This is a genomic window from Pseudoalteromonas sp. Xi13 (assembly GCF_003952205.1).
In the GTDB taxonomy this organism is placed as follows: domain Bacteria; phylum Pseudomonadota; class Gammaproteobacteria; order Enterobacterales; family Alteromonadaceae; genus Pseudoalteromonas; species Pseudoalteromonas atlantica.
Genome location: NZ_CP034439.1, coordinates 3,310,827 through 3,365,000, shown reverse-complemented (window position 1 = coordinate 3,365,000; position 54,174 = coordinate 3,310,827). Strand labels below are relative to the sequence as shown.

The following is a 54,174-nucleotide window of genomic DNA, read 5'->3' as shown; positions in this document are numbered from 1 at the left end:
GAAGCTCTTGATCGAAGCCCCGGTAAACGGCGGCCGTAACTATAACGGTCCTAAGGTAGCGAAATTCCTTGTCGGGTAAGTTCCGACCTGCACGAATGGTGTAACCATGGCCACGCTGTCTCCACCCGAGACTCAGTGAAATTGAAATCGCAGTGAAGATGCTGTGTACCCGCGGCTAGACGGAAAGACCCCGTGAACCTTTACTACAGCTTGGCACTGAACATTGAACCTACATGTGTAGGATAGGTGGGAGACTTAGAAGCAGCGACGCTAGTTGTTGTGGAGTCGTCCTTGAAATACCACCCTTGTAGTTTTGATGTTCTAACGTTGGCCCCTGAATCGGGGTTACGGACAGTGCCTGGTGGGTAGTTTGACTGGGGCGGTCTCCTCCCAAAGAGTAACGGAGGAGCACGAAGGTTGGCTAAGTACGGTCGGACATCGTACGGTTAGTGTAATGGTAGAAGCCAGCTTAACTGCGAGACAGACACGTCGAGCAGGTACGAAAGTAGGTCATAGTGATCCGGTGGTTCTGAATGGAAGGGCCATCGCTCAACGGATAAAAGGTACTCCGGGGATAACAGGCTGATACCGCCCAAGAGTTCATATCGACGGCGGTGTTTGGCACCTCGATGTCGGCTCATCACATCCTGGGGCTGAAGTCGGTCCCAAGGGTATGGCTGTTCGCCATTTAAAGTGGTACGCGAGCTGGGTTTAGAACGTCGTGAGACAGTTCGGTCCCTATCTGCCGTGGGCGTTTGAGAATTGAGAGGGGTTGCTCCTAGTACGAGAGGACCGGAGTGAACGAACCGCTGGTGTTCGGGTTGTCATGCCAATGGCATTGCCCGGTAGCTACGTTCGGAACTGATAAGCGCTGAAAGCATCTAAGCGCGAAGCAGGCCTCGAGATGATTTCTCACTAGACTTTTAAAGTCTCTGAAGGGCCGTTGAAGACTACAACGTTGATAGGCAAGATGTGGAAGTGGTGTGAGCCATTAAGCTAACTTGTACTAATTACCCGTGAGGCTTAACCATACAACGCCAAACGCGTTTTGTGACAGAAACAAGCGACAGAAGTTAATAGCTAAAGTAGAAAGATACTTAGACTTAAAAAATATTATCAGAGTTTTCCAAATTTAGTTGGTACGTGAAAACGGACTGACGACCAAATTTGCTTGGTAACCATAGCGTTTTGGACCCACCTGACCCCATGCCGAACTCAGTAGTGAAACGAAACAGCGCCGATGATAGTGTAGCATTTGCTATGTGAAAGTAGGACATTGCCAGGCTCCAAATAAGAGAAACCCGTTACAGCGATGTAACGGGTTTTTTTGCTGTCTGGGATTTAATAAATAGCCAGACCCATGGCTAACTCATCAGAGAAGTAAAACAGCTCGAAGGCGAGCCCCACGGAAGGCCGCCCCGACACAATGATAGTGTAGCATTTGCTATGTGACTCTCTACCGCTGTGGGCACTACGACATTGCCAGGCTCCAAATACAAGAAAGCCCGACTCGAAAGAGCCGGGCTTTTTTACGTCTGCAGAAAAGTGAAAATACATTCCAGATATTATTCGCACAGTCTCCACCACCACCGTAGCGTGGGTTGAGTATGACGAAACCCGCGGATAAGGCTCGCCGCTCATCTTTTTATGGTAAATATTGCGTTTCAGCAGTGAGCTTTACGAGTGCTTTAGCGTAATTATGCTTGTGCGTAGTTAGATTTATTACCTAGCCAGCGATGAATTAAAGAGTCTATAAGGTCGGGGTTTTGTTTTAGCATTTGCTGTGCAATGGGTCTGACTTGATTTAGCGTGTGTTTATCTCGAGTAAGATCCGCTATTTTAAATTCTGCTAAGCCAGTTTGTTTAGTGCCGAGCACTTCACCAGGCCCACGTATTTCTAAATCTCGCTCTGCGATGACAAAGCCATCATTACTGTCTCTTAATACACCTAAACGTTTTTGAGCGGTGTGAGAAAGGGGAGCGTGATATAACAGTACGCAATGCGAAGCGGTGGCTCCTCGTCCTACGCGTCCACGTAATTGGTGTAATTGTGCTAATCCTAAGCGCTCAGGATTTTCTATGATAATTAAACTGGCATTGGGTACGTCTACACCTACTTCTATTACTGTTGTTGCAACAAGTACGTGAATATTGCCTGCTTTAAAGTCGCTCATGATCGCTTGTTTTTCAGCGGCTTTCATACGGCCATGGACGAGCCCGACATTAAGCTCTGGCAACGCCTCTTTTAATTGTAATGCGCTGTCTTCAGCTGCTTGGCATTGTAGGGCTTCTGATTCGTCAATAAGGGTACATACCCAATAAACCTGTCTGCCTTGTTCGTTACAGGCAAGCTTAACACGGTTTATTATATCTTCTCGGCGTGTATCAGGAATGGCAACAGTGGTTATAGGTGTGCGCCCAGGAGGTAACTCATCTATCACTGAGGTTTCTAAATCGGCATAGGCCGTCATAGCCAATGTACGCGGAATGGGGGTTGCGGTCATGACTAACTGATGAGGATAACAATTACCAAATTTGCCTTTTTCACGCAGTGAGAGGCGTTGATGAACACCAAAGCGATGTTGCTCATCGATGATAATCAATACTAAGTTATTAAATTTTACCTCGTCTTGAAATAGGGCGTGCGTGCCCACTATCATTTGCGCTTCCCCTGAGGCGATTTTTTCAAGTGTATTAGTACGCTCTTTTCCTTTAGTTTTACCGCCTAGCCAAGCAACGTTAATCCCAAGACTTTCAAACCATTGCTTGAAATTTATTCCGTGTTGTTCAGAAAGGATTTCTGTAGGTGCCATTAGGGCAACTTGAAAACCTTGTGCTATTGCTGTTAATGCACTTAATGCTGCAACCAGTGTTTTACCTGAGCCTACATCACCTTGTACTAATCGCATCATGGGGTAGGCATGCTGTAAATCCCCTTTTATTTCGGCTACAACTCTATTTTGTGCATTAGTCGGTGCAAAAGGGAGTTGCGCTAAAAATTGGCTCTCTAATGTATTTGTAGGGCTTAGGGAAACTGCACTTACTTGCTGCCCTTGCTCGCGTACTTTTAATAAGCTTAAGTTTTGGGCAAGTAGCTCTTCAAATACTAAGCGTTGTTGTGCCGGATGCATGCCTTGTTCAAGCGAAATAATGTCAACATCATTCGCAGGGCGATGAAGTAGCAATAAAGCTTCACTTAATTGCATATGTGACGGTTGCCATTTTTCAGGGATAAGCTCTTCAACAGAATACTTATGTAATAAATCGATGGCTTGTTCACTTAACGCTCTAATTGATAATTGTTTTAAGCCTTCGGTGGTTGAATACACAGGGGTTAGTGTTGCGGCGGTTGGTTGCTCGTTTGGGGTATCGCTAATGCTGTATTCTGGGTGGCTCATTTCAAAGCCAACGCGCCCGCGTCTTACCTCACCAAAGCAACGGATTATTTTGCCACTGCTAAATGCGTTTTTTTGCGCTGCTGTAAAATTAAAAAACCGTAAAGTAAGCCTACCTGTACCATCGTTTATTTGCACCACTAACATACGCCGTTTACCAAAGGTCACTTGGCTTGTTTCTATTGTTGCCTCAACAGTGCAGTGGCTGTGTAAAGTAACATCGTTAATAGCATAAATACGGGTACGATCTTCATAGCGTAAAGGCAAATGAAAGAGCATATCTTGCACGGTAGTTATACCTAACTTTTGTAGGCGCTCGGCCATTTTGGGACCTACCCCTTTCAGTTCTGTAATGGGGTATTGGCTTAAGCTAGGTTTAGACAATGTAGACTCAAATTTGTTTATTTGTGAATGAGTTAAGTGTACTCACAGGTTTGCTAAGCATCAAGCATGTTTTAAAGCGTGCCAAAACTGCTCATTAGCGACTATTTCACCTTCTTCATCGAGTGGTGGGTAAGGTAGGTTTTTTAATCTACATTGTTTCGCAATAACTGGGTGATACCCTTCAAAATACATAGGGTGTTTAATCTCTTCACTTAGCATATCGCGCTTATATAGCCCTGCTTTTTCTCGTTGATGCTGTGCTTCAAATAAAATAAGTGCAGCAGCTACTGATACATTAAGTGATTGCACCATGCCTTGCATAGGAATAATAATATTTTGATCGGCGTGTTTTAGCGCGCGCTCAGAAATCCCCGTTTTTTCTTGGCCAACGATTATAGCTGTGGGTTTTGTGTAATCGATTTCTCTAAAATCTACAGCATCTTCGCTCAAGTGTGTTGCTAATATTTGTACATCTGGGTTGTGCTTTCGCATCATCGCAGCAGCATCATCAATATTTTTATGCAGGTGTGTTTCTAGCCAGTTTTTACTGCCGCCAGAAGTATTATTGGTCAGCCATTTTTGGTTTTCTGGCCATACAGCATGCACATGATGGCAACCTACTGCATCAGCACTTCTTACAATAGCTGAGAGATTATGATGTTTATGTACGTCTTCTAGGCAGACTGTTAGGTCTGTTTGGCGACGTGAGAGCACGTCTTTTATTCGTTGGTAGCGATTTTGCTGCATGGTGATCCTCTTTTTTGATAATTATACGTAATTTTATCTATTAAGGCATTACTGTGCGGCTAATTGGATTTTGCAAAGAGATTAGGGTCTCGGTTGATTGAATCGCCTCTATAGCTTGTATTTTATTAATGAGCACGTCTTGCAGATGGTCGATAGACTTGGCCATTACCTTTATAAAAATGCTGTAGTTACCCGTGGTGTAATAAGCTTCAACTACTTCTTCTAATGCTTCTAGTTTAATCAGTGTTTCTGGGTAGTCGCGAGCGTTGTTTAAGTTAATACCGATAAAACAACATACATCGTAACCAAGTTGCTTTGTACTAATGCTTAATTGGGTGCCGGTAATGATGCCCGCTTGTTTCATTTTTTCTACGCGCACGTGAATTGTGCCGGCACTTACTGCAAACCGTTTAGCTAATTCTGCGTAGGCTGTACGGGCATTGGCCATTAGAGCGTGAAGTATCTGTTTATCGAGATTATCGATTTGATAATTTTCCATTATTTTTGCTTACTTAAATTAGTGAATCTACATTTTTATACCGTGTAAATTAATCGATTTTACATATTAAAGCTATTTTTATTATGGGTTATTGAATTAAAAGTTTAAATCGTTACAGTAACCTCATTAAAGGCGCCTACAGGGTGTTTTTTCATTAATAAGCAAGTAACAATAACTGGGAATGAGGCCAATTATTATGAGTTCACACTATGTGCAACAACAGCAGCAAATAAGTAGAGTTAAGCAGTTTTTTTCACAGCAATTAGAGCAGCAACTAGGGTTAGTTGAAGTTCAGGCTCCTATTTTGGCCAAAGTAGGTGATGGCACACAAGATAACCTGAGCGGCCACGAGAATGCAGTTGCTGTTAACGTAAAAGCAATTACCGATAGCAGTTATGAAGTTGTTCATTCGCTTGCTAAATGGAAACGTAAAACGCTAGCGACTTATGGCTTTTCTGTAGGTGAAGGTATTTATACGCAAATGAAAGCGTTGCGCCCAGATGAAGACTCATTAAGCCCAATACATTCTGTTTATGTTGATCAATGGGATTGGGAAAAGGTAATTTGCCAACGTACTGAACGTACGCTCTCTACATTACAAGACACAGTTAAAGCCATTTACACTGGCATCAAGCAAACAGAGCAGTTTGTAAGTGAAAGCTTTGGTATAGCCCCATTCTTACCTAGTGAAATCACATTTATACACAGTGAGCAATTACGCAAAATGTACCCTGACTTTAGCGCAAAGCAACGCGAAAAAGCCATTGCACAAGAGTACGGTGCGGTATTTTTAATTGGTATTGGTGGTGCATTAGGTGATGGTAAAATCCATGATGTACGCGCTCCAGATTACGACGATTGGTCTACACAAACGATTGACGGATACACAGGATTAAATGGCGATATTTTAGTGTGGAACCCTGTGTTAGAAGATGCCTTTGAAATATCATCTATGGGTATTCGTGTAAGCCCTGATGTATTAAAAGCGCAATTGAGCATAACAGGCGATGAAGAACGCCTAGCATTCGATTGGCATAAAGCATTATTAGAAGAGGCTTTCCCACAAACAATTGGTGGCGGAATAGGGCAATCGCGCTTAGCAATGTTATTACTGCAAAAGCAGCATATTGGACAAGTGCAAGTAGGTGTATGGCCAAAGCAAACGCACGATACGGTAAGTGACTTACTGTAAATTATAAAGGGCGCTAAATGCGCCCTAATGTGTTTTAAAGTTTATTTCTACTTTATTGTTTTGTAGGTTTATATTGCAAGGTGGATAGTTGCGGGTAGTTTTTAATACTTTATCAAAAATATGGATCTCTACCCCTGAGTGTAATGATGTATTAACGACGAGATTTGCATCGCTAAGTAGGTCGTGGAGTTCATGATCTAGGCTAGATAACTTTTTCTCTAGCTGCTCTGCTTGTTGGCAATAATGCTGTTGTGTTGCGCCAATTTTTTTAATGAGCAGATTCTTCTTTTCTATATCTTTTACTTTATCTGCTTTTTCTAGTGCTGCTTGAAGGGTATCAAGCTGCTCATCGGTTTTTGCTAAGTCTTTAAAGCAGTTATCTGTGTCGGCCGTTATTTCAGCGCCGGATGCGGCTAAATTGATAGCCATTTTTGCGCCTGATTCATTACCTATTTCGCCAGCAATTAACACGGTTGCATCAAGAATCTCTCCACCAAAAATTTTCCCTTTGGGTAACTCTGTTTGGCCAACTTGTAATAAGTGTTTTGCTTTAATAGCACAATGGCTGGCTTGGCGGTCTATAAAAATGTTTTTGCCCTGCATATAACAGTATTGTGCGTGAGATACATGAACATCACCTTCACTTTTAATAGAGCACGACAATGTTTTATCTTCGAGCTTTTGGTGGCCAATAATGCCTTGCTTTACAGTGATGTTTCCGCCGGCTGATAATTCGCCAGATTCGACCGTGCCAAAAACAGTAATGTCGCCTTTTGCGGTGACTCGCATTCCTGGGTCAATGTTTTTAGTCACAATAACACTGCCTTCAAAATCAATATGGCCGCTTTTAACATCTACATCAGAGATGGTAAAAATATCATCAACTCGCATACCGTTAGGTATTTCTACGGGGACCCCCGCTGTTGTAGAAACAAGCTCGAGCGGATTTGTTTTTGATATTTCGGCGCCTTCACCTGCCACTAACTTTTTATTTTCACCGGGTTTAGCCGGTAGTATGTCACCTACTACAGTGAATCCTTCTTTACCGGGAGTTGCAGGTTGCTGGCGGATCAGTACAGTGCCGGGCTCTACGCTTGCCAGTTTACCAAAGTCGCGCATATCAACACTGCCATCTTCCTTCATTTTTGGTGCTTTTAGGCGATCTTTGAGGGTTTCTACCATAGCTACAAATTTTGTTGCTGTGCCTTCGGCTGGCAGGCGGCCTTTGGCTAGAATCCCTTTTGCCACTGTACCTGGGGGTAAGTTAAATTGTTTATCTAAAAGCTGCTCTAAAAAAGCTTGTTTGTAACCACGTACAACCCCTGCTTTTATGAGTTGTTTTTTGCCCTCTTCTAACGAAAGTACTTTACCACCATAAGCTAAGGTTAGCTCACCTATGGCTTGCATTTTATCTTCACTTAACGTTACCACAAGCGATGCATCGTGCTTACTTGCTACAACCAAGGTTGGCTCATTATTTTGCGCTTTAAAAAAATTATCAATAGCCTCGTGGTCAATTTTGCATTCGCAAAACGTCGACTTCTCGAGTGCATCAATTATAAAAGCGGCGCTAGGTGGAGCGTGCTTACTTACATCAAGTAATACGTTCCCATTATTGGCAAGCTTAAACACTAGTTAATCCTTTTCTACTACTAAAGTTAAGATTGATTTTATTGCATGATTACAGAGTGCTAGATATTTACATGTGAGTCAAGAGAGGGCGATAAACAAAGGCTAGCAGTGAAAAATAGAGCTATAAAGGGGGTTTATAGCTCTGTATTTATTAATTAGTTGAAGGAAGTTCCATAATGCCGTCAATTTCAACTTGTGCGCCTTTTGGAAGAGCACGTACACCTAGTGCTGCACGGGCAGGATAAGGCTGCTTGAAATATTGGCTCATTACTTCATTAACAGTGGCAAAGTTTGATAAGTCTGTTAGGTAAATATTAATTTTAACAAGATCTTGGATTTTACCGCCTGCTTCTTCGCACACCGCTGTAATGTTTTTAAATACTTGATGTGTTTGCTCGCTAAAGTCTTCTGAAACCATTTCCATTGTTTCTGGTACAAGTGGAATTTGTCCAGATAAATAAACGGCAGTACCTACTTTAACCGCTTGGCTATAAGTGCCGATAGCAGCAGGTGCTTTTTCGGTAGAAATAAATGCTTTATTCATGAGTTTCCTATTTTACTTTTTACGATAGACTCTTTGCACATCAGGCATCACGCGAATGCGGCGCATAATATTAGCAACATGGACGCGGTTTTTAACGGTAACGCCCAAGTCTATCACATATAAATTACTTTCTTTTTCGTCGGTCGTGATCTCAACAATGTTGGCTTGGGTTGTAGCAACAACATTTGTGAGTTTAGCCAAAGCCCCTTGGTGATTAATTATTTCCACCCGTAGCGCAGCAATATATTCTTTTTCTGGATTGTCATCCCATTTTACAACCAGGTATTTTGAGCGTTCGTTTTCCCAGCCGCGAATATTTTTACATTCTTGGCGATGAACGGTAAGCCCTTTACCTTGGCTAATATGTGCAGTGATGGCATCCCCTGGTACAGGTCGGCAACACTTAGAATAATTAACCAACATGCCTTCGGTACCAATAATGGTTGCTTTGGCTTGTTTGCTAATATCAGACAAGTCGTCGCTTTCTTCTTGCAATAAGCGTTTAGCGATTAACACGCTCATTAAGTTACCTGCGCCTATTTCTACTAGTAATTCTAATACTGTAGATAATTCGTGCTCTTCGAGTACGCGGGCTATGTTTTCATCGGCAATGCTGTCGAGCTTATTTTCACCTAAGGCAGAATCGAGTAAACGTCGGCCTAATAACAGAGCTTCTTCTTGGTGTTGGCTCTTAAGATAGTTTCTTATCCCTAAACGGGCTTTACCTGTAACTATAAAGTTTAACCACGTTGCATTAGGGTGTGCACCCGAGCTGGTAATAATTTCAACACTTTGCCCAGTATCTAAGGCTTTGCTTAGCGGGTAAGGTTTACGGTTTACCCTTGCACCTACACAAGTGTTACCTACATCAGTATGCACCGCGTAAGCAAAATCAACTGCTGTAGCGCCCATTGGCAACTCTACTATGCGGCCATCGGGAGTAAATACGTATATTTCTTCTGGGAACAGCTCGGTTTTAACGTTCTCGACAAATTCGAATGATGAGCCGGCACTTTGTTGAAGCTCCAGCAAACTTTGCATCCATTGACGCGCACGCTGTTGAGCTGTGTTACCCGCGCCATCACCGGCTTTTTTATACATCCAGTGCGCAGCAACCCCTTTATCGGCCATGTGATCCATATCATGCGTACGCACTTGTATTTCTACCGGAATGCCGTGTGGGCCTACTAATGACGTATGCAAAGACTGATAACCATTTGTTTTAGGTACGGCAATATAATCTTTAAAACGCGTTTCGATAGGCTTATACAGGTTATGTGCAACACCTAACACGCGATAACAGGTATCCATTGCATCTACGTTTATTCTAAAGGCGTAAATATCCATTACCTCATTAAAAAGCAGCTCTTTATTCAACATTTTTTTATAAATGCTATAAAGGTGTTTTTCACGCCCAGAAACCGTAGCTTTAATTCCCGACTCTTCAAGGCGTGCTTCTATTTCGGTTTGAATATTAGAGATAACTTCTTTGCGATTGCCTCGTGCTTTTGCCACTTCAGATTTAAGTGCACGATGACGCATAGGATATAAAGCCTGAAAACCTAAATCTTCTAGCTCATTTTTAATATCGTGAATACCTAAACGGTTTGCAATAGGTGCGTATATTTCAAGTGTTTCACGGGCAATACGACGGCGCTTATCAGGGCGCAGGGCGCCTAATGTACGCATATTGTGAGTACGATCGGCCAGTTTAATTAAAATAACCCGAATATCTTGGGTCATCGCCATGATCATTTTTCGGTAGTTCTCAGCTTGGAATTCTTTTTTGTCTTTAAAGCTAAGTTTATCGAGTTTACTTACCCCTTCAACAAGTTCGGCAACCGTATCGCCAAATATTTCGGCTAAGTCCTGTTGGCTAAAATCGGTATCTTCAATAACGTCATGCATTAGCGCGGCCATCAGTGTTTCATGGTCAAGGTGCATGCCAGCAAGAATTTGGGTTACTTCAACAGGGTGAGTAATGTACGGCTCGCCGCTTGAGCGAGTTTGCCCCTCGTGAGCTTCTCGGGCTACCACGTAGGCTTTTTGCACTAGCTCTACTTCAGCAGCAGGCAAGTATTCAGATATTTTCTTTTTAAGACCTTCAAAAAGATACATTCACACTCCAATGTTCTCGTGAAGCAATAAGTAAGGGTAAGTAATAGAATATACGATGAAAAGAGGGGATTGCCAACGGCTAGAGTAGAAATACTGAGCCGTTGACTAAATCAAACCGGGTGGTTGATTATTGATTACCGCCAACAATAGCAGCAACCGCAGCTAATTCAGCTGCTTCTTGGTGTTGTTGTTCTTCACGGTCAATAACGTCCATTGATGAACTATCAACTAAACCTTTTTCGATTTCACGTAGAGCGATAACGGTTGGTTTGTCATTTTCAGCGTCTACCAGTGGGTCTTTACCACCAACAGCAATTTGGCGGGCACGACGAGCCGCAACTAAAATTAAGTCAAAACGATTACCAATTGCATCTACTGCATCTTCAACTGTTACGCGAGCCATCTCAGCACTCCAAAATAATTTAAAAGCAAAGGCGTAGTTTACTGCAAGCAGCTTGTTTCGCCAATAGCCAGTGGTTAATTTTTACCAGTTTTCCCTCTAAAGGGCATAAATGGCTTATTTAAGTAAGTTTGTAATTAAATCGTGATGACGACTAGCTTGTGCCTTTAAGGTTAAGCGCTGCGCTAACACGATAGTTTCAATATTGCTAAGCGCTGTTTCAAAATCATCGTTAACCACAACATAATCATATTCATTGTAGTGCGATGTTTCTGATTGCGCTTTGGCCATACGCCCAGCAATTACTTCGGCAGAATCTTGGCCCCGGTTATTTAAGCGCTGCTCAAGCTCAGCTTTAGAAGGAGGCAAAATAAAAATTGTTTGCACGCTTGGCATAATTTCGCGCACTTGCTGCGCACCTTGCCAGTCAATATCTAAAAATACATCAATACCGGCATCCAGCTGCGACTCAATAGCCTGCTTTGAAGTACCGTAGTAATTATCGAATACTTGCGCCCATTCAAAAAAATCATCTTTAGCAATTAATGCTTTAAATTCATTGGCGCTTACAAAGTGATAATGCACCGCATTTTCTTCACCAGGGCGAGGGCTTCGGGTGGTATGCGAGACCGATACTTTCATATCTGCATGTTTTTTTAATAACGCCGTGATTAAGCTAGATTTACCCGCACCTGAAGGCGCAGATAAAATAAATAAATTTCCGCGAGTTTGAGCCATGTTTTTCTCTACTTAAAATAAACAGGCTTGGACTAAATCAATAACCCAAGCCTTTAATTACGCTATTGTACTTTATTTAACTAATTGTGCTCAAGTAAGTAGCACACAAGTACGATCACTCAATATTTTGAATCTGAATGTAGAATAACTTTTTAAATGTTATATTTTTCATTGTGTTAGCTGGGGGGTTGGTTTTTGAGATGTATTTGGTAACCGATATAGTAACCACTTGGAGTCTGTTTCTGATAAATAGAGTTTATTTTACTAAAGAGGAAATAAGCTTAAATCAGTACCGAATAACATACATAAAAATTGATAAACTGCTTAGTTTTTGTATTATACACCCAAACATAATTAAATAATCAAGGAAGAGTGTTTTATGAAACCTATGCACGCATACCCTCATCCCGAGAGACCTCAAAATCCTTCACCCTTAGAAATGGCTATTTATAACTATGAGTTAAAAGCTAAAGAGTTCCATAACAAGAGAATAGCTCAAAAAGGGAAGGCGAGTGAAGATCTTAAAAATAAGATGGCTCGTGATTTTAATCATTTGAAAAAAGAGAAAGAGAGAATTACTGCTCATGCTCGCTTACAAACAGATTTAAAAGAATACCGAGAGCTAAGTGCAAGCTCTACAGTCACTCAATTAAAGCAAGAAAAGCATCATCCAACACAAAAGCTTGCTCGCCACTTGGCTGCAATAGGGGAGCCTAAACCAACTAAGCTGCACGAGGCTCACCATATTATTTGTGGCACAGGGCAATACCAATCAGCAAATATGTTACAAACAAGGCTTAACCTTCATCTGCATGGAGTTGGTATTAACGATCCCATTAACGGTGTATGGTTAATTAACTTTGAAAAAAATAAAGACCAGAACTGGGATAGCCCAGCTTCGCCACCTCATCGAAAGCTACACAGATATAACTATGAGACATGGATTAATACTAACTTTGGTAATGCGGCTACGCCTAAAGCTTTATTTTTGAATAGGTTGAAAACTGTTAAAGTTAAAATAAAAACGGGTACTGTACCTGCAGGTTTGCTTGAACCAAAAGACGAAAACTGGAAGGCTTTATAGTGACTGTATATCAAATTAAAAACGAAGCTTACACATACGACGTAATCGACTTTAATATTGTTGAACTATCAAAAATACTTTCAAAGCACAGTGACCTTGAACTAGATACTGTATTAAAGATGTTTATGTCAGCCTCACTAAATAATATCGAATTTAGTCATCTATGGCCCGAGGGGTTAAATTTTGATTATTTTGGTAAAGCTAAAAAGCAAGACTATGACATATCGCTGCTAGGCAAATTTCTAATAATGAAGATGCCAGTATATGAGTTATTGAAAGAGCGTTTAGCAAGTTTTGGAGAGTTTTTACCCGTTAAAGCTGAAGGCAATAACATGATGTTGTTTAATTTGCTTACCTTCGGAAAAGAGCAAAAAGACATGTGTTTAACCAAATACGAAGATGGCTTTGAAGACGGTTTAGAGTTACTTTCCTTTGAGCAAGACGACATACAAAGCAAGTTATTATTTAAGTCTAAGCTGGAAGGTGCTCAAAAAGTTTATTGTACTGATGAGTTTAAAAACATCATCCACAGTAACAATCTTAAAGGCTTAGTGTTTGATGAAGATTTACTAGATCCGTTTGTTTGATTTTATACTTATAAAGTGTATTTATCACTCAAGTATACTTCTTAGGTATATTCAAATATCTTGAAATCATACTTTTAAGCTCTATAATTACGCGTAACAACACCCCTCCCGCTACCCGTAAGCTCAGCGCCCTGCGAGGGGTTAATTGTTTATAAAGCATAGTAAAGCTGCTTACATAACCTTTGCCCCATAATCATAATTTGTATATTATCTCAACTAATAAGAACAATGGATTAGCTGTTTAGTTATCTACTAATATGGCTTGGCAAGGGAATGCAATGTCGTTACCCGATTACCAATCTTTCATGACTCCTCTTTTAAAATGTTTAGCTAGCGGTAAAACCGTAAAGCTCAAAGATATTGAAGCAAGCGTTTACCAAAGCCTAAGCTTATCGGCTGAGCAGCTTAAACTGCGTATTCCCAGTGGAAAGCAAACTTATGCTTATCATCGTTTAGGCTGGGCCAAAACTTACTTAGTGCAAGCGGGTTTAATTGAGCAACCTAAAAGAGCTTTTTGTAAAATCACCCCAAAAGGGCTAGCTGTAATTGAGTCTGGCGAGCCAATCAATAACCAATACTTAAGCAAATTTGATGCATTCATTGATTTTAAAACACGTTCTAAAGACGAAAGTGAATCTGCACAAGTGAATGCCACCAGCATAGTCAGTAACAATTCAGATAAAACCCCTGAAGAGCTTATCGAAGCTGCAGTCGATACGCTCAATACCAATTTAAGTGACGAAGTACTAAAAGCGATACTAGCAGCATCCCCCGTATTCTTTGAAAACCTTGTAGTCGATTTAATGCTCGCCATGGGTTACGGCGGATCACGCAAAGATGCAGGCCAAGCTACGCAATATACTCAAGACGGTGGCATTGATGGCATAATAAAAGAAGATAAACTCGGCCTCGAAATGATATATTTACAGGCCAAACGCTACACCAATAAAACAGTGGGTAGACCAGATATACAAGCTTTTGCGGGGGCGCTTGATATGCACCGCGCTAAAAAAGGCGTATTCATTACCACCAGCAGTTTTAGTAAAGACGCCTTTGACTACATTGATAGAATAGACAAACGAATAGTGCTTATAGATGGTGCACAACTTACAGAGCTAATGCTTAGTCATAATTTAGGCGTTAGCACCAAACACGTATTTGAAGTAAAAACGCTTGATAGCGATTACTTTTTAGAAGATTAGATAGCGCGAATACATTACTATCGCAATAAAGAGGTTTTACCTCTAACTAAAAAATTAAGAGAATAGAGTAAATGGTTGAACAACATAAAAAAGAGCTGGAAAAACAACTATGGAATATTGCTAATCAATTAAGAGGCAATATGAGTGCAGATGACTTTAGGGACTTTATCTTAGGATTTATTTTTTATAAATATTTGTCTGAACGTATGGACTTGTATGCGGATGATATTTTAAAAGAAGATAGTATCAAGTTTGACGCAATTGATGAAAATACAGACGAAGGGAAAGAGTACCTCGATGCAATTAAAGAGGAAGCTATTGATCATCTTGGCTACTTTTTGAAACCGAGTGAGCTTTTTCATGTATTAGCTGAAAAGGGTTTGAATGGGGAGTTCATCATAGAGAGGTTAACTCAAGTTCTGAATCATATAGAACAAAGTACTATGGGGACTGCTTCTGAAGATGATTTTACAGGGCTCTTCGATGATCTAGACTTAACGTCAAATAAGTTAGGGAAAACAGAAAAAGCAAAAAATGAACTAGTTACTAAAATTCTGGTGCGACTTGATGATATTGACTTTTTACATCATGAAACTGACATTGATGTGCTCGGAGATGCTTACGAGTATCTTATTGGTCAGTTTGCTTCTGGTGCCGGCAAAGGGGCAGGTGAGTTCTACACGCCACCAGCGGTATCTAAGTTACTTGCAAAAATTGTTACGTTAGGCAAAGAAAAAATTGGTAGCGTGTACGATCCAACTTGTGGTTCTGGTTCCTTGCTTTTAAAAGTCATAAATGAATATAAAGATCAAGAGTCTTATAAAGATATAAAAGTATACGGGCAAGAATCAAATCCGACTACATATAACCTAGCTCGTATGAATATGATTTTACACGGTATGCATTACCGTAACTTTGATATTCAACAAGACGATACTCTTGAGCAGCCACAGCACCTTGAGAAGCGCTTTGAAGCCGTAGTAGCAAACCCACCATTTTCAGCTGATTGGAGTGCATCAGCAGGCTTTTTAACTGATGAGCGCTTTCAAGATTACGGAAAGTTAGCTCCTAAAAGTAAAGCTGATTTTGCTTTTGTCCAGCACATGGTTCATCAGTTAGATGAAAATGGCACTATGGCTGTTGTCTTACCTCACGGCGTATTATTCCGTGCAGGTGCAGAAGGTCATATTCGTAAGCATTTAATTAAAGATAAAAACTATCTTGATGCTGTAATTGGTTTACCAGCAAACATCTTTTACGGCACACCAATTCCAACTTGTATTTTACTTATAAAAAAGAACAGAGAAAACAGTGAGAATATTCTATTTATTGATGCCAGCAAAAGTTATGGGAAAGGAAAAAATCAAAACTTTCTAAGAGATGCTGACATACAAGATATTTTAAAAGCTATAGAAAAACGAGAGCTACTCGAGCCTGAGAAAGCAAATAAATTTGCTAGGGCTGTATCATTGGAAGAAATAGAACAAGAAAATAGCTTTAATTTAAATATATCTAGATATGTCGATACGTTTGAAGATGAAGAGTTGATTGATATAAGCCAATTGGTTACAAAATCAGAAAGTCTTGAGTTGGATATAACAATGCTTGATAAAGCTATTAATCGATACTGTAGTGAACTTGGGCTAAAGGCGATCTAATATGACTTCTATTATGTGCCCCAAAACTAGATTTAAAGAATTTAAAGAGTCTTGGAAAAAAACTAAGTTAAATGAATATTTATATGAAATATCTTCAGGGTGGAGTCCTCAATGTGAATCAAGGTCAGTTGAAGGTGATGAGTGGGGAGTACTAACTACCACATCTACAACTTGGGATGGCTTTGATGAGGAAGCCAATAAAAAGTTACCGGAAAGTTTAACTCCTAAAGAGCATTTAAAAGTAAATAAAGGGGATATTCTAATAACAAGAGCTGGGCCAGTTAATAGAGTAGGTGTTGTTTGTCGAGTAAATAGCCAGCCTAAACGCAATGTAATGCTTTCAGATAAGCTAATTCGCATTGTTACAAGTGAAGCCATTGATAGTAGGTTTTTGGCCTTTTACTTAAAGTTACCTTCCGTACAAAATTATTTTACTTGTAGAAAGTCTGGCTTAGCTGAGGCTCAATCAAACATAAGCCAAGACATAATAAAGAAAGTCCCATTAGCAATTCCCAATATTAACGAACAAGAAAAAATTTCAGATTTCTTTACTGTATTAGATAGCAAACTCAGCAAGCTTAAAGAAAAGTACACTTTAACAATCCAGTACAAAAAAGCAGTGATGCAAAAATTATTTAAGCAAGAGCTCCGATTTAAAGATGAAAATGGCAATGCCTTTCCTGATTGGCAAGAGAAAAAAATGGGTCAAGTTATTAACCCTGAGATTAGAGAAATAGCAAAACCTAATGAAAAATATTTAGCATTAGGTATCAGAAGCCATATGAAAGGTACATTTCAAAAACCAGGCTCTGATCCTGAAGCAGTTGCAATGGATAAATTATTTGTTGTAAGACCAAATGACTTAGTTGTAAATATCACATTTGCTTGGGAGGGGGCGATTGCTATTGCCAAAGTTGAAGATGATGGAGGTCTTGTTTCTCACCGTTTCCCGACATATACCTTTAAAAAGAATGAGGCAACACATCGATTTTTTAAACACATTATTCAATTGAAGCGTTTTAAATATATGTTGGATTTGATTTCACCGGGTGGTGCTGGCCGAAATCGAGTATTAAGTAAATCTGAATTTTTGAAACTTAAATGGGATTTCCCCTCGGTTAAAGAGCAAGAAAAAATAGCTGATTTTCTGGATACTTTGGATAAAAAACTCGATGCATTGAGTGAACAAATCGATCTAACACAAACCTTCAAAAAAGGTTTGTTACAGCAGATGTTTGTGTAGGAAGAATTTGATTATGCCTAAAAGAAAAGGAAGTTAATGTGGCCTATCAGTCAGAACAAGAATTAGAAGATAACTTAGTTGCTCAGCTTGCTAAAAAAGTTGATGGCAGGCAACAATTTGAAAAGGTCAATATCACCGATATAGAATCATTAAGAGCTAATTTAAAGAAGCAGCTTTCAAAACTAAATGGTTTTGAAATTAGTGATAATGAGCTTAAGCAAATTCGTAATGCCTTAGCTAAAGGTAATGTGTTTGATAAAGCGAAAATACTGCGTGATAGGCTGCAAATAAATAAAGACGATGGCAGCGCAGGTTATATCCGCTTTATTGATAGCGATGTTGATCAAAACCATTTTCAGGTAACGCAACAAGTTACGGCAGAAGGCCGTTATAAAAACCGCTATGACGTAACTATTTTGGTTAACGGTTTGCCACTAGTGCAAATAGAATTAAAGCGCCGTGGCTTAGAGCTTAAAGAAGCATTTAATCAAATTAATCGTTATCAGCGTCATTCTTACTGGGCTGAGGATGGCTTGTTCCAATATGTACAGGTGTTTGTTATCTCCAATGGCGTAAATACCAAGTATTACGCTAATAACCGCAAACAAAGCTTTAAACAAACCTTCTTTTGGGCAAAAGAAAATAACGACCGTTATACCGAGTTAAGCCAATTCGCTAAGGTGTTTTTAACGCCTAAACATTTAACCGACATGATCACTAAATATGTCGTGCTGAACGAAACAGACCGTATACTCATGGTGATGCGTCCTTATCAAATATACGCCACCGAAGCGATTATTGACCGAGTAGCTGAACGTGAAGCCTTAAAAGCTAGCAACCAATCAATCGAAAAACAAAACGGTTATATTTGGCATACTACTGGCTCTGGTAAAACACTTACCTCATTTAAGACTGCCCAGTTGCTTACGGGTGATAGCGCCATTCATAAAGTAGTGTTTGTGGTTGACCGTAAAGACTTGGATTATCAAACAGCCAAAGAATTTAATAGCTTCATTAAAGGTTGTGTAGACGGTACTGACAAAACCAAAGTGTTAGTTGACCAGTTTACCGGTAAAGATGTTTATTATCTTGAGAAAGACGGTGAGCAACAGTCATCAACTAAAGCGAAAGGCGGTAAGGTTAATACTCGCCGTAATGAAAAGCTGATTGTAACCACCATTCAAAAGCTTAATAACGCAATTAACAATAAACGTTATTCAAGCCGGATGGAGCCTATAAAAGATAAGAGCGTGGTGTTTATTTTTGATGAATGTCACCGCAGTCAGTTTGGCGATACTCATCAACGTATTAGTCAGTTTTTTACGAATCATCAAATGTTTGGCTTTACTGGAACGCCTATTTTTGCTGAAAATGCGGTGTCTAAGTTTTCTCGTAAATACACTACCAGTGACTTATTCCACAAGCCACTACACAAATACACTATTGTTGATGCGATTAAAGACGAAAACGTACTTAAATTTAACGTTGAGTATATTGGCCGTTACAAGAAAAAAGACAGCGCCAATGAAGTTGATATAGACGTTGAAGGTATCGACACCAAAGAGCTAATGGAATCTGACGTTAGATTAGAAAAAATTACCGATTACATTATTGCTCAGCATAATCGTAAAACTCATAGCAAAGCCTTTACCGGCATGTTTTGTGTTTCAAGCGTGCCTGCATTAATTAAGTATTACGAGCTATTTGCACAGAAAAAAGCGGAAGGTAAACATAACCTTAAAATAGCCACTATTTTTTCGTATGCCGCTAACGAAGAAGACCCAGATGCTGATGGCTTAGACGAAGTTGTATTAGATAAAGTTGCAGAGCCTAAAGCCCAGTATGAAGGTATAGCCAGCCATAGTCGAGACAGACTAGAAGAGTTTATTGGCGACTACAACAAAATGTTTGGCAGTAGTTATACTACTAGAGATAGTGAGTCTTACTACAATTACTACAATGATATTTCGAAGAAAGTTCGTGAGCGAAAAGTTGATATTTTGCTTGTGGTAAATATGTTTTTAACAGGGTTTGATAGTAAAACCTTGAATACCCTCTATGTTGATAAGAACCTTAGGTATCACGGGCTAATTCAAGCCTATTCACGCACCAATCGCATTTTAAACGAGCAAAAGTCGCAAGGTAACATCATTAGCTTCCGTAACCTGAAAAAGCGCACAGATGATGCCTTAGCGCTGTTTTCAAACAAGGATGCTAAAGATACGGTGATCATGCCGCCGTATGAAGAATTCATTAAGATGTTTAATCAAGCGTTAGACCAAATGCAAACCATTGCACCTGATACGGCGAGTGTTGATAGCCTTGAAGATGAAAACGCTGAACTTGAGTTTATTAAAGCGTTCAGGGAGTTAATGCGTTTACGCAATGTGCTTTCAACGTTTGCTGACTTTAAATTTGATGATGTTTTTATTCAAGAACAAGAATATGAAGACTATAAAAGTAAGTACTTAGATTTATACGACAAGGTTAAAACCAATACCGCCCCTGAAAAAGAGTCTATATTAGAAGAGATTGACTTTGAACTTGAACTGTTAGCGATGGATGAAGTGAATGTTGCTTACATCTTAAAGCTACTTAGCAAACTTAAACAATCTGACTCTGATGAAGAGTACCAGCAGCAGTATAAAGCACTAATGCAAACCATTGGTGGTGATCCTGAACTGCGGAGTAAGCAAGAGCTGATTGATAAATTCATTCAAGAAAACCTGCCAAATGTACAATCAGCCGAAGAAGTTGACGATGCTTTTGCCGCCTATTGGGAAGTTGAAAAAGAAAAAGCCACCCGAGTAATGGCTGAAGAAGAACACTTGATATCTGAAAATGTAAAAGAGCTTGTTGAACGCATGATATTCAGCAACCAAGAACCATTGCGTGAAGACATAGTAGCAACAATGGAAAAGCCCCCAAGCGTGCTGCAACGCAAGAAAGTAATACCAAGGCTAGCTGAGAAGCTAAAAGGCTTTGTTAATACGTTTTATGGTGGTATGTGATGGAGTTAATAGCTGACGGACAATTTAAACTCGTTTATTTATGGGTTGAAGAATATAAAAACATTATAGATAAAAGCCTGCACTTCTCACTAAATTATGATGTTAAAAGAAATGATAAAGAAATAAGCATTGAGCGTACTGATTTTTTTCAATACAGTACTCAATTAAAAAATCCTGTTAGGCATTTAGATTTTTTTACTGCCCTAATAGGTAAAAATGGTACGGGTAAGTCAAACTTAATCGAATTAATTAGTTATATCTATACGACAGGTTTTTTTCCAAAAGAAATGGGTCAGGTAGGTGCAAATAGTTTTTGTATTTTAGAACAAATGACTAATCAAGGAAGCCAATTTTACTTATTATCACCCAGTTATACGAGCTATTCCCTTAAAAATAATGGTATACAGGATCTGGCTTTTATACCCCGAGAGCTGGCAAAGTCTTTTGGTCAAACTGTTCTATATCATCCACTGAGTGATGTTGCCGCTGGTACGTCATCTTCTACAGGTCTAACAAGCTTAAAAATATCTTCAAACCCTTTTAAAAAGCTTGTTACAGGTGTAAGTGACAGTGAACTTGCCAAAAGATTTTCTGATAGTGCAAAAGATATGACAGATATCTCAAAGCTTGCATATATTTCAGAAAATCAGTTTTCACGATTGTTATTTCTTTATAGTGATTTTAAAGAAAATATTACCGAAAATGTGGATTTGCATTATGAGTTTGAAGGGTTCAGTAAAAACACTTCTTATGTGAAACTTTATAATGAATTTATTCTGTATATATCAAGGAAAAAAGATTTAATAAAAGATGACTTTATTTTAATTTACTTATTCTTAATTTCAGTAAGTGCGGTTCAGTCTGATATAAAAAAGTCAATCGTTCCTCACTTAGATGGTTTGATGATTTGTTTAAAAATACTATTAACACGATTTAAGGTATTTCAGTCTTTCGAAAAAGATATCAATAAATATATTGAAAGACAGGGCTGGGATAAATTGGTCGATAAATTAAGCTTACATCTTAAGGGATTTGAGTTAAGTATAGATTCCTTTGAGGCTGGATTTAATGATGTACATGGATCCCATCTGTTTATTGAATTAGCCAATGTGGACGATGGTAATGGAATAGACTTCATTTGTGGAACTGGTTGGGTCGATTTACCTAATTTGAAACGAGCATTTCAGGCCCCTGGGCTACCTATAAAAATAGATGGATTGAGTTCGGGGGAAGTAACCGCAGTACATTTCTTTAATGAAATAAAACTAGCCCTTATTCAAGAGCCTAACAGCGTGGTTATATTGGATGAGCCCGAGAACTCCTTTCATCCTGAATGGCAAAGGTGTTTAGTTTATTTACTGAGCTCTCTTTTCCTTGAATTAAAGGTTGAGCCACAAGTAATTATTTCGTCACATAGCCCTTTTGTTTTATCTGACATTTTAGATGGAAAAGCTTTAGCTTTAGGGAATAATCGGAGTCTTAATGATAGTTTTGCAGCTAATATTCATGAAATGTTAGCTGATAGCTTCTTTTTAGAGAGCACGATTGGTGAAGCTGCTAAAATTGAAATAGAACGTTTAGTTGGTTTTATTAACGATCATAAGTCTGAATCTTTTTTACCTGATGCATCATTTGAAGATAAACTTTTAGGTGCGGAATTATTGGTTTCACATATTGGTGATAGGTTATTAAGAAAAGAATTAAAAAAACGGTTAGTTTCTTTTAGTCAGAAAAATAATGTTGATTCTGCAATGATCACTAAATTAGTCAGGTACAGTCAGTCAAACCCTGATTTAAAAAACAAATTAGAAGATTTGCAGGCTCTTTTCATAGTGGATGAGGAATAAATGTTTTCTATTACCTTTAGAGCTTCAGAAAATGTAAACAGAAAACATTTTGATTGGTGTATAGAGCAGTTAGATATATTCTCTGAGGGAAACCCTTTACCTGACAATCAATATATGGCTTGGTTATTTACCAAAGGTAATCGTCTGTTTTTAAGTTCTCCACCACAACAACTTGAGATGTTAGTTGAGTTAACTGATTTAATGAAACAACAGGTTCCAGTCGTTTTCCACTCTTTGTTTCATGATGCATTTTACTTTTGGAAAACAGTTAAAAAAAGTGGAACAATAAAGAAGGTGTCTTTATTATTTAAGAGCTCTGCTATAAATCAGCTAACAAGTTTTATTAGTAAAAATAAGAGAGTTGAGGTTAATAGAGATGCTCTATCTGAAAAACTAGAAGAGCTGGGGCTGCTGGATTTTTACCTAATTAATGGTGAATTGAATTACAGTTTGCTACGTAAGCACTTCGTTGCCGATGGTCCAGCTGCTCACCGAGCTAATCCCAGAATGGAGTTAGATCTTGCTTGTATAGGAATAGACATCGAGTTTAAAACATTTCTATATTTTTGTATGGATAAGTTTAAATATGACAAGCTTATTGGAAGTTTTGATGGTTGGGGAGCCTATGAAATTACTAAAAGTACAGAGAATACGCTCTGTCCTTATTGCAATCGTAATTATACACACACTGTTTTTGAGGGTAATGAATTTAAAGGTCGCCCTGAGTTAGATCATTTTTTACCTAAGTCTATATTTCCTTTTTTTGCTGTATCTCTATTTAATTTAATCCCTGTTTGTCATAGCTGTAATCATAGTAAGTCGGATGAAAGTGTACTTGATTGGGAGCAAGGAATATTGGATTTTAGTTTACTGCATCCGCACATACCTGAAGATAATGTAGAACATATTACGATATTCGAATCAGTACAGCCCGGTGATTTAACCGCTTATTTCATGAGTAATGATTCAACAATGTATCAAAAAATTAAATTAACTGACTCAGCATTGCAAAATAAAAAAATCAAAAACTCTTTAGCTTTATATAAGTTAGCAAGATTTCAACATCCATCCCCACATATGCAAGGTTATTACGCAAAACATTCTAGAGATATTGAGAGAACTTTAGATTTAGTAAAGTATTATCCTCAAAGTGCTATTGAGTCGATTGCGAGCTTAATTGAAGATGATACGGAGCAGCTTCAAAAAGAATTGATAAAAGCGATAGTTTCTAATTATCCAGAGCATCATGCCTTAGGCAAACTAAAGCAAGATTTATTGACTGATATTATAGATAGTTGGATTATTGAGGATCAAATATAGCCTAAAGGTTAATTTCTTAGTATCTACAAAACCAAACCTAGCTTTTTACAACGCAAAAAGTACAGTCCATTATCACCGATAGATTTAAATGTTTTGTAGATACGTTTATGGCAGAGTTTTAAAGGGCTGTCGTAGTGTTTCGTGCAAGCCGTCAACGGTTGACGGTCCATGTAGCTACACAAACCTTACTCATGTTTATTGATGCTGCGTAAAGTAATTAAAGAGCACTGCAGCTACTCAAACTTTTGAATTCTGTCGTGACGGTAGCTTTTATTCGGAAGCTGTGGTGTGCCATTCATTAGTCATCCTCCGAGAATATATCTTCAATGGTATCCCAGTCTGGTAGAAAGTGTTGTTTTGAGGTAACTTCAAATTGTAAATCAACTGAATCAAGCAGCCGCTCAAATATATCGAATGAGCCAGTAAAGCGACCGTTCTCAATCTCGGAAATCGTTGTTTTATTAATTCCCGCGATCTCTGATAGCTCTTATTGGGTGTAGCCTAAAGCTTTCCTACTAGTACTTATTTCTTTGCCAATATGCGCTCTACTCGACATATATCCTCTTATTGAAAGTTAGCTATATAGCTAATAAAAATTATCAATATTTCACAGGCACTGCATTATTTATATAAGACGGTTTAGCTTAAAAAACCAAACCGTCAACCGTTGACGGTTACTACCAATTAAACTTAAAGGCTTTATTAATAAGTAAAGATTGCTTTCTTGCTTCACTCATATGCTGGTGGAAATAGGGAGCTTTTACTACCTTCGTGTGGATATGAAAATGGAGGTGTTGACTATCAGTATCCTTGTAATATGCATCAAGAGCCGATTGGATAATAATAAAGCTATCCACGCCATAGCACTCAAGAACGCGATATTTAAAGCATTCTAATGCTACCTTGTGTCGTGCTACTAGTTCGTTTACTTCTCTATTGTTAATGCCTTTTAGCTCAACTATATCGCACAATTGAATGTATGCTTTAAGTGAGTCTTCTATTAATACGGGGTCATAGTCTTTCATTAGGTTCCATCCAAAACCATTTTTAACGGGATTGGTTCGCACAGCAAGTTTACCCTCAGTTGTTTTTGCACCTGTAGAGCGACCTCCATGCAATTTACATCGACCATTTCGCTTGTTGCCTAGGCGCTTGCAGGGATTACCTGAACGTGTTTTAGCCCCGCACTTGGGTAGGCTGTCTAAATCAAACTTACTCATTTTTTGCCTTTTTATGATCGATCATGTTCGGTGAACTTTCGGTTCATAGGGTTTGTTTTTTGAAAATCTATTTTCTTTAAAGTTTTTAAAATCGAATATTTATATGCTTACCATTATGGGGTGAATATATAAATCAAAGGGTTATATTAATTTAATGCCACTTAAAGCGATCACTTAATAGCGCTTTATGTTGTCTGTGCACGTAAGGTGATCGATCACTTTGCATGTGTATGCTTCGGTTCATAGAGTGCTGCAAAGGTACTTCAGCGTTATTAACTTGATTAGGGGGATCGCTGTACTGCAATGAGCGATGAAGTTTAGATTGTATTAGCTGTGTACTGCTTATACCTGATAACCCTTTTAGTAACTTGATACCACCAGCCTCTGAGTTATCTAGGTTTATTAGAGCCGCTTCTTTATTTTGCTGGTATGTAATAGCTGAATTTACGAGTAGCATATCGTTAAAGCGTTTATCAACGTGCTCTGTTGAGTATTCAAGTTTACTAAATAAGTAGCTATGAGCCTCAATGTTAGCCTCTTTTGTGGCACGTTTAGTAAAATAACTTAAGCGGTATAGAGCTGGTTCTATACTGAATTTATTACCCCTGTGCATTAGGTAGTATGGGTGCTTGACCAGTGAGGCTGAGCCTAGGCCTTCAGATTCCCAAGCATGCTTTAATTGGTAGGTTAACTTACTGCTATGCTTTATTTTATGCCCGCTTAATAACACAGCTAAATGATAATGATGATTTGAGGATGTATTTCTCTCTCTAGCGCAAATGTAACTTACTTTGCAGTTATATTGTTTTGTAAGTATCGACAACTGTTTTTTAATAAACTTTAAGAACGCCTGATTATTAATAGAATAAGATTTAGTACTTAGGTCTATTCTTGCTACGAGTACTTTAGAGTAGTGAGAAAGCATACATTCACAATGTTTAAACACTTTAGTTAATGCTTTTAGATCTTGGCCTTTTGTCTTTGGTTTGAATACTCTGTAGCTATGGTCTTTGTATATAAAGTTTACTGAGTTAGATGTTGATATTTTAAAGGTCATTGTTATATCTATTTGCTTTAGTTATTAATTGGTATCTTTCTTATATTATTTAATATCCGCTGTTAGTGGATAGGCGCTTTTCAGATAAAAGCCCTTTTAAAATAATAACTAAGATATGTTTTTAGCTTGTTGAATAGCGTGTTTTTACTGATCATTTTGTTTCAAAGTGCGTCATCAGTAGGCCAAAAAAAAGCAGTTTATTTACCTGCTTTTGAGTGTTTATTAGCTAGCCAATTTTTATAATCTTGAAAATGCCACATGGACCGCCCATTTATTACATGAGCTGGTGGGGGGAAATGGCCAGCCTTTATCCATCTTCCAAGTGTTGACCTACTGATGTTAAGAAGCTTTTGCAATTCAGGCTTTTTAATCATTCGAGCATCGTCAATATACATAGCAAGATCTGGTAGCTTTTTCTTGTTCATTGAGGTCGCTCCATATTTATTACTTCGCGAGATTTTACAAAGTCTAAAAGCTCGCTTAATAACCAACAAACTCTGTCGCTATCGGCATGAAGCTTTCTTCTTTTCGGAAAGAGGCCTTTTTTTTCTAAAGCCCAAGCGCTGGTTCGAGAGACAGCCGTTATTTTGGCTCTTTCTGCTTCTCTGACTAGGCGGTCAGTAAATTGCATTGTTGGTGTTGTTAGCTGGTTCAAATTGGTTTCTCCGGTTCATCATTGTTGATGGGAGAATATTATTGATTTGCGTATAGGTTAATAAGCCCTTAGCTTGATAAGGGCTTATTAAAGATTTTAACATTATGATTTTAAGTGAATTTTATCTTTATAGTTAGTTTTCACCCATTCCTCAACTTCCTTAAGGGATGGAGCAGAACTAGACTTTCGGCCTTTTTTAGCGGTAGAGCCATACGCATCGTTAATATATGTTTTAATCGTTTTATGTGAAGGAGGATAAATAGTATTTATAGAAAATAGAGCATCAATTGCCGTTGCTAAATTCGCTCTACTACATTTAGACATATGCGTGTGTAGTTTTATGTCACTGACTATTACATTGATAAGATCAATAAAAGGCTGATACTTTTTAGGTGAGGATTCACCTGCTATTGTTCGGTCTTTAGAATGTTTTTCTGTGGCTCTTAAGGCATACAAATGTTCTACAAAGTCATTATGCTCTTGCACTTGTGATCCAAGCGTAAACATTTCGTGCATTAGCTTATTAAGCCAAAACTTGTAGTCTACGTTAGACTTGTCTGGAAGTGCTCTTAGAGTGTCCTCCACCAGCATCGCTTTACGTTTAATCGATTCTTTCTCCAATAACATAATATCTTGGCCAAACTCATCTTTTGGTAAGTTATTTATAGAGCATATGATTAAATTGGGCTTCTCAATACCTATAGGTGAAGCTATTTCTTCTAACTGAGCATAATTAATATCATCCTCATCAATCTCACCAAGCTCTTGAACATGTACCAAAAATGGCTGTGATTGAATCTTTAAACCTTCTCGCGGCGTACATTTTGGAAATAATTTGAATTTATTCACTTAAATTATTTCCTTTAGATACCATTGGTATTTTGGCTCTAGGAAGTATTTGATTTGCCATTATACTTGCAAGCTTTCTTCGTTCATCTAAATAGTCATACCTGTTATAAATACCTGCAACACCACGAATAGTATGATTTAGATAACGTGTTACCTCGTTTCCTTCATAACCAAGCTCAGCGAATAAACTACGGCATGTTCGCCTTAAATCATGGATTGTAAAGTGCTTAATGCCCTTAGGCTCAAGTAGGTTAGGGTATGACTTTTTACTTACACTTTTGCCAAACATTTTAGCTAAGGCATGATTTAAAGTGTTTTCGCACATATGGCCTTTTTTACTAACCTTTCTTGCTGGGAAGACATACTCAGAGCCACAAGATTTTACTTTTAATTCTTCAAATATAGGTATAACTTCGTCAGCGATGGGAATTTGTATATATTTTTTTTTCTTATTCCGCTTACCTAAATTCCAAACCTTTTCTTTAAAATCAAACTCATCCCATTTTGCCTGAGTTAGCTCAGTTTTACGGTTACCAAATATTAGGAGTAATACCATCGCTAAATAGTTATCTCTAGTAAAAATAGTCGAATTTTCTCTTAATACATCAAATGTAGTTTCAATTTCTTGTAGGCTTAGAACTCGATCTCTACTTTTACTTTGGCCTCCCGCATCTTTTTGGCTAAAAGCTGCAGCAGGATTTGACTTTGTAAGGTCAAGTGTATTTGCATGTTTAAATAGTTTTTTACATAGGTATAAGCACTTTGAAGATATAGAGGGGCGCCCATCATTTGCAATATTTTTTATAATAGCTCTAATATCACGTGCATTTACATCATCAATTTTGAGCTTACCAATGTATGGCTTTATATCTTTATTATATTGTCTTTCGAGCAAATGAGAGCTTTCTATTTCCTTAGTTTTATCTTTAAACCAGTCATTAAATAGGTCGTTCATTGTTATTATAGTTTCTTGTCCCTGCCTCATTCTTTCAGCAAGTGGGTCTACACCATTCTTAATTTTTTGATTTATCAGGGCTGCTTCAATACGAGCGTCAGATAAAGTCCTGTCTGGAAAGTTACTCCCTTTTAAAGTCATAAAGTGACGTTTCTTATTAATTGTATAACGAAGTTCCCATGCCCCGCTTTTCTTATCTTTATTAGGCTTTATATACAATCCATCGCTAACACTAAATCTTAGCGTTGTACTATTTTTAATTTTGGCTTTGATTTCTTTTACATTCATTAAGTTATATAAAAATGGTTACCAAAGGTTTCAAAAGTGGTTACCAAGTAGTTTGGTAACCACTATGGTAACCACTTGGACACGTACAATAGGGGGCTAGTATGAACGGTAGAAAACAAAAAGCCTAGAAAAATCTAGGCTTATTAATTGGTTATAAACAAGTTGAAACAGGCTAAAACACTATTCTATGTTTTGAATCTGCTCTCTCATCTGCTCAATGAGCACTTTTAGCTCCACAGCTGCATTAGTAATATCGCTATTAATAGACTTAGAGGCTAGGGTGTTTGCTTCGCGGTTAAACTCTTGCATCATAAAATCTAAACGGCGGCCACATGCGCCACCTTTTTTAATAATTTTTTTAGTTTCTTTTACGTGCGACTTTAAGCGGTCGAGTTCTTCGGCAACATCTTGCTTTTGTGCAAGGTAAATAAGCTCTTGTTCAAGGCGAGATTCGTCAATGTCGGTTTTTAAGTCTTCAAGCTTTTGATTAAGTTTTTCACGCTGCCACTTTGCTATTTCCGGTAAGTGACTTTCTACCACAGTAACTTGCTCAAGTATGGCATCAAGGCGAGTGGCAATCATTTCTTCTAAATTTGCGCCTTCATCGCCACGGGCTGATTTAAAATCTTCAACTACTTGGTCAAAGCCCGCTATAAGTGCTTTATTTACAGTATCTAAATCGAGCTCCTGTGCTTCCATTACGCCAGGCCAGCGCAGTATATCAACAGGGTTAATGTCACCACTGCTTTGTTGTTGCACCCATTTAGCACTATTTATTAGTTGCTCAGCAAGTGACTCATTAATTGATAGCTCACCCACGTGTGCTGGATTTGCAACAAACTTTAAAAATACTTCAACTTTACCGCGTTGCAAATTTTTACGTAAACGCTCACGAATTACCGGTTCCATGCCACGAAATTGCTCTGGTGCGCGAATAAACGTTTCAAGGTAGCGCTGGTTTACTGAACGAATTTCCCAGGTGCCAGTGCCCCAATCGCCTTTAATTTCGCGACGCGCATAAGCAGTCATACTGTGGATCATGGATAAGTTCCTAAAATTTATTAATACAATATTGCGATGATTATACCGTAACACTGCTTAACCTCTAGAGAAAATTTATTACGCTGAATATTTTACAATCAGCATGGCATCTACCTGCACATGCACTTATAATGTCGCAAATTCAGAATTAAGGGGATCGTCAATGCGTCCAAGCGAAAGAACACCTAACCAAATTAGACCGGTATCATTTACACGTAATTACACATTACACGCTGAAGGCTCAGTACTTGTTGAGTTTGGTAATACCAAAGTACTTTGTACTGCTACGGTTGAAGCAGGTGTACCACGTTTTATGAAAGGCCAAGGTAAAGGTTGGATCAACGCTGAATACGGTATGCTACCGCGCTCAACGCATACGCGTAACGCACGTGAAGCAGCACGTGGCAAGCAAGGCGGTCGTACTATGGAAATTCAACGCTTAATTGCTCGCGCATTGAGAGCTGCAGTAGATTTAAAAGCGCTTGGCGAAAACACCATTACAATTGACTGTGATGTGATTCAAGCTGATGGCGGAACACGCACTGCATCTATCAGTGGTGCATGCGTTGCTTTAGTTGATGCACTTACTCACATGCGCGCTAAAGGAATGATCAACTCAAACCCACTTAAGCACATGATTGCTGCTATCTCGGTAGGTATTTATAAAGGCCAACCAATTAGTGATTTAGAGTACCTTGAAGATTCTGAAGCCGAAACCGATATGAACGTAATTTTAACTGAAACAGGTAAAATTATTGAAGTGCAAGGTACCGCAGAGGGCGAACCATTCTCGTTCGACGAATTAGATGAGCTACTTACACTGGCTAAACATTCAATCCGTGAAATTATTGACGTTCAAAAACAAGCGTTAGCATAAGCGAGTACCCCAATGAAAGATTATCAAAAAGAGTTTATTGAATTTGCTTTAGAAAAGCAGGTTTTAAAATTTGGCGAGTTTACCCTTAAATCAGGTCGTACAAGCCCATACTTTTTTAATGCTGGCCTTTTTAATACAGGACGTGATTTAGCACGTTTGGGTCGTTTTTATGCATCAGCTCTTGAAGACGCCGCAATAGAATACGACGTTTTATTTGGCCCAGCTTATAAAGGTATTCCTATTGCAACCACTACCGCAGTAGCGCTGGCAGATCACCATGATAAAGATGTACCTTATTGCTTTAACCGTAAAGAGAAAAAAGCACATGGTGAGGGTGGTACATTAGTAGGTTCTGCATTAACGGGTAAAATTATGCTGGTGGATGATGTGATCACCGCAGGCACTGCAATTCGTGAATCTATGGAAATCATTGCCGATAACGGCGCAGACCTAAGTGGTGTACTAATAGCACTTGATCGCCAAGAAAAAGGCAAAGCTGAGCTTTCAGCTATTCAAGAGGTAGAGCACGACTTTAATACCAAAGTGATCTCTATTGTAAAATTAGCTGATCTTATTAGCTACCTTGAGAGCCAAGGTACAATGGACGAGCATTTAGCATCAGTTAAAGCATACCGAGATCAATACGGTATTGCCTAACTAAAAAAAGCCTCGCAATTGCGGGGCTTTATTTTGACCACAGTAAATAGAGCTAATAATGAAAGATGTATTTAAACCTAACGGCCTTGGTATAAAGCGTATATTTAAAGCAACGTATTGTTCGTACCTTGGTTTTAAAGCGGCCTTTATAGAAGAAGCGGCTTTTAGGCAAGAGTTGCTACTTAGCATTATTTTGCTACCCATTTCTTTTTGGCTAGCTTCATCGGTATTACATTGGGCATTGTTAGTAAGTACATTACTGATCATACTGATTGTGGAATTACTTAATTCAGCAATAGAAGCGCTCACTGATCGCGTAAGTACAGAGCGCCATGTATTATCTGGGCGTGCGAAAGATATGGGATCTGCAGCAGTAACACTCTCATTAATGATCCTTACGATCGTGTGGGGTGCTAGTTTGTATATAAAGTTATTTCAGTAAACCCTCTATATAACCCAATTAATACACCTAAAATGTTAATAAAGTGCTAGTTATGTTGTGTTTTTAGCGTATTTGGCTCAAATAATCAGCGAACAGTCATTTATTTCAAGTTTTCTTCAAAAAAGGGTTGAACTGTTTTCGGATCTCCCTATAATGCGACCCCACTGAGACGGCAGAGCGCAACGCATAACGAGGCACGAGCTACTCAGTGAGTCGAGTAAAACTTAGTTTTAAAAACTTTCAAGTTTAACAAAATTAAGTGTTGACAAAAAAATAGGAAAGCGTAAGATGCGCAGCCCTAGCGAGATAAAGTTTAACGCTTTAATCGCAACGTTCTTTAACAATATAAAGCAATCATCTGTGTGGGCACTCGTACAGATTGAGTTCTAACAGCCAAGCTACTTAGGTAGTGAGGCAAACAAATTTAGAGTCTCAATTGAAACTGAGTGACCAACAGCAATAACTTACTTAGGTTTTACTTAAGAAAAGAATTGCAGCACAGTCAATTCAATATCGAAAGATATTAAATAAATTCAGAATTCATTGAGCTGTCGAAAGACATAAAACTTTTTAATTGAAGAGTTTGATCATGGCTCAGATTGAACGCTGGCGGCAGGCCTAACACATGCAAGTCGAGCGGTAACAGAGAGTAGCTTGCTACTTTGCTGACGAGCGGCGGACGGGTGAGTAATGCTTGGGAACATGCCTTGAGGTGGGGGACAACAGTTGGAAACGACTGCTAATACCGCATAATGTCTACGGACCAAAGGGGGCTTCGGCTCTCGCCTTTAGATTGGCCCAAGTGGGATTAGCTAGTTGGTGAGGTAATGGCTCACCAAGGCGACGATCCCTAGCTGGTTTGAGAGGATGATCAGCCACACTGGGACTGAGACACGGCCCAGACTCCTACGGGAGGCAGCAGTGGGGAATATTGCACAATGGGCGCAAGCCTGATGCAGCCATGCCGCGTGTGTGAAGAAGGCCTTCGGGTTGTAAAGCACTTTCAGTCAGGAGGAAAGCGTGGTGGTTAATACCCATCATGTGTGACGTTACTGACAGAAGAAGCACCGGCTAACTCCGTGCCAGCAGCCGCGGTAATACGGAGGGTGCGAGCGTTAATCGGAATTACTGGGCGTAAAGCGTACGCAGGCGGTTTGTTAAGCGAGATGTGAAAGCCCCGGGCTCAACCTGGGAACTGCATTTCGAACTGGCAAACTAGAGTGTGATAGAGGGTGGTAGAATTTCAGGTGTAGCGGTGAAATGCGTAGAGATCTGAAGGAATACCGATGGCGAAGGCAGCCACCTGGGTCAACACTGACGCTCATGTACGAAAGCGTGGGGAGCAAACAGGATTAGATACCCTGGTAGTCCACGCCGTAAACGATGTCTACTAGAAGCTCGGAACCTCGGTTCTGTTTTTCAAAGCTAACGCATTAAGTAGACCGCCTGGGGAGTACGGCCGCAAGGTTAAAACTCAAATGAATTGACGGGGGCCCGCACAAGCGGTGGAGCATGTGGTTTAATTCGATGCAACGCGAAGAACCTTACCTACACTTGACATACAGAGAACTTACCAGAGATGGTTTGGTGCCTTCGGGAACTCTGATACAGGTGCTGCATGGCTGTCGTCAGCTCGTGTTGTGAGATGTTGGGTTAAGTCCCGCAACGAGCGCAACCCCTATCCTTAGTTGCTAGCAGGTAATGCTGAGAACTCTAAGGAGACTGCCGGTGATAAACCGGAGGAAGGTGGGGACGACGTCAAGTCATCATGGCCCTTACGTGTAGGGCTACACACGTGCTACAATGGCGCATACAGAGTGCTGCGAACTCGCGAGAGTAAGCGAATCACTTAAAGTGCGTCGTAGTCCGGATTGGAGTCTGCAACTCGACTCCATGAAGTCGGAATCGCTAGTAATCGCGTATCAGAATGACGCGGTGAATACGTTCCCGGGCCTTGTACACACCGCCCGTCACACCATGGGAGTGGGTTGCTCCAGAAGTAGATAGTCTAACCCTCGGGAGGACGTTTACCACGGAGTGATTCATGACTGGGGTGAAGTCGTAACAAGGTAGCCCTAGGGGAACCTGGGGCTGGATCACCTCCTTATACGATTTAGAACTTATTTGTTCGTAGTGTCCACACAGATGATTGTTAGTTAGTTTTACCCTTTGGGTTTAACTGATTAATATGTTCTTTAAAAATTTGGAAAAGCTGATAATAAAATTCTGATAAATATTCGTATTTATCAAGAGTTTTCAAAAGTAAAAAAGAATGATAGCAGTATCATTCAGTGCCAATTTAATCATTCGTGATTAATTGGTGTCTACTTTAGTATTCAATATTAACTTCTGGCGAAGTTAAACTGTCACTAACAAAGACCCGTTTGGGTTGTATGGTTAAGTGACTAAGCGTACACGGTGGATGCCTTGGCAGTTGGAGGCGATGAAGGACGTATTAACTTGCGATAAGCCTAGTCAAGCTAGTAAAAAGCGCTTGAGACTAGGATTTCCGAATGGGGAAACCCACCTGCTTGCAGGTATCGTTAACTGAATACATAGGTTAACGAGGCGAACGCGGAGAACTGAAACATCTAAGTACCCGTAGGAAAAGAAATCAACCGAGATTCCGATAGTAGCGGCGAGCGAAATCGGAACAGCCCTTAAGCTTATTATGTGTTAATGGAAGGCTCTGGAAAGTGCCACGATACAGGGTGATAGTCCCGTACATGAAAAGACATTTTAAGTGAAATCGAGTAGGTCGGAGCACGTGAAACTTTGACTGAATATAGGTGGACCATCATCTAAGGCTAAATACTCCCAACTGACCGATAGTGAACCAGTACCGTGAGGGAAAGGCGAAAAGAACCCCTGTGAGGGGAGTGAAATAGAACCTGAAACCGTGTACGTACAAGCAGTAGGAGCCTACTTGTTAGGTGACTGCGTACCTTTTGTATAATGGGTCAGCGACTTATATTTTGTAGCGAGGTTAACCGTTTAGGGTAGCCGTAGGGAAACCGAGTCTTAACTGGGCGAATAGTTGCAAGGTATAGACCCGAAACCCGGTGATCTAGCCATGGGCAGGTTGAAGGTTGAGTAACATCAACTGGAGGACCGAACCCACTAACGTTGAAAAGTTAGGGGATGACCTGTGGCTAGGAGTGAAAGGCTAATCAAACCGGGAGATAGCTGGTTCTCCCCGAAATCTATTTAGGTAGAGCCTCGGACGAATACTTACGGGGGTAGAGCACTGTTAAGGCTAGGGGGTCATCCCGACTTACCAACCCTTTGCAAACTCCGAATACCGTAAAGTAATATCCGGGAGACACACGGCGGGTGCTAACGTCCGTCGTGAAGAGGGAAACAACCCAGACCGCCAGCTAAGGTCCCAAAGTCATAGTTAAGTGGGAAACGATGTGGAAAGGCCCAGACAGCCAGGAGGTTGGCTTAGAAGCAGCCATCCTTTAAAGAAAGCGTAATAGCTCACTGGTCGAGTCGGTCTGCGCGGAAGATGTAACGGGGCTAAACTATGCACCGAAGCTGCGGATTCATCTTAGGATGAGTGGTAGGGGAGCGTTCTGTAAGCGGTTGAAGGTGTACCGGGAGGTATGCTGGACGTATCAGAAGTGCGAATGCTGACATGAGTAACGATAATGCGGGTGAAAAACCCGCACGCCGGAAGACCAAGGGTTCCTATCCCATGTTAATCAGGGTAGGGTAAGTCGACCCCTAAGGCGAGGCCGAAAGGCGTAGTCGATGGGAAACGGATTAATATTTCCGTACTTGGTATAATTGCGATGGGGGGACGGAGAAGGCTAAGCAAGCATGGCGATGGTTGTCCATGTGAAAGTGAGTAGGCTAGCGACTTAGGTAAATCCGGGTTGCTGTTAGGCTGAGACACGAGACGAGCACCCAAGGGTGTGAAGTTGCTGATGCCATACTTCCAGGAAAAGCCTCTAAGCTTCAGATTATACCGAATCGTACCCCAAACCGACACAGGTGGTCAGGTAGAGAATACTAAGGCGCTTGAGAGAACTCGGGTGAAGGAACTAGGCAAAATCGTACCGTAACTTCGGGAGAAGGTACGCTCCTATCTGTGATGAGACTTGCTCTCTAAGCGGACGGGAGCCGCAGTGACCAGGTGGCTGGGACTGTTTATTAAAAACACAGCACTGTGCAAAATCGCAAGATGACGTATACGGTGTGACACCTGCCCGGTGCCGGAAGGTTAATTGATGGGGTTAGTTTTCGGACGAAGCTCTTGATCGAAGCCCCGGTAAACGGCGGCCGTAACTATAACGGTCCTAAGGTAGCGAAATTCCTTGTCGGGTAAGTTCCGACCTGCACGAATGGTGTAACCATGGCCACGCTGTCTCCACCCGAGACTCAGTGAAATTGAAATCGCAGTGAAGATGCTGTGTACCCGCGGCTAGACGGAAAGACCCCGTGAACCTTTACTACAGCTTGGCACTGAACATTGAACCTACATGTGTAGGATAGGTGGGAGACTTTGAAGCAGCGACGCTAGTTGTTGTGGAGTCGTCCTTGAAATACCACCCTTGTAGTTTTGATGTTCTAACGTTGGCCCCTGAATCGGGGTTACGGACAGTGCCTGGTGGGTAGTTTGACTGGGGCGGTCTCCTCCCAAAGAGTAACGGAGGAGCACGAAGGTTGGCTAAGTACGGTCGGACATCGTACGGTTAGTGTAATGGTAGAAGCCAGCTTAACTGCGAGACAGACACGTCGAGCAGGTACGAAAGTAGGTCATAGTGATCCGGTGGTTCTGAATGGAAGGGCCATCGCTCAACGGATAAAAGGTACTCCGGGGATAACAGGCTGATACCGCCCAAGAGTTCATATCGACGGCGGTGTTTGGCACCTCGATGTCGGCTCATCACATCCTGGGGCTGAAGTCGGTCCCAAGGGTATGGCTGTTCGCCATTTAAAGTGGTACGCGAGCTGGGTTTAGAACGTCGTGAGACAGTTCGGTCCCTATCTGCCGTGGGCGTTTGAGAATTGAGAGGGGTTGCTCCTAGTACGAGAGGACCGGAGTGAACGAACCGCTGGTGTTCGGGTTGTCATGCCAATGGCATTGCCCGGTAGCTACGTTCGGAACTGATAAGCGCTGAAAGCATCTAAGCGCGAAGCAGGCCTCGAGATGATTTCTCACTAGACTTTTAAAGTCTCTGAAGGGCCGTTGAAGACTACAACGTTGATAGGCAAGATGTGGAAGTGGTGTGAGCCATTAAGCTAACTTGTACTAATTACCCGTGAGGCTTAACCATACAACGCCAAACGCGTTTTGTGACAGAAACAAGCGACAGAAGTTAATAGCTAAAGTAGATAGATACTTAGACTTAAAAAATATTATCAGAGTTTTCCAAATTTAGTTGGTACGTGAAAACGGACTGACACCCTAATTTGCTTGGTAACCATAGCGTTTTGGACCCACCTGACCCCATGCCGAACTCAGTAGTGAAACGAAACAGCGCCGATGATAGTGTAGCATTTGCTATGTGAAAGTAGGACATTGCCAGGCTCCAAATACAAGAAAGCCCGACTCGAAAGAGCCGGGCTTTTTTACGTCTGAAGAAAAGTGAAATGCGGACAATTAATGTACACTCATCTACTTCTAGAATGTAGGTCGCGCGAGCATAGCGACTCCCGACGATAAAAAACATCGATTATAATTATAGTGTTCTTATTTCATGAGTGGGATTACCAGATATTACTCACAAAGTCTCCACCACTACCGTAGCGTGGGTTGAGTATCACGAAACCCGCGGAAAAAGCCCACCACAGAACTCACACTCTTTGTATTAAAGCCTTCAGCTGTTTAGCATGCTAAATCTGCTATTGAAAAGTGCTCTTTTATCCCAAGCTATAGTTATAGAGCATCTACACACTTATTTATGGCGAGTTTCTATGTTAAATAAACAAAGGCATATTTACACAGAAGACCAGGTTCGCTCCTATGAGGTTGAGGCGGCTAAGCAATGTGGAATAGATTTATTTACTTTAATGCAGCGAGCGGGAGAGTCCGTATACAAGCAGTGGCAGTCTTTTAACGCTAAGCTTACTTTAATTATTGCAGGTAATGGCAATAATGCGGGTGATGCTTACATAGCCGCGCGTTTAATTAAGGACTCTGGTGCAGAGGTTAAAGTTTGCGCTATAGACCCTGCTAAAACACTCAGTGGTGACGCTGCTAAAGCGAAGCAATTATGGCTTGATAATGGTGGCATAGTTAACGAGTTTGCAAAGAGTGATTTAGATTGCTGCGACTGTGTGATTGATGGGTTACTAGGTACTGGGCTTAATTCACCTGTTCGCGAAAATTATTGTGAGATTATTACCGCCATCAACCAAAGCGAAAAGCCTGTTTTAAGTATTGATGTTCCCTCAGGGATTGATGCAAATACAGGTGAAGTATTAGGCGCAGCTATTCAGGCAACAAAAACACTTACTTTTATTGCGATTAAACAGGGCCTTTCTACAGGGACAGGTAAACAGCATGCCGGTGAGTTGATTCTCGATGAATTAGCAATTGAAGATACTTTTAGTCAACTCGCTTCACCTTGTGCTCACTTGATAAATATAGACAGCTTTAAACGCTTGGGCTCTCGGGCTGTAAATAGCCATAAGGGCAATCATGGCAAGTTATTATGCGTAGGGGGCAACCAAGGTACTGCGGGAGCAATTAGGCTCAGTAGTGAAGCTGCGCTACGAGCAGGCGCGGGGATGGTAAAGGTTTATACGCACCAAAGTTCTATTATGCCAATAAGCATAGGTAGGGCAGAGTTAATGGTCATGAGTGAAAACCTTGAACAGGCTTTAGAGTGGGCAAGTTGTGTTGTACTTGGCCCTGGACTTGGGCAGGATGAATGGGCTAAAAAAACGTTTTGCACTGTAATGCACTATTGCCAAGAGCACAATACGCCGCTTGTACTTGATGCTGATGCACTTAATTTATTAGCTGAAAATGCAAGTGCTTATACGTTGGCTCAATGTGTCCTTACTCCGCATCCTGGTGAGGCAGCTCGGCTCATTAGCAAAAATACCTCTGAAATAGAGTCAAATAGGTTTGGAAGCGTGCGACTATGCGCAAAACGGTATAATGCTACTTGCATATTAAAAGGCGCTGGGTCTTTAATTGATAACGGCAAAAGTACTTGGGTGTGTGAAAATGGTAACGCAGCACTTGCCGTGGGAGGGAGTGGCGACGTACTTACAGGTATTATTGGTGCATTGCTTGCTCAAGGGCTTAGTATCGATGAAGCAGCGCGATATGGGGTAACTCTTCATGCTCGAGCAGGTGAGGTTGCGGCTGAAGAGCAAGGGCAGCGCGGCATGCTACCCTCGGATTTATTTCAAATAGTCAGGTCGTTAATCAACTAAGTATTTAGCTCTGTTGAATAAGATCCCATTTGTTACCATAGAGATCTTCAAATACGGCCACCGTACCGTAAGGCTCATTACGAGGCTGCTCATGAAATACTACGCCATTTTCTAGCATGCTTTCGTAGTCGCGCCAAAAGTTGTCAGTGTTTAAAAATAGCCATACACGGCCACCTGCTTGATTGCCAACAGCGTTAAACTGCTCTGGCTCTGTGGCTTGTGCAAGTAATATATGTGTGCCGTTTGAGTTGGGTGGGGTTATTAACACCCAGCGTTTTCCATCACCTAAATCCGTATCTTCCACTAATTCAAAGCTTAATTTTTTTGTATAAAATGCGATTGCTTCGTCATAGTCTTTTACAACAAGAGCAATACTACCTATATGCTGCTTTGGCATAACTTAAAAACCTAAAGTTGTCTTATGTTTGTGTATTTTCACATATCAATACAGGGTTGAATAGTATAGGTAAATGTTTATTAAAGCTTATTTTAAGGGGAGATATACGTTATACATTTGCTTCGCATCTATCGCTAGCAGTAAAAGGATTCACTCTATTTTAAACCCTATAGCATGCTTAAAGCGTCCTTAAAAAGTGTTCTAATTTACGCAGCTAAACTGGCTTAGTCATCTTCATTCGTAGGGTCGTCACCTGAGTCTTCTTTGCGTTTACGCTGCTCTTGCTTGGCCTTTTGAACATTTTCATAAGTAGGGGGTGGAATAGGCATAAGTGAAATTAGTGGAAAAAATGCTAAAAATAAATACGCTCCTTTAGACATGCTCTTACCCCATATAACGAGCTTAAGCATAATCCAAGCAATAAATACCACTAACCCTGTTATAAGTGATACCAAAATAAAGAAGATGATTATTTCATTATTATTAAGCAAATCCTTTTACCTTTAATCCAATAACTCATGGTATAGATTTGGAGATAAATTAAGCAATAACAATAGGCTTGTATTAAAAAGCAAAAACCCAGCCGAAGCTGGGTTTTATATAAGCAAGGTGCTTAAAGGAGGATGATCACATCATGCCGCCCATACCACCCATTCCGCCCATGCCACCCATATCAGGGGCACCAGCAGCTTCTTCTTTAGGGATTTCAGCAACCATTGCTTCGGTAGTGATCATTAGACCTGCAATCGAACCTGCAAATTGTAGTGCAGAGCGCGTTACTTTAGTTGGATCTAGGATACCCATTTCAAGCATGTCGTTGTATTCGCCAGAGGCTGCATTGTAACCGTAGTTACCTTCGCCACCTTTAACAGCGTTTATTACTACTGACGCTTCGTCGCCTGCATTTGTTACGATTTGACGAAGTGGTGCTTCCATCGCACGAAGTGCAACTTTAATACCGTGGTTTTGGTCTTCGTTGTCGCCAAGTAGCTCAACTAGCTTGCTAGCAGTACGTACTAGAGCAACACCACCACCAGGTACCACGCCTTCTTCAACCGCTGCACGAGTTGCATGTAATGCATCTTCAACACGGTCTTTTTTCTCTTTCATTTCAATTTCAGTCGCTGCGCCTACTTTAATTACTGCAACACCGCCGGCAAGTTTAGCCATACGCTCTTGTAGTTTTTCTTTATCGTAGTCAGACGTTGCTTCTTCAATCTGTGCTTTAATTTGAGCAACACGGCCGTTAATGCCATCTTCTTCACCCGCACCATCAATGATAGTTGTATCATCTTTAGTGATTACAACACGCTTAGCAGTACCTAGGTCTTCGATAGTTGCTTTTTCAAGCTCTAAACCAATTTCTTCAGAGATAACAGTACCGCCAGTTAGTACCGCGATATCTTGTAGCATTGCTTTACGACGGTCGCCAAAACCAGGGGCTTTAACTGCTGATACTTTAACAATACCGCGCATGTTGTTAACTACAAGCGTTGCAAGTGCTTCGCCTTCTAAGTCTTCAGCAATGATTAATAGTGGCTTGCTTGCTTTAGCAACGGCTTCTAATGTAGGTAGTAGCTCACGAATGTTAGATACTTTTTTATCTACAAGTAGAATGAACGGGTTGTCTAGCTCAACAGCGCCTTTTTCAGCGTTATTGATAAAGTACGGAGATAGGTAACCACGGTCAAACTGCATGCCTTCTACAACATCTAGTTCGTTCTCTAGTGATTGACCTTCTTCTACAGTAATAACACCTGTGTTACGGCCTACTTTTTCCATTGCTTGTGCAATGATGTCGCCAATTTCTTTATCAGAGTTAGCTGAAATGGTACCTACTTGTGCAATAGCTTTAGTATCAGCACATGGTACAGATAGCGCTTTAAGCTCTTCTACTGCAGCGATAATTGCTTTATCAATACCGCGCTTAAGATCCATTGGGTTCATACCCGCAGCAACCGCTTTAAGGCCTTCATTAACAATAGATTGCGCAAGTACAGTTGCGGTAGTAGTACCGTCACCCGCTGCATCATTTGCTTTAGATGCAACTTCTTTCACCATTTGTGCACCCATGTTTTCAAACTTGTCTTCAAGTTCGATTTCTTTTGCTACAGATACACCATCTTTAGTGATCACTGGAGAGCCAAATGATTTATCTAGTACTACGTTACGGCCTTTAGGACCTAAGGTCACTTTTACTGCGTTTGCTAGGATATTTACGCCTGTTAGCATTTTACCGCGTGCGTCACCTGCAAAAAGTACTTCTTTTGCTGCCATCTTTAATTTCCTCTAAATTCTTAAATGTTTGTTAAACGAAAAGTAGGGTTAGCCTACAATGCCTAAAATGTTGTCTTCACGCATGATCAGGTACTCTTGACCTTCGATCTTTTCAGTTTTTTCAACATATGAGCCAAATAACACAGTGTCACCGGCTTTTACTTCTAAAGCTCTAACGTCACCGTTATCTAGAACGCGACCATTGCCAACAGCAATAACTTCTCCGCGAGTTGATTTTTCAGCTGCAGAGCCAGTTAATACAATACCGCCAGCAGACTTGGTTTCTTCTTCTAGACGCTTAACGATTACGCGATCTTGTAAAGGACGAATGTTCATTTTTTTAGTTCTCCTAACAGTTTCTGAACAGTACAGAAAAAAGCTTTTCTAATTTGCATTCATTAATGGGGGTAGAGTGTAAAATTCCAAGAGAAAAATCGATAAATTTTTAATCTTTTCTCTCATATTCGCCATCAATGGTAGTTGGTTTATTTACATGCTGTTGTTCTTGCTGCGAATGTGGGTGTTGTGTAAAGGCTGAAGAGCCTTGTGGTGCACCTGTGCTCATGCGTACCGTCGCTTGACTTGCAAGGCCTGCAGCAAGTTTATTACGTATTGAGGGGGTTAATAATAGTAGGCCGAATACATCGGTCATAATGCCTGGGGTTAGCAATAAAACACCCGCAATGATCACGCAAATACCGGTAAATAATTCTTTAGCTGGCATTTGTCCTTGGGCCATTTGGCTTTGTGCATTTTGTAATGCACCCATACCTTGTTGTTTAACCATTCTGGCGCCCAAAATAGCCGTAACAATCACTAGGGCTATAGTCGCAAAACCACCAATTACATCGCTAACCTGTATTAGCAGCGCAATTTCGATGATAGGAATGATAATAAACAACACAAATAAAAATCTAAACATAGGGCTCTCTAAATAATGGCACTCAAAAGAGTGGATGAAATATAAGTGAGGGTGAAGGGGTCTATTTTCAAGGTTGAGCTTAAAGTGATTAATAATTGCTTAATATCTACAATTATTCATCGCCTACACATTACACTAGCTATCAGATACTATTGCATTAGTTCCCTATAAATTAGTAAAGGTTAATTATGACTACGCAATTTAAATTGATATTTACCACGTGCAAAGATGAGGCTGAAGCACGCACTTTAGCAAAAGCACTTGTAGCGCAAAAATTAGCGGCGTGTGTAAATATTTTACCAAATATGACCTCAGTTTATATGTGGGAAGGCGATGTTGCCCAAGAGATAGAAGCAAAGCTACTGATTAAAACAAAATCAGAAAAAATGAATGATGTTTTTGAAACCATCAAAAGTTTACACAGTTACGAAGTACCCGAAATTCAAGTGGTTGATGTGGCCACTGGTAATTTGGCTTATTTTCATTGGATGGATGAGGTATTAAATTAATGCGGTTTTTCTTTTTATTATTGGTTAGCTTGCTGGCGCTTCCGGCAAAGGCAAACACCAATAATGTGCTAGGTGATTTACTTGCCCCGCCACAGCAAACCTTTTTACCCGTAGACCAAGCGTTTGTATTTGATTTTGATCAGCAAGGTAGCACTTTATTTGTGGGGTGGGATATAGCCCCTGATTATTACCTTTATAAAAAGAAAATAGAAATTATCGCCAAAGGCGCCAACATAAAGGTAGGCGATGCCGGTACTGGCGAAATAATTGAAGACGAGTTTTTTGGCAAAACCGAAGTTTTTTTCAGTAGTGTGAGTGTTATAAGTAAGCTCAGTAATGTTACAGAGGGGGCTGTTGTAAAGGTGCGCTATCAGGGCTGTGCCAAAGCTGGACTGTGTTATCCGCCTGAGGTTATTAGTATTCCTTTAAGCGTTATTGCCTCAGAGCAAGCGCAAGGTAATAACTCATCTGCTGATGCCGCTGATACATTAAACGCATTAACTCCTTCTGTAGACTCAACCCGTAGCCAAAGTAATACAACCACTCAAGATTTAAGTTTTACAGAGCGATTAGCAAGTCAAAGTTTAGTAACCAATTTACTCATATTTTTTGCTGTTGGGGTGGGGCTTGCGTTTACACCGTGTGTGTTCCCTATGTTTCCTATTTTATCGAGTTTAATTGCAGGGCAGCAAAACCTGTCTACTAAAAAAGCGTTTGCGTTGTCGTTTGTATATATACAAGGTATGGCGCTTACTTATGCTGCATTAGGGTTGGTAGTGGCGGCCTTAGGCGGGCAAGTGCAAGGGTATTTACAACACCCTTATGTACTTATTAGTTTTAGTTTACTGTTTGTACTGCTCGCAATGTCGATGTTTGGCTGGTACGAAATTAAGTTACCCAGCGCCATGATGAGCAAGCTAACGCAAGTCAGTAATAACCAAAAAGGCGGCAATTACCTAGGTGTGTTTTTAATGGGGGTATTGTCGGGCTTAATTGCATCACCTTGTACCACAGCTCCGTTGTCTGCTGCGCTATTATTTGTAGCGCAAAGTGGTGACTACCTTGTCGGTGGTTTAACCCTGTATGTATTAAGTTTAGGAATGGGCCTACCGCTTTTATTACTCGGTACGTCTGGTGGCAAATTGCTTCCTAAAGCAGGCGGTTGGATGGAGCAAGTTAAAACGTTATTTGGTTTTATTATGCTTGTTGTGCCACTTATTTTGTTGGAGCGAATAATAAGCGCCGACATTATTTTACTTATGGCGGGTATTTTAGCACTGGCAACGGCTATTTATTTACACTATTGGCAGAGTGCTCAGCCACAAAGCAAGCTTAAAACAGCGCTTTGGTTTAGTGCTACATTTTTAGTACTTACTGGTTTTACATTAGCTAAAAACGTTATTTGGCCGCAGCAACAGGTTGAGCAGGTTAGTCAGCAAAGTAATGAGTTTAAACAAGTGGCTAATTTAACCGAGCTAAAAGACGCTGTTGCTGAAGCTAATCAGCAAGGCAAACTGGTGATGGTTGATTTATACGCCGATTGGTGTGTGGCATGTAAAGAGTTTGAGCATTACACATTTCCAGATGCCAAAGTACAGAGCGAGTTTAGTCACTATCAGTTAATTCAAATCGATTTAACGCAAAGTGATGACACCACCATTGAGCTAATGGAAGAGTTCACTGTGTTTGGTTTACCCAGTATTTTGTTTTTTAACACACAAGGGCAAGAGCTAAGTTCAGAGCGCGTTACAGGATTTTTAAACGCCGATGATTTTGCCACCCACCTAGCTGCAGTGCGCGCCAGCGCACAATAATAGTGCAATTTAGCCGCTTGGGCTTACCAAGTGGCTTGCCTTCAATTACGTCATATTTATTACTCCTCCAGAGATTAGACCAGTATTTTGCTGCTATTTACATCGAACTGACTATAATAGTTGGCTAACGTGAGAATTTGTTGCAATTTTTGTTTTTTATACTTACTTTAGTGTACAAAATTAGCTCGCAACGGCTTAACTCATTACTTAGAGGATATATCGCGTATTATGGCTGCAAAATTTAAACTTTTAGTTATAAATGGTCCAAATTTAAACATGCTAGGAAAGCGTGAGCCAGAAAAGTACGGTTTGCACACTCTTGGTGAAATTATGAGCGAACTAACGACTGCCGCAGAGGGTCTTGATGTTCAGCTTACGCATTTTCAAAGTAATAGTGAGCAAGCCCTTATTGAAAGAATACACGATGCTTGGCAGGCAGTTGATTACATAATTATTAATCCTGCTGCATTTACGCATACTAGCGTCGCTTTACGTGATGCATTGTTAAGCGTTGATATTCCTTTTTTTGAGGTGCACTTAAGTAATGTGCATGCACGTGAAGCATTTCGTCATCATTCGTATTTTTCTGATGTGGCGCAAGGTGTGGTATGTGGATTAGGTGCAATGGGTTACCACGCAGCATTGAACGCTGCCGTGAGCCGGTTGCAAAACTCGAATTAATTTAAACTAACAAACTTATAGGCGGGTCGTTCATGGATATTCGCAAGATCAAAAAGCTAATCGAATTAGTAGAAGAATCAGGTATTGCTGAGCTAGAAATCACTGAAGGTGAAGAATCAGTACGTATTAACCGTAACAACATGAGCGCAGGTCCTGCTTACGCTCAGTACGCACCACAGCAATTTGCTGCTCCAGCACCTGCGGCACCAGCACAAGCTGCGCCAGCCGTTGAAGCCGATGCTACACCAGCAGCGCCTGCAGGCCATCAAGTTAAATCACCTATGGTTGGTTCATTTTACTCAGCAGCTTCTCCAGAAGCGCCAGCATACGTAGAAGTAGGTTCTCAAGTTAAAGTAGGTGATACTTTATGTATCGTTGAAGCAATGAAAATGATGAACCAAATTGAGTCAGATAAAGCGGGTACAGTTACAGCTATTTTAGTTGAAAATGGCGAACCAGTAGAATTTGATCAACCTCTATTCATCATTGAATAATTTAGTAACCTAAAGGCCAACTCTTATGTTAGATAAAGTAGTCATTGCAAACCGAGGTGAAATAGCACTTCGCGTATTGCGCGCCTGCAAAGAGCTTGGGATCAAAACGGTTGCTGTGCATTCAACGGCGGATCGCGATCTTAAGCACGTATTACTTGCAGATGAAACCATTTGTATCGGTAGACCTCCAGCCACTGAAAGTTACTTAGATATTCCGCGCATTATTGCGGCTGCTGAAGTAACAGACGCTGTAGCGATTCACCCAGGATATGGTTTTCTTTCAGAAAATGCAGATTTTGCTGACCAAGTTGAGCAAAGCGGCTTTGTATTTATTGGTCCAAAAGGCGACACTATTCGTCTTATGGGCGATAAAGTATCGGCAATCAATGCAATGCGCAAAGCTGGTGTACCATGTGTACCTGGTTCTGACGGTCCGGTATCGGATGACAAAGAACGCAACATGCAAATTGCAAAGCGCATTGGTTACCCGGTAATTATTAAAGCCGCTGGTGGCGGTGGTGGCCGTGGTATGCGTGTAGTACGTAGCGAAGCTGAATTAATTGATTCAATCGCACTTACTCAACAAGAAGCGAAACAGTTTTTTGGTAATAGCATGGTTTACATGGAAAAATTCCTTGAAAACCCTCGCCATATTGAAATTCAGGTACTTGCTGATGGACAAGGTAATGCTGTTCACTTAGGTGAGCGTGACTGTTCTATGCAACGTCGTCACCAAAAAGTAGTTGAAGAAGCACCTGCTCCAGGTATAACGGCAGAAGTGCGTAAATTTATTGGTGAGCGCTGTACACGTGCATGTATCGAAATTGGTTACCGTGGTGCAGGTACGTTTGAGTTTTTATACGAAAACGGCGAATTTTACTTCATCGAAATGAACACCCGTATTCAAGTTGAGCACCCAGTGACTGAAATGGTAAGCGGTGTTGATTTAATTAAAGAGCAGCTAAAAATTGCTGCTGGGCAACCGCTATCTTTCACGCAAGATGACGTGGTTATCCGCGGCCATGCAATTGAATGTCGTATTAACGCAGAAGACCCAGAAACGTTTATCCCGTCGCCGGGTAAAATTACACGTTTCCACCCTGCAGGTGGTTTAGGTATTCGTTGGGATAGCCATATTTATGCTGACTATACAGTACCCCCACATTACGATTCGATGATTGGTAAGCTTATTACTTACGGTGAAAACCGTGATGTGGCTATTGCCCGTGCTCGTAATGCGTTGAACGAATTAGTTATTGATGGCATCAAAACAAACACGCCATTACATAAGAAAATTCTTGCAGACGAAAACTTCCAAAGTGGTGGTACAAATATCCACTACCTTGAGAAAAAACTAGGGCTATAAAGCCCCAGTTAATTAAAACCGGCTTAGGCCGGTTTTTTTATGCCTAAAACGCCAATTTATCGCCTTCAAGAAATATTCTGGTATGATTAGCAAAGATGCGCTTTTAGTAAATTTTTGAGGTAACAATGACGCGTAGTTTTGAAGCTCACCTAAATGATGAAATAGCCACAGTAGCAATGGGTAACAAAGTGGCTGCTATTATAGAGCAAGGTGCAGTAATTTATTTACACGGTGATTTAGGCGCAGGTAAAACAACATTTACGCGTGGTGTAGTGCAAGGCTTTGGCCACACTGGTAAGGTAAAAAGCCCAACCTATACGCTGGTAGAGCCATACGAACTGACACGTGCTAATGTGTATCATTTTGACCTATACCGGTTAGGCGATCCTGAAGAGCTTGAGTACATGGGTATAAGAGATTACTTTTCTGAGCAGGCTATTTGTATTGTTGAGTGGCCAGAAAAAGGGGGCGAATTTATACCAGTTCCCGATTTAGACATTACCTTAAGTTACGTTGGCGATGAGCGCAAAATTGTTATTAATAGTGCCAGCGAGCGCGGAATAGCAATTGTCGAAAAACTAACTAACCTAAACCCGAGTTAATATACTTACTAACACATTGAAATATAAAAGCATCAAAGTTACCTTTTTAGTTGGCGTACAAAATAGCAGTTTAAGGTAGATTTACTATCCAACGTTTAGGTTAATAAGCTAATAGCGGGTCAAGGCGCCCGCTCTCATAATAATAAATAGTTAAGGCAATGGTAGTTATAATGAATCGAGGTGTAGTTAAACTTTTTATTTGTTTCATAGTTTTCGCTGTGAGCTTACCGTTGTGGGCAAAAAATACCATAAATAGTGTACGCGTATGGCCCTCGCCAGATAGCACGCGGGTGGTATTTGATTTAGATGATAAGCCCGATTTCAGCTATTTTATGCTTAAAAACCCGAGTCGCTTAGTGGTCGACCTTGAAAACACCAAAGGGTTAAAAGTATTACCGAGTATTCCTTCTAAACACAAAATTGTAAGCAAGCTGCGCTATTCAAAGCCTAAAAATAAACAAAGTGTACGTTTTGTATTTGAGCTAACCGCGCCTATTAAGCCGGTTATTTTTGCGCTGGCACCTACTGGCCCGTACAAAAACAGGTTAGTTGTGGATTTATATAATAAAAGTGAGCCTGCAGTAAGCTCTACACCTGCCCAAAAAGCAGCTAAAAAGCGCCAGTTAAGCCAAGAGCGAGACATTGTTATTGCAATTGATGCGGGCCATGGCGGAGAAGACCCTGGTTCTATTGGCCCCTCTGGTACGTATGAAAAAACCATTACTCTACAAATAGCTAAACGTTTAGAGCGTATGATTGACGGCGAACGTGGCATGATTTCGCGCATGGTAAGAAGTGGCGACTACTTTGTTAAGCTTAATACCCGTACCAACCGAGCACGCCAGAAAAAAGCCGACTTTTTAGTGTCAATTCATGCTGATGCATTTACCAGTCCTGGGCCAAATGGTGCTTCGGTGTGGGTGTTATCGCTTGGTCGCGCTAATTCTGAGATTGGTAAATGGATAGAAGATAAAGAAAAGCACTCAGAGCTTTTAGGTGGTGCAGCCGATGTAATTAAAGATGCTGCTAACGAAAAATACCTCGCGCAAGCGCTGCTCGATATGTCTATGGACCACTCAATGAAAACAGGGCTTAGTGTGGCCGAAGAAGTAGTAAAAGAGCTAAAAAAGGTCGCTAAATTACATAAAAAAGATCCACAACATGCAAGTCTTGCCGTATTAAAGTCGCCAGATATTCCTTCAATTTTGGTTGAGACAGGTTTTATTTCAAACCCCCGTGAAGAGCGCATGTTAAAAAGCGCTAATCATCAGGAACGCTTAGCTAAAGCGATGTTTACGTCTATAAAAAATTATTACTTAAAAAACCCACCTGATGATTCGTTATTTGCAAAGCTTAAATCGCAGTACCCAACTAAACATAAAGTTCGCCCGGGTGAATCGCTAAGCCTATTAGCGAGTCGTTATGGCGTATCGGTAGCCAAATTAAAGCAAGTTAATCAACTACGCTCAAACACCTTGTTTATAGGTCAAGAGCTGGACATACCGCAGAGTTGATGTTTATTAAATCTGTACACGTATTAGGGGCCTCATGAGTATTGAAATATTACCTGCACGATTAGCTAACCAAATAGCGGCAGGTGAAGTGGTTGAACGCCCGGCTTCAGTGGTTAAAGAATTAGTAGAAAACAGCTTAGATGCGGGCGCTACGCGTGTGCAAATAGACATAGAGCGGGGCGGTCACAAGCTTATTCGTATTCGTGATAATGGCTCAGGTATTGGTAAAAATGAGCTCACTTTAGCGCTTTCGCGCCATGCAACAAGTAAACTTAAATCACTCGATGATTTAGAAAACATTTGTTCTTTAGGGTTTAGAGGAGAAGCGCTTGCATCTATTAGTTCGGTATCGCGTTTAACGCTTAGCTCAAAGCCCAAAGCACAAGATGCCGCGTGGCAAGCGTTTGCACAGGGCCGCGATATGGACGTGCAAGTAAAGCCGGTAGCCCACCCAGATGGCACAACGATAGAAGTTAAAGATTTATTTTTTAACACCCCAGCAAGGCGCAAGTTTTTACGCACCGAAAAAACCGAATTTAGCCACATTGATGAGCTTATAAAGCGTATTGCACTGAGTCGTTTTGATGTGTCGATTACACTGACGCATAACCAAAAGGTAGTTAGGCAGTACCGTGCTAGAACCGATCCAAATCAAGCGATTACTCGGGTTGCGCAAGTTGCAGGTAAAGCCTTTGCTGAGCAAGGATTGCATATTCAATCTGGTGAAAGTGGTTTACAGCTACATGGTTGGGTATTGCCAGTGGGATCAGCTAATACCACGCAATATACATATGTAAATAATCGCATGATGCGCGATAAGCTAATTTTACATGGTATTCGTCAGGCGTTTGAAGAGGTAAGTGGAGCGCAAGAACTCCCAGGTTTTGTTATTTATATTGATATTGACCCAAGGCAAGTGGATGTAAATGTTCATCCTGCAAAGCACGAGGTGCGTTTTCATCAAGGCCGGTTAGTGCACGACTTTATATTACAGGCAATTAAGCAAGTAGTTGTGCCTCTACAAGGCGAATTTGCAACTAATCAAGCGCACACAGACAATTACCAATCCTCGGCGTTTATTGAGCAGCCAAGTCATGCGGCTAATAACCAGCCAGTTCAGCAGGGGTATGATTACCCTAAGTCACAGTTGCAGCCAATAGATTCACAAAACGGTGGTTTTACTAGTCGTGCCTCCTCTAATCGCGCAGGGTCAGGGGGTGGCGCTACGGGGTATGCTTCACCGTCTCAAAAACATGGTGCAAATCATCACGATGTAAATGCATTTTATCAAGGGGTGAGTGAGCAACAAGCCGCTCATTTTGAGCATAGTGTATCAACGCAGTCCGTTACTGATGAAAGCGCTGCACACGCATTAAAAAGTGTGCAGGTATTAAATGTAAATAAAGGCGTGTGTGTATTTACTCAGCAGCAGCAGTTATTTTGTTCACACTATAAGCATGCACTTGTTGATTACTGGCATGCACAAATAAAAGAGCTGGGTAATTTAGAGGGTAAAGCCTTGTTACTACCAGTGAGGGTTAACCTTGAAAAAGCTGACTGCGAACTAATAGCTCAGCAGCAATCGTGGTTTACTTTATTAGGCTTTGAGCTAGTTATTGAAAAACAGTTTGTGATGGTTAAAAAGCTACCCACGTGTTTATATTTACTTGAAGTATCAGCTGCGGTTGAAAGCTTGCTTGGCGCATGTAAAACACAGCTCCACGAGTTACAAGCGTGGCTTACATGGCAGCTTAGTTGTGTACCAGAACGCTTTTATGAAAGTAATGCATTTATTGAATTAAAAATTAGCTTACAAAATAATCCGCAAACAATTGAACGTTTAAAAGAAAAAGCAGTTAAAATAGACCTAGAACACTATTTAACGCAATTAAATTAAGGTACCCGTGTTGAGCAATTTACCGGTCATATTTTTAATGGGCCCAACCGCAGCTGGTAAAACGGCGTTGGCAATTTCACTGTGTGAGCACTTAAATACAGAAATAATCAGCGTTGATTCAGCGTTAGTGTATAAAGGTATGGACATAGGTACGGCAAAGCCCGATGCAGAAGAGCTTGCTCGTGCTCCGCATCATTTAATTGATTTACTCGATCCGAGCGAAACCTATTCGGTTGCCGATTTTAGACGTGATGCGATAAAAAAAATTGATGAATTCCATCAACAAGGTAAAGTACCAATATTAGTGGGTGGCACCATGATGTACTTTAAATCTTTAATTGATGGATTATCGCCACTGCCAGAAGCCTGCTCAGTCGTTAGAGCAGAGCTTGAATCGCAAGCAAAACAATTTGGCTGGCCACATTTACATCAAGAGCTGGCTAAAGTAGATCCGCAAGCGGCCGACAAAATAAGTGAAAATGATTCACAAAGAATAAATCGAGCTTTGGAAGTTTACCGTATTAGTGGTAAAACAATGACTGAATTGCAAAAGCAAAAGCAGCCAACGTTACCTTATACTTTTCATCAATTTGCGATTGCGCCTGATGATCGCAGTGAATTACATCAGCGAATTGAAAAAAGGTTTAAAATAATGATAGAACAGGGGTTTGAAAAAGAAGTTTCGACCCTATATCTACGTAAGGATTTACACCCCAATATGCCTTCTATTCGTTGTGTAGGTTATAGACAAATGTGGGATTATCTTGCGGGTGAAGTAGACCATGATGAGATGGTTTTTCGCGGCATTGCTGCAACGCGTCAACTGGCAAAACGTCAGCTAACGTGGTTACGGAGTTGGCCTGATGTTACTTGGTTAACAACAGACGATGAAGAAAACTTGCATCGCGTAGTAAGTTCGCTAAGCTAGTAGTAGTTGCGAATTATTTAATTAAATAAGTTCAGCTACTTAAATTATAATAACACCTAGAACGAAGGAACAATAACATGGCAAAAGGCCAATCGTTACAAGACCCATTTTTGAATGCACTACGTCGTGAGCGCATTCCAGTATCAATCTTTTTGGTAAATGGCATAAAATTACAAGGTAAAATTCAGTCATTTGACCAATTTGTTATTTTACTTGAAAACACTGTAAACCAAATGGTGTATAAACACGCAATTTCAACAGTTGTACCTGCTCGTGCAGTCAACTTCCAAGGTGTTCAAGGGAGCGATGACACTGAAGAGCAAGAACCAGGAAATATTTAATTAGGAGCGTAATGCTTGTTTGACCGCTATGAATCCGGCGAACAGGCAGTCTTAGTTCATATCGACTTACCTAAAGATGGCGATCGTGAAGATCTTCATGAATTAGAGTTGTTGGTATCTTCTGCTGGTGTTAGTAGTTTGGCGGTTGTGCAAGGCAGCCGCCAAGCACCACATCCGAAACTATTCGTCGGTACCGGTAAAGCAGAAGAAATAGCTGAGATTGTCAAAATCCACAATGCAGATGTTGTCATCTTTAATCATCAATTAAGTCCGTCTCAAGAACGTAATTTAGAGCGCGTTTGCCAATGTCGTGTACTTGATAGAACAACACTTATTCTTGATATTTTTGCCCAAAGAGCCCGTACCCACGAAGGTAAGCTACAAGTAGAGCTTGCTCAGCTTAGGCATATGTCTACTCGATTAATCCGAGGGTGGACTCACCTTGAGCGCCAAAAAGGGGGAATAGGTTTACGAGGCCCAGGCGAAACACAGCTTGAAACCGATAGACGTTTATTGCGCGCGCGCATTAAAAATATTCGTGCCCGATTAGCCAAAGTGGCTGTACAACGTGAACAGGGTAGACGTGCGCGTACGCGTAACGAAATTCCTACCGTGTCGCTTGTAGGGTATACCAATGCAGGTAAATCAACCCTGTTTAACCGTATAACAGACTCAGATGTATACGCAGCGGATCAGCTTTTTGCCACGCTTGACCCAACACTACGTAAACTTGATATAGGTGATGTTGGTTCGGTTATTTTGGCCGATACAGTGGGATTTATTCGCCACTTACCACATGACTTAGTGGCAGCCTTTAAAGCAACACTAACAGAAACGCGTGAAGCCGACCTACAGTTACATGTAATTGATGTGGCAGACCCGCGCAGACGCGAAAACATAGAGGAAGTACAGTCGGTTTTAAAAGAGATTGAAGCTGATGAAGTACCGCAATTATTGGTTTATAACAAAATTGATGCGCTTGATGATGTAAGCCCACGAATTGATCGGGATGACCAAGGACAGCCTATAAGAGTATGGTTATCTGCACAAACCGGCGAAGGGTGTGAGCTACTTAGTGAAGCAATAAGTGACCTGCTTGCTAAGAAAATGCTTAGTGGTACGTTATTACTTGCCCCTCAATATGGCCGCTTAAGAGCGTCTTTATTTAGCTTAAGTGCAGTCCATGAAGAGCGCTTTGATGAACATGGTAACTGGTTGTTGGATGTACGTTTGCCTATGGTTGAATGGAACCGATTAATTAAAGAGTTTGGTCCTGAAATTGAGGGTTTTATCAATCGCGATTAAAAATTGGCATATAAATGTCGGTTTTTGTATGAGAAACGCGGTAGATTTGATAGATTTAACACAATTTCCTAATTTATTTAGATAACAATG

Annotated in this window: 44 protein-coding genes and 5 rRNA genes (1 of these 49 cut by a window edge); 29 read left to right on the top strand and 20 right to left on the bottom strand. The window is 40.6% G+C overall.

Annotated features, from left to right (window positions below; translation table 11 throughout):
• Both EJ103_RS15145 and rrf (EJ103_RS15140) read left to right on the top strand, forming a co-directional pair.
• Positions 1–1,031 (top strand): 23S ribosomal RNA (locus EJ103_RS15145) (it extends 1,854 nt beyond the left edge of the window).
• A 139-nt stretch (positions 1,032–1,170) separates the two neighbouring features.
• Positions 1,171–1,285, top strand: a 5S ribosomal RNA gene (gene rrf / locus EJ103_RS15140).
• 412 nt (positions 1,286–1,697) lie between these two features.
• On the opposite strand, the gene recG is transcribed toward rrf (EJ103_RS15140), so the two are convergent.
• The 3 genes from recG to asnC are packed head-to-tail and all read right to left on the bottom strand — an operon-like array spanning position 1,698 to position 5,025.
• Positions 1,698–3,779, bottom strand: a complete 2,082-nt coding sequence (gene recG / locus EJ103_RS15135; protein WP_126008429.1) for an ATP-dependent DNA helicase RecG — start codon at positions 3,777–3,779, stop codon at positions 1,698–1,700.
• 60 nt (positions 3,780–3,839) lie between these two features.
• Positions 3,840–4,526, bottom strand: a complete 687-nt coding sequence (trmH, locus tag EJ103_RS15130; RefSeq protein WP_126008427.1) for a tRNA (guanosine(18)-2'-O)-methyltransferase TrmH — start codon at positions 4,524–4,526, stop codon at positions 3,840–3,842.
• A gap of 40 nt (positions 4,527–4,566) precedes the next feature.
• A complete protein-coding gene (asnC, locus tag EJ103_RS15125) occupies positions 4,567–5,025 on the bottom strand; it encodes a transcriptional regulator AsnC (RefSeq protein ID WP_004588258.1) in 459 nt (152 codons plus the stop codon).
• Between the two features lie 196 nt (positions 5,026–5,221).
• On the opposite strand from asnC, the gene asnA reads away from it, so the two are divergent.
• On the top strand, positions 5,222–6,217 hold the full coding sequence (asnA, locus tag EJ103_RS15120; RefSeq protein WP_126008425.1) for an aspartate--ammonia ligase: 996 nt from the start codon (positions 5,222–5,224) through the stop codon (positions 6,215–6,217).
• Between the two features lie 24 nt (positions 6,218–6,241).
• Here the strand turns inward: asnA and EJ103_RS15115 are convergent, their stop codons facing one another.
• From EJ103_RS15115 to gmk, 5 genes are all read right to left on the bottom strand, one after another.
• Complete coding sequence (locus tag EJ103_RS15115; protein ID WP_054983951.1) at positions 6,242–7,849, bottom strand: FapA family protein; 1,608 nt, start codon at positions 7,847–7,849, stop codon at positions 6,242–6,244.
• Positions 7,850–8,000: 151 nt separating this feature from the next.
• Entirely contained in the window at positions 8,001–8,393 is a 393-nt protein-coding gene (locus EJ103_RS15110) for a RidA family protein (protein WP_004588255.1), read from the bottom strand.
• Between the two features lie 12 nt (positions 8,394–8,405).
• Positions 8,406–10,511, bottom strand: coding sequence for a bifunctional GTP diphosphokinase/guanosine-3',5'-bis pyrophosphate 3'-pyrophosphohydrolase (spoT, locus tag EJ103_RS15105; protein WP_004588254.1), 2,106 nt, complete (start codon positions 10,509–10,511; stop codon positions 8,406–8,408).
• A gap of 127 nt (positions 10,512–10,638) precedes the next feature.
• The gene (gene rpoZ, locus EJ103_RS15100) at positions 10,639–10,914 is read right to left on the bottom strand and encodes a DNA-directed RNA polymerase subunit omega (RefSeq protein WP_004588253.1); all 276 of its coding nucleotides are present in this window, start codon (positions 10,912–10,914) and stop codon (positions 10,639–10,641) included.
• Between the two features lie 114 nt (positions 10,915–11,028).
• Positions 11,029–11,649, bottom strand: coding sequence for a guanylate kinase (gmk, locus tag EJ103_RS15095; protein WP_126008423.1), 621 nt, complete (start codon positions 11,647–11,649; stop codon positions 11,029–11,031).
• 379 nt (positions 11,650–12,028) lie between these two features.
• Between gmk and EJ103_RS15090 the strand changes: the two genes are divergently transcribed.
• From EJ103_RS15090 to EJ103_RS15055, 8 genes are all read left to right on the top strand, one after another.
• The gene (locus tag EJ103_RS15090; protein WP_126008421.1) at positions 12,029–12,733 is read left to right on the top strand and encodes an AHH domain-containing protein; all 705 of its coding nucleotides are present in this window, start codon (positions 12,029–12,031) and stop codon (positions 12,731–12,733) included.
• Entirely contained in the window at positions 12,733–13,320 is a 588-nt protein-coding gene (locus EJ103_RS15085; protein ID WP_126008419.1) for a hypothetical protein, read from the top strand. Before EJ103_RS15090 ends, EJ103_RS15085 begins: the two co-directional genes overlap by 1 nt.
• Before the next feature lie 278 nt (positions 13,321–13,598).
• Complete coding sequence (locus tag EJ103_RS15080; RefSeq protein WP_126008417.1) at positions 13,599–14,522, top strand: restriction endonuclease; 924 nt, start codon at positions 13,599–13,601, stop codon at positions 14,520–14,522.
• 71 nt (positions 14,523–14,593) lie between these two features.
• The gene (locus EJ103_RS15075) at positions 14,594–16,180 is read left to right on the top strand and encodes a type I restriction-modification system subunit M (protein ID WP_126008415.1); all 1,587 of its coding nucleotides are present in this window, start codon (positions 14,594–14,596) and stop codon (positions 16,178–16,180) included.
• A 1-nt stretch (position 16,181) separates the two neighbouring features.
• A complete protein-coding gene (locus EJ103_RS15070) occupies positions 16,182–17,423 on the top strand; it encodes a restriction endonuclease subunit S (protein WP_126008413.1) in 1,242 nt (413 codons plus the stop codon).
• 38 nt (positions 17,424–17,461) lie between these two features.
• On the top strand, positions 17,462–20,434 hold the full coding sequence (locus EJ103_RS15065) for a type I restriction endonuclease subunit R (RefSeq protein WP_126008411.1): 2,973 nt from the start codon (positions 17,462–17,464) through the stop codon (positions 20,432–20,434).
• Positions 20,434–22,281, top strand: a complete 1,848-nt coding sequence (locus tag EJ103_RS15060; protein WP_126008409.1) for an AAA family ATPase — start codon at positions 20,434–20,436, stop codon at positions 22,279–22,281. Before EJ103_RS15065 ends, EJ103_RS15060 begins: the two co-directional genes overlap by 1 nt.
• The gene (locus EJ103_RS15055) at positions 22,282–23,601 is read left to right on the top strand and encodes an HNH endonuclease domain-containing protein (protein WP_126008407.1); all 1,320 of its coding nucleotides are present in this window, start codon (positions 22,282–22,284) and stop codon (positions 23,599–23,601) included.
• Positions 23,602–24,278: 677 nt separating this feature from the next.
• Here EJ103_RS15055 and EJ103_RS15045 read toward each other — a convergent pair.
• The 7 genes from EJ103_RS15045 to EJ103_RS15015 form a co-directional block, all read right to left on the bottom strand.
• A complete protein-coding gene (locus tag EJ103_RS15045) occupies positions 24,279–24,821 on the bottom strand; it encodes an HGGxSTG domain-containing protein (protein ID WP_126008405.1) in 543 nt (180 codons plus the stop codon).
• Between the two features lie 151 nt (positions 24,822–24,972).
• Positions 24,973–25,878: an inovirus-type Gp2 protein gene (locus EJ103_RS15040; protein ID WP_126008403.1), complete on the bottom strand. Its 906-nt coding sequence runs from the start codon at positions 25,876–25,878 to the stop codon at positions 24,973–24,975.
• Positions 25,879–26,075: 197 nt separating this feature from the next.
• Positions 26,076–26,303, bottom strand: coding sequence for a helix-turn-helix domain-containing protein (locus EJ103_RS15035; protein ID WP_126008401.1), 228 nt, complete (start codon positions 26,301–26,303; stop codon positions 26,076–26,078).
• Complete coding sequence (locus tag EJ103_RS15030) at positions 26,300–26,509, bottom strand: AlpA family phage regulatory protein (protein ID WP_164521644.1); 210 nt, start codon at positions 26,507–26,509, stop codon at positions 26,300–26,302. Before EJ103_RS15030 ends, EJ103_RS15035 begins: the two co-directional genes overlap by 4 nt.
• A 126-nt stretch (positions 26,510–26,635) precedes the next feature.
• On the bottom strand, positions 26,636–27,382 hold the full coding sequence (locus tag EJ103_RS15025) for a hypothetical protein (RefSeq protein ID WP_126008397.1): 747 nt from the start codon (positions 27,380–27,382) through the stop codon (positions 26,636–26,638).
• Positions 27,375–28,625: a site-specific integrase gene (locus EJ103_RS15020; protein WP_126008395.1), complete on the bottom strand. Its 1,251-nt coding sequence runs from the start codon at positions 28,623–28,625 to the stop codon at positions 27,375–27,377. The genes EJ103_RS15025 and EJ103_RS15020 overlap by 8 nt, the downstream gene beginning before the upstream one ends.
• Before the next feature lie 180 nt (positions 28,626–28,805).
• Complete coding sequence (locus tag EJ103_RS15015; RefSeq protein WP_126008393.1) at positions 28,806–29,666, bottom strand: YicC/YloC family endoribonuclease; 861 nt, start codon at positions 29,664–29,666, stop codon at positions 28,806–28,808.
• 163 nt (positions 29,667–29,829) lie between these two features.
• Here EJ103_RS15015 and rph point away from each other — a divergent pair, with 163 nt between their 5' ends.
• The 7 genes from rph (at position 29,830) to EJ103_RS14980 (ending at position 39,037) form a co-directional block, all read left to right on the top strand.
• Entirely contained in the window at positions 29,830–30,543 is a 714-nt protein-coding gene (gene rph / locus EJ103_RS15010) for a ribonuclease PH (RefSeq protein WP_004588248.1), read from the top strand.
• Between the two features lie 12 nt (positions 30,544–30,555).
• Positions 30,556–31,200, top strand: coding sequence for an orotate phosphoribosyltransferase (pyrE, locus tag EJ103_RS15005; protein WP_126008391.1), 645 nt, complete (start codon positions 30,556–30,558; stop codon positions 31,198–31,200).
• A gap of 58 nt (positions 31,201–31,258) precedes the next feature.
• Positions 31,259–31,642, top strand: coding sequence for a diacylglycerol kinase (locus EJ103_RS15000; RefSeq protein ID WP_004588246.1), 384 nt, complete (start codon positions 31,259–31,261; stop codon positions 31,640–31,642).
• A gap of 571 nt (positions 31,643–32,213) precedes the next feature.
• Positions 32,214–33,749 (top strand): 16S ribosomal RNA (locus tag EJ103_RS14995).
• A 288-nt stretch (positions 33,750–34,037) separates the two neighbouring features.
• Positions 34,038–36,924, top strand: a 23S ribosomal RNA gene (locus EJ103_RS14990).
• A gap of 139 nt (positions 36,925–37,063) precedes the next feature.
• A 5S ribosomal RNA gene (gene rrf / locus EJ103_RS14985) occupies positions 37,064–37,178 on the top strand.
• The 16S, 23S and 5S rRNA genes sit together here, the layout of an rRNA operon.
• A gap of 386 nt (positions 37,179–37,564) precedes the next feature.
• The gene (locus tag EJ103_RS14980; protein WP_126008389.1) at positions 37,565–39,037 is read left to right on the top strand and encodes an NAD(P)H-hydrate dehydratase; all 1,473 of its coding nucleotides are present in this window, start codon (positions 37,565–37,567) and stop codon (positions 39,035–39,037) included.
• A gap of 4 nt (positions 39,038–39,041) precedes the next feature.
• Here the strand turns inward: EJ103_RS14980 and EJ103_RS14975 are convergent, their stop codons facing one another.
• The 5 genes from EJ103_RS14975 to EJ103_RS14955 form a co-directional block, all read right to left on the bottom strand.
• Positions 39,042–39,434, bottom strand: coding sequence for a VOC family protein (locus EJ103_RS14975; protein WP_004587679.1), 393 nt, complete (start codon positions 39,432–39,434; stop codon positions 39,042–39,044).
• A 224-nt stretch (positions 39,435–39,658) separates the two neighbouring features.
• Positions 39,659–39,844, bottom strand: coding sequence for a hypothetical protein (locus tag EJ103_RS14970; protein WP_164521643.1), 186 nt, complete (start codon positions 39,842–39,844; stop codon positions 39,659–39,661).
• Between the two features lie 217 nt (positions 39,845–40,061).
• The gene (gene groL / locus EJ103_RS14965; protein ID WP_126008385.1) at positions 40,062–41,711 is read right to left on the bottom strand and encodes a chaperonin GroEL; all 1,650 of its coding nucleotides are present in this window, start codon (positions 41,709–41,711) and stop codon (positions 40,062–40,064) included.
• Positions 41,712–41,759: 48 nt separating this feature from the next.
• On the bottom strand, positions 41,760–42,047 hold the full coding sequence (locus EJ103_RS14960; protein ID WP_004587676.1) for a co-chaperone GroES: 288 nt from the start codon (positions 42,045–42,047) through the stop codon (positions 41,760–41,762).
• A gap of 109 nt (positions 42,048–42,156) precedes the next feature.
• Positions 42,157–42,633 (bottom strand): FxsA family protein, encoded by a 477-nt coding sequence (locus EJ103_RS14955; protein WP_126008383.1) that lies wholly within the window; start codon positions 42,631–42,633, stop codon positions 42,157–42,159.
• Positions 42,634–42,821: 188 nt separating this feature from the next.
• Here EJ103_RS14955 and cutA point away from each other — a divergent pair, with 188 nt between their 5' ends.
• From cutA to hflX, 11 genes are all read left to right on the top strand, one after another.
• Positions 42,822–43,142: a divalent-cation tolerance protein CutA gene (gene cutA, locus EJ103_RS14950; RefSeq protein WP_029772613.1), complete on the top strand. Its 321-nt coding sequence runs from the start codon at positions 42,822–42,824 to the stop codon at positions 43,140–43,142.
• Positions 43,142–44,956 carry a protein-disulfide reductase DsbD gene (locus tag EJ103_RS14945; protein WP_126008381.1) on the top strand — a complete coding sequence of 605 codons (1,815 nt, stop codon included), beginning with the start codon at positions 43,142–43,144 and terminating at the stop codon, positions 44,954–44,956. The genes cutA and EJ103_RS14945 overlap by 1 nt, the downstream gene beginning before the upstream one ends.
• Positions 44,957–45,184: 228 nt before the next feature.
• Entirely contained in the window at positions 45,185–45,637 is a 453-nt protein-coding gene (aroQ, locus tag EJ103_RS14940) for a type II 3-dehydroquinate dehydratase (protein ID WP_024031479.1), read from the top strand.
• A gap of 32 nt (positions 45,638–45,669) precedes the next feature.
• Positions 45,670–46,131 carry an acetyl-CoA carboxylase biotin carboxyl carrier protein gene (gene accB / locus EJ103_RS14935; RefSeq protein ID WP_004587671.1) on the top strand — a complete coding sequence of 154 codons (462 nt, stop codon included), beginning with the start codon at positions 45,670–45,672 and terminating at the stop codon, positions 46,129–46,131.
• 25 nt (positions 46,132–46,156) lie between these two features.
• On the top strand, positions 46,157–47,497 hold the full coding sequence (accC, locus tag EJ103_RS14930; protein ID WP_024031477.1) for an acetyl-CoA carboxylase biotin carboxylase subunit: 1,341 nt from the start codon (positions 46,157–46,159) through the stop codon (positions 47,495–47,497).
• 125 nt (positions 47,498–47,622) lie between these two features.
• Positions 47,623–48,099, top strand: a complete 477-nt coding sequence (tsaE, locus tag EJ103_RS14925; RefSeq protein ID WP_004587669.1) for a tRNA (adenosine(37)-N6)-threonylcarbamoyltransferase complex ATPase subunit type 1 TsaE — start codon at positions 47,623–47,625, stop codon at positions 48,097–48,099.
• Between the two features lie 170 nt (positions 48,100–48,269).
• Positions 48,270–49,613: an N-acetylmuramoyl-L-alanine amidase gene (locus EJ103_RS14920; RefSeq protein ID WP_004587668.1), complete on the top strand. Its 1,344-nt coding sequence runs from the start codon at positions 48,270–48,272 to the stop codon at positions 49,611–49,613.
• 34 nt (positions 49,614–49,647) lie between these two features.
• The gene (gene mutL / locus EJ103_RS14915) at positions 49,648–51,510 is read left to right on the top strand and encodes a DNA mismatch repair endonuclease MutL (RefSeq protein ID WP_126008379.1); all 1,863 of its coding nucleotides are present in this window, start codon (positions 49,648–49,650) and stop codon (positions 51,508–51,510) included.
• Between the two features lie 10 nt (positions 51,511–51,520).
• Positions 51,521–52,438: a tRNA (adenosine(37)-N6)-dimethylallyltransferase MiaA gene (gene miaA / locus EJ103_RS14910; protein WP_095206660.1), complete on the top strand. Its 918-nt coding sequence runs from the start codon at positions 51,521–51,523 to the stop codon at positions 52,436–52,438.
• Positions 52,439–52,515: 77 nt separating this feature from the next.
• Positions 52,516–52,779, top strand: coding sequence for an RNA chaperone Hfq (gene hfq, locus EJ103_RS14905; protein ID WP_004587665.1), 264 nt, complete (start codon positions 52,516–52,518; stop codon positions 52,777–52,779).
• Between the two features lie 15 nt (positions 52,780–52,794).
• Positions 52,795–54,084 carry a ribosome rescue GTPase HflX gene (gene hflX / locus EJ103_RS14900; RefSeq protein ID WP_024031472.1) on the top strand — a complete coding sequence of 430 codons (1,290 nt, stop codon included), beginning with the start codon at positions 52,795–52,797 and terminating at the stop codon, positions 54,082–54,084.
• The last annotated feature ends 90 nt before the right edge of the window (positions 54,085–54,174 follow it).

Bases quoted from the DNA above. Each gene is read 5' to 3' on its own strand.
- aroQ (WP_024031479.1), top strand. From the start codon at position 45,185: ATGGCTGCAAAATTTAAACTTTTAGTTATAAATGGTCCAAATTTAAAC.
- EJ103_RS15110 (WP_004588255.1), bottom strand. From the start codon at position 8,393: ATGAATAAAGCATTTATTTCTACCGAAAAAGCACCTGCTGCTATCGGC.
- gmk (WP_126008423.1), bottom strand. From the start codon at position 11,649: ATGGCTCAAACTCGCGGAAATTTATTTATTTTATCTGCGCCTTCAGGT.
- EJ103_RS14970 (WP_164521643.1), bottom strand. From the start codon at position 39,844: ATGCTTAAGCTCGTTATATGGGGTAAGAGCATGTCTAAAGGAGCGTAT.
- EJ103_RS15055 (WP_126008407.1), top strand. From the start codon at position 22,282: ATGTTTTCTATTACCTTTAGAGCTTCAGAAAATGTAAACAGAAAACAT.
- EJ103_RS15060 (WP_126008409.1), top strand. From the start codon at position 20,434: ATGGAGTTAATAGCTGACGGACAATTTAAACTCGTTTATTTATGGGTT.
- EJ103_RS15015 (WP_126008393.1), bottom strand. From the start codon at position 29,666: ATGATCCACAGTATGACTGCTTATGCGCGTCGCGAAATTAAAGGCGAT.
- groL (WP_126008385.1), bottom strand. From the start codon at position 41,711: ATGGCAGCAAAAGAAGTACTTTTTGCAGGTGACGCACGCGGTAAAATG.
- rph (WP_004588248.1), top strand. From the start codon at position 29,830: ATGCGTCCAAGCGAAAGAACACCTAACCAAATTAGACCGGTATCATTT.
- mutL (WP_126008379.1), top strand. From the start codon at position 49,648: ATGAGTATTGAAATATTACCTGCACGATTAGCTAACCAAATAGCGGCA.
- EJ103_RS15090 (WP_126008421.1), top strand. From the start codon at position 12,029: ATGAAACCTATGCACGCATACCCTCATCCCGAGAGACCTCAAAATCCT.
- cutA (WP_029772613.1), top strand. From the start codon at position 42,822: ATGACTACGCAATTTAAATTGATATTTACCACGTGCAAAGATGAGGCT.
- EJ103_RS14980 (WP_126008389.1), top strand. From the start codon at position 37,565: ATGTTAAATAAACAAAGGCATATTTACACAGAAGACCAGGTTCGCTCC.
- hfq (WP_004587665.1), top strand. From the start codon at position 52,516: ATGGCAAAAGGCCAATCGTTACAAGACCCATTTTTGAATGCACTACGT.
- trmH (WP_126008427.1), bottom strand. From the start codon at position 4,526: ATGCAGCAAAATCGCTACCAACGAATAAAAGACGTGCTCTCACGTCGC.
- EJ103_RS14920 (WP_004587668.1), top strand. From the start codon at position 48,270: ATGAATCGAGGTGTAGTTAAACTTTTTATTTGTTTCATAGTTTTCGCT.
- EJ103_RS15040 (WP_126008403.1), bottom strand. From the start codon at position 25,878: ATGACCTTTAAAATATCAACATCTAACTCAGTAAACTTTATATACAAA.
- asnA (WP_126008425.1), top strand. From the start codon at position 5,222: ATGAGTTCACACTATGTGCAACAACAGCAGCAAATAAGTAGAGTTAAG.
- EJ103_RS14975 (WP_004587679.1), bottom strand. From the start codon at position 39,434: ATGCCAAAGCAGCATATAGGTAGTATTGCTCTTGTTGTAAAAGACTAT.
- EJ103_RS14960 (WP_004587676.1), bottom strand. From the start codon at position 42,047: ATGAACATTCGTCCTTTACAAGATCGCGTAATCGTTAAGCGTCTAGAA.
- EJ103_RS14955 (WP_126008383.1), bottom strand. From the start codon at position 42,633: ATGTTTAGATTTTTATTTGTGTTGTTTATTATCATTCCTATCATCGAA.
- EJ103_RS15070 (WP_126008413.1), top strand. From the start codon at position 16,182: ATGACTTCTATTATGTGCCCCAAAACTAGATTTAAAGAATTTAAAGAG.
- EJ103_RS14945 (WP_126008381.1), top strand. From the start codon at position 43,142: ATGCGGTTTTTCTTTTTATTATTGGTTAGCTTGCTGGCGCTTCCGGCA.
- pyrE (WP_126008391.1), top strand. From the start codon at position 30,556: ATGAAAGATTATCAAAAAGAGTTTATTGAATTTGCTTTAGAAAAGCAG.
- asnC (WP_004588258.1), bottom strand. From the start codon at position 5,025: ATGGAAAATTATCAAATCGATAATCTCGATAAACAGATACTTCACGCT.
- EJ103_RS15020 (WP_126008395.1), bottom strand. From the start codon at position 28,625: ATGAATGTAAAAGAAATCAAAGCCAAAATTAAAAATAGTACAACGCTA.
- EJ103_RS15080 (WP_126008417.1), top strand. From the start codon at position 13,599: ATGTCGTTACCCGATTACCAATCTTTCATGACTCCTCTTTTAAAATGT.
- accB (WP_004587671.1), top strand. From the start codon at position 45,670: ATGGATATTCGCAAGATCAAAAAGCTAATCGAATTAGTAGAAGAATCA.
- tsaE (WP_004587669.1), top strand. From the start codon at position 47,623: ATGACGCGTAGTTTTGAAGCTCACCTAAATGATGAAATAGCCACAGTA.
- EJ103_RS15075 (WP_126008415.1), top strand. From the start codon at position 14,594: ATGGTTGAACAACATAAAAAAGAGCTGGAAAAACAACTATGGAATATT.
- EJ103_RS15035 (WP_126008401.1), bottom strand. From the start codon at position 26,303: ATGAACAAGAAAAAGCTACCAGATCTTGCTATGTATATTGACGATGCT.
- spoT (WP_004588254.1), bottom strand. From the start codon at position 10,511: ATGTATCTTTTTGAAGGTCTTAAAAAGAAAATATCTGAATACTTGCCT.
- EJ103_RS15030 (WP_164521644.1), bottom strand. From the start codon at position 26,509: ATGCAATTTACTGACCGCCTAGTCAGAGAAGCAGAAAGAGCCAAAATA.
- rpoZ (WP_004588253.1), bottom strand. From the start codon at position 10,914: ATGGCTCGCGTAACAGTTGAAGATGCAGTAGATGCAATTGGTAATCGT.
- accC (WP_024031477.1), top strand. From the start codon at position 46,157: ATGTTAGATAAAGTAGTCATTGCAAACCGAGGTGAAATAGCACTTCGC.
- EJ103_RS15045 (WP_126008405.1), bottom strand. From the start codon at position 24,821: ATGAGTAAGTTTGATTTAGACAGCCTACCCAAGTGCGGGGCTAAAACA.
- EJ103_RS15000 (WP_004588246.1), top strand. From the start codon at position 31,259: ATGAAAGATGTATTTAAACCTAACGGCCTTGGTATAAAGCGTATATTT.